The sequence below is a fragment of the Candidatus Marinarcus aquaticus genome (genome assembly GCF_004116335.1).
In the GTDB taxonomy this organism is placed as follows: Bacteria; Campylobacterota; Campylobacteria; order Campylobacterales; family Arcobacteraceae; genus Marinarcus; species Marinarcus aquaticus.
Window position 1 is genome coordinate 57,672 of sequence record NZ_PDKN01000008.1, and the last position, 57,671, is coordinate 115,342.

Genomic DNA, 57,671 nt, shown 5'->3' on the forward strand with positions numbered 1-57,671 from the left:
TAAAAAATAGTGCTTTATATTGGTGTTATGTACTAATAATTCAACTGAGAGATAAATAATCAATGAAAGTATAATCGTCAGCAGTCTATCAATACGGGTGTAATATCCTGTTACTAAATGGTAAGTGATGGTTAAATTCAAAAGCAGGGGTAAAAGTGCACTGATGAGTTCAATACAGTTGGTTGAAGCCTCTAAAGTGAGTATTGAGTTATAAAAATGAAACTGTTTTTGAAGCTCCACACTTAAAATAACCAAAGAGTATAAGACATAGTAAGGTACTAACGAGATAAAAGATGCACGAATGACATCAATAAACGATAAAAAATTATTTCTTAATTGCTGCATCAAGATTAACCCCAAGGTAGAGATGTTCTATTGTATCTAAAAATTATTTAAATGTAACACTTGGAAATAGAGACTCTTTTATCGAACTCTTTTTTGTTGAATGACTTCTTCTGTTTGAATACAGTAAGCACTGAGTTCTCCTAAGTCATTTTCTAAACCATAAGTGCATCCTGTATCAATATTTAAATAGTGTTGGTTCAACTTAATTTTTTCTACAGGTGTATGTCCATAGATATTAAAAACATCAACATCTTCTCGTGGATTTTTGCGGTTCCAAAGAGCATACTCTTCAAAGGTTTCTTGGTTGCTCTCATCATCATGAAAGTGCCACACATTTGCACATGATGCATGCGTGATTACAACACGTTTGTTTTGTTTGTGTGCATTGAGTTTGATGTATAAAGGCAGGCTTTTAAACCAGTTGACATCCTCTATAAAATCATATAAGGCAATTTGGTTATTGCTTTTTAGAATCGTATCACCCACGATTTCAATCAAATCATAGGATTGAAGAGTTTCTTTTCCTCCATTTTGAAGCCATCGTGAAGTTGAGTAGGGAAGCGCTTCATTGTTCAAAAAGACTTTAATAATGGCTTCGCTGGCATCGAGCATAAGTTTCTCGTGATTGCCTAAAACACAGGCATAAAAGTTTTTTTTGACAAAGTTAACCACCTCTTTGGATTTGGGACCACGGTCAATTAAATCACCCACAAAAATGAGTTCATGTTCTGTAGGAAGTTTTTCAATGAGTGCCAACAGTGTTTTGTATTCACCATGTACATCGCCAATGACATATTGCTTTTTAGACATTAAAAAACTCCTTGTAGATTTTAAAAATTATATAATGGCCCCACTTAAAATCATCATCTCTCTTCCTTCTTCTGTGAGTTTGCTTTTATCCCAAGGTGGGGTAAACGTCAAATTGACCCTTGCTTCATCCACTTCATCCACAGATTGTGCCACATATTGCACTTGATCCACCAGTGCATCTGCAACAGGACATGAGGGACTTGTCAATGTCATGTCAATTATACAGTGCAGATAATTCTCTTTTGTTTCCAACTCAATAGAGTAAATTAACCCTAAGTCATAGATATTCACAGGAATTTCTGGGTCATAAATATTTTTGAGTTTTTGTATGATTTTCTCTTTTATCTCTTTGGTATTAAACAGTTCACTCATATTAGGCTCCTTGTAAAAGTGCATACGATTTTATTTTTTTTATCATGCCTGTCACCCCGCTTTGACGATTGGGTGTAATGACTTCACTTAAGTTAAGTTCTTGCACAATATCCATATTGACCTCTTGAAGTTCTTGTATGGTTGCACCTGAAAAAATATCTAAGATCATATAGACTAAACCTTTGACAATGACGGCATCCGAGGTTCCTTTAAAATAGAGTCGGTCATCTTTTTGCTCACATATGAGCCAGACTTGTGAGGTACACCCTTGAACCAAGTTTTCATCTTTTTGCTCTTTTTCATCAAATGGGGGCAGTTTTTTACCTAAGTCAATGATGAACTCATATTTTTGCAGTTCATCTTCAAAGAAAGCCAAATTTTCTTTATAGTTTTCCAATTTTGTTTGAATACTCATACTCTATCCTTTTAACATGGCAATGGCTTTTTTAAGTGCAGTGATGAATTGATCAATATCTTCTTTATCATTGTAAAAAGCGATGGAAACACGAATGGTTCCTTTGATACCCAAAGCTTTCATAATGGGTTGTGCACAATGATGACCTACTCGAACGGCAATATGCATTTTATCTAATAGTATGCCAATGTCATCATGAACAATACCTTTGATATTAAAGCTTCGACTGCCAATGGCATGTTGAATGCTGTTGTAAAATTTTATTTCTTCAATGGTATGCAACTGTTCATCCAAATAAGCATACAGCTCCTCTTCATAAGCTTGTATCTGTTTATATCCCACAGATTCAATATAACTCAGTGCTTGAGAAAAACCAATCACACCTGCAATGTTTTGTGTACCTGCTTCAAATTTATAAGGGGAATCAAGCAGAGTTGACGATTCAAAGTCAACCTTGTCAATGGTTGCACCCCCTGTTTGATACGGTAAGAGTTTGTTGAGGTGCTCCTCTTTCACATACACTGCACCCACTCCTGTAGGAGCGAAACTTTTATGTGCAGACAGGGCTAGAAAATCCACATCTAATGCTTGCACATCTATAGCCATGTGTGCCAAACTTTGCGCCCCATCGACAAGGACTACCGCCTCATATTTGTGGGCAAGCTTTATGATGGCTTTTAAATCATTGATTTTTCCAAACGCATTTGAGATGTGTGTGACTGAGACAAAAGCCTTAGGATATTTTTGTAAAAGTGCTTCAAAGTTTTCAAAGTCAAAGTCCAAATCAGAGGTATATTTTACGACTTCCAATCCTTTATGCAATGTTCTTCCTTGCATGTGCCAAGGTACAATATTGGAGTGATGCTCCAGTGATGAGATAATCACCGTATCAAATGAATTTGCAAAGGAGTGGGCAATAAAGTTAATGGACTCAGTCACCCCTTTTGTAAAAATAATCTCTTCATTTTTACTGGCATTAATAAAACTTCTTAAGTGTTTTCGTGCATTCTCATACTTTTGTGTGGCTTTGTTGGCATCGCCAAAGTTACTTCTGTGGGTATTGGCACAATAGTGTTCGTAATACTCTACTTGTGAATCAATAACTGCTTGTGGTTTTTGAGTCGTTGCTGCATTGTCTAAATAGACAACGTTGGAGTTCTTAAAGTAAGGAAAATCCTTTTTATACATGATAAACTCCTTGATGTTGCAGTACATACTCTTTGACTTTCTGATTATTAATATTTTCATAAATGGTTTTTTCAAAAGCATCGAGTAATATTCTGCTTGCATGCTCTTGTTTAATACCTCGACTTTGTAAGTAAAGCAGCTGCTCTTTGTTTAATGCACCTGTAGTTGCACCATGACTTGCTTCAAGTTCATCCGTTGCAATTTCCAGATGAGGTTGCGCAAAAATAGTGGCATCATCACTTTGTAAAAGTGTATTGGAACTTTGAAATGCTTTGGTATACAAAGCTTTTTCTTTTACAATCGATTTTGCTTTAAAAATAGCCGTTGAAGCATCATTTAATGAGTGTTTAACATTGATATTGCTTAAACAACTTTCGTTGTTATGAATGGTTCTTATAAGATTTGCTACCGTTGAACTGTTGTGAAGTTTGACCAAAGCATTTAAATTGTAATTGGCTTCAGGCTCATTGAGTTCATTAATATAGTTATTGAGGGTATATCCATCTCCATACTCAAAGGCGTTGATTTGACAATATGAACTGTTATCTTGTTCTAAGGTTATATTATAAACCATATTGTTACTTGTTTGAATCTCTTGAATTTTGGCATAGACGAGTTGACTGTTTTTTTCAAGATTAAACTCACGATTGATTAAAAAAGCGCTGTTTTGTGCTTGTGTTTTAAAAAGTTCAATCACAGAGGCTTTAATATTGTCTGCTACTTCAATTTTCAAAGAGTGAGAGAGTAGGGTTTCATCCTCTTTTAATTCATACATTAAAACCAGTGGTTCACTGCTTTGTTGTGTGATGCGTAATACCTCTTGCTTATCATTCACTCCTCTCACCCACTCAAAGAGTCGATTAGTATAGGCATCTTTAGTGGTAATTATAGAGGTGTTTTCATTGAGTTTAAACTGCACATGCTTTTTAAACTCATGCTCATAAAGAGATGAGAGCTCAATTTTTCTGAACTCTTCATCGTTTTTATCAGGTAAGATAATTGTTTTTATATCACTGAGTTTCATCTTTTATTCCTATTCCTTCAAACCCTTTTTCATCCAGTTCAAGTGCCAGTTTATAATCACCCGTTTTAACAATTTTTCCATTATGTATGATGTGTACAAAATCGGGTTTAATCAACTCCAAAAGTCGATCATAGTGTGTAATCATCAGCACTGATTTTTTACCATCTAACATGCCATTTATAACATTGGCTACGGTTTTAATGGCATCCACATCCAGCCCTGAGTCAATCTCATCAAGCATGATTAAATCAGGATTGAGAAGCAAAAGTTGAATGAGTTCATTTCGTTTTTTTTCACCACCTGAGAAGCCTTCATTTAAATCTCTTTGTAAAAGTTTATTATCAATTTCATACTTCGAGGTTTGCTCTTTAACATGTTTTAAAAACTGCATGGCATCCATAGGTTCTTCACCCAAATATGAACGTTTTTCATTGATGGCAGTTTTTAAAAAGTAGCTGTTATTAACCCCAGGTACTTCCACAGGATTTTGAAAACTCATAAAAATACCTTCATTGGCTCTTTGGCTGACATCCATTTCAAACAAGTTTTTGTCTTTAAACTGCATAGTGCCTTCAACGATTTCACAATCATAATGTCCACTGATGGCTTTAACCAGTGTGGATTTCCCTGCACCGTTCATTCCCATGATGGCATGCACTTCACCCTCTTTAATCTCTAAGTCAAGGGCATTTAATATGGTTTTATCATTGATATTTACTTTTAAATTTTCTATTTTTAACATCATATCCTCTTTCATTATTTTATCCTACACTTCCCTCTAAAGAGATACTGAGTAACTCTTTTGCTTCAGCTGCAAACTCCATTGGCAACTCTTTTAATACCTCTTTACAAAAACCATTCACAATCATCGCAATGGCATCCTCTTCTTGGATTCCTCTTTGATTGAGATAAAAGAGTTGTTCATCTGAGATTTTAGAGGTGGTTGCTTCATGTTCTACTTGTGCACTCATGTTCTTAATCTCATGATAAGGGTAGGTGTGTGCTTTACATTGGTTTCCAATAAGCAAGGAGTCACACTGTGAAACGTTTCGTGCATTGTGTGCTTTTTTACTCATACGAACCAATCCTCTGTACGCATTCACACCGTTCATGGCCGAAATACCTTTTGAGATGATCGTTGATTTGGTATTGGCTCCTAAATGAATCATTTTAGTACCTGTGTCGGCTTGTTGTGCACGTGATGAAATTGCCACAGAGTAAAATTCACCCACGGAGTGGTCTCCTTTTAAAACACACGATGGGTATTTCCACGTTAAACTAGAGCCCGTTTCTACTTGTGTCCATGAAATTTTTGAATTTTCACCTGCACACAAGCCTCGTTTGGTTACGAAGTTTAAAATTCCCCCTTTACCGGTGTCATCCCCAGGATACCAGTTTTGAATTGTGGAGTATTTGATTTGACTGTTCTTTAATGCAACAAGCTCAACGACAGCGGCATGAAGTTGTCTGTTATCTCGTGAAGGGGCAGAACACCCTTCATTGTATGAAACATAGGAACCCTCATCACAAATGATCAGTGTACGTTCAAACTGTCCTGTGTTTAATGCATTGATTCTAAAATAGGTTGATAATTCCATTGGGCAACGCGTGTTGGGTGGAATATATACAAAACTTCCATCGGTGAATACTGCAGAGTTCAAACATGCAAAAAAGTTATCTCCCACAGGTACAACAGAAGCCAGATATTTTTTTAAAATCTCTGGATGTGCATTGGCAGCTTCTGAAATAGAACAAAATATGATGCCCAACTCTTCAAGCTCTTTTTGAAAAGTGGTTTTCACTGATACTGAATCAAACACTGCATCCACTGCTACACCTGCAAGCTGTTTTTGTTCATCTAAAGGGATACCTAAACGTTCATATGTTTTTAAAATCTCTGGGTCAACTTCATCTAAAGAGTCTAAAGGTTTTTTAGGCGCTGAAAAGTATGAGATATCTTGATAATCAATTTTGGCATATTTCAGGTTTGCCCAAGTAGGCTCTTTCATGCTCAACCATTTCTTATAAGCTTTGAGCCTGAACTCTAAAAGCCATTGTGGTTCATTTTTTTTTGCAGAGATAGCTTTAATGACCTCTTCATTTAAACCTTTTGCAAAAGTTTCACTTTGAACTAAAGTTTCAAACCCCAATTCATAGTCGTGATGCAGTATTTGTTGTAGCTCTTCTTTATTCGCCATTTTTTCGCCTTTTTAAATTAGGACTAAAATTGTCTTATTTAAGAAAATTAACATAATTTTATTAAAGAGTATACTAATTTTGCAGTTAAATTGCAAGATTAATATTCCTTTAAATATTTGAGCAAGAAAAATTATTTTTTTTGATTAGAATCAAATAAATATTATTTTAAAGTCTTTATAATATTATTAAAATTATGAATGAGGAAAGATTATGGAGATTATAGATTTTTTATATATGGTTGGTACGTTTGCATTTTTAGGCTTAGGATTTATCTATTATAAAGAAAAAAACAGACTTAAAAAGAGTCGATAAAAGAGTAAAGCCTAGCTTTACTCTTTGGCTTTAAGCTCTTGATACAAAGCTTCATGTTCTTCAATCTCTTCTTTGCTTGCTTTTCTTCGGCATGAAAGATAGCCTTTGCTTCCTTCTGAAGTGGTTGTAGGGAAAACAGTAGCAAATACCCAATAATATCCACCCGATTTGGTACCATTTTTTACATATCCAGTCCAAACTTTTCCTGCTTTTACAGTATCCCAGAGGTCTTTAAAAGCAACTTTTGGCATATCAGAGTGTCGTACAATGCTATGGGGTTTTCCAATAAGTTCATCTACTGTGTATTCTGCAATTTCACAAAAATCATCGTTAGCAAATATGATATTTCCTTTTTCATCCGTTTCACTGACTAAAAAAGCATAATCTTCTAATACTGTCTCTTTACCTTGCATTGTTGACCCTTTTATATTTTTTTGCTTTTTGCATCTGCTACAAGTAAGTTTGCCATTTCAAGCGTCTCTTGTGCAATACTTGAAACATTGTTAGCTTCGTGTGCATTGTCTTGTGTTACTCTATCAAGCATGGTAACGGCATCGTTAATTTGTTCAATTCCTGTGAGTTGCTCTTTGGATGAGTTACTGACATCTTTGATTAAATCAATGGTTTGCGTAATGAGTTTATTGAGATTTTCATACCCTTGACTCATTTCATCAGAGATATCTTTTCCATCATTGGTTTTAAGGGTTGCATTCTCCACAATCTCTTTAATCTCTTTGGCTGCTTCAGCACTTCTTGAAGCAAGATTTCGAACCTCTTGTGCAACCACGGCGAACCCTTTACCTGCTTCCCCCGCAGTTGCTGCTTCAACAGCCGCATTCAGGGATAGAATATTGGTTTGAAATGCGATTTGATCAATGACTGAAATGGCTTCATTAATCGCAGTAACTTGTTCATTGATTTCATCCATCGAATTTGCTGTTTTGGTTGCGAGTTTTTCACCTTCTAAAACAGACTCTCTCACTACTTCACTTAAGTTGGCCATTTTGGATGCATTTTGTGCATTGTTTTTGGTAATAGAAGTAATCTCTTCAACCGCAGCAGCAGTTTGCTCTAATGATGCTGCTTGTTCATTGGCTTTGCTTGCTAAGTTCTCAACCGATTGATTCATGGTGGTTGAGTTGTATTCTAAGAGTTCACCATTTTTAAGGTTCTTTCGTGCATTTTCATTAAGCTCTCGACCCAATTGATTGATCCGTTCAAGTGTTAATTTCATTTTCCCTTTTAAAATCGGGTTGATATCCATTTGATTTCGGTAGTCACTGTTGGTGTATTCTTCGACAATTTGAACCAATTTTTCCATGTTGTGATCGGTGGTATCAAGCATTTGGTTGACCACTTTTTTAAGTGCGTGAATCATAAAGTTATTTGAATCAGAGTGAATACGTGTGTTGTAGATACCTTGCGAAACTTTATCTAAAGCAATGACTACTTCACCCAATACGTGCATGTCATTGTTTCGCATCTCATTGAATTTATCTGCATATTCGTTGAGTTCTCGTAAAATCAGTCCGATGTCATCATTTTTAATGTAGATTGCTTTTCGAACTTTATTTTTTCGATAAAAAACAAATTCCATGAGATCTTCCATGTATTCTTTGACTCTTTCAATTCCTCCAACGATTCGGTTCATTGCAGCATAATTGGTGTAAGCAATCACAAGGGCAAATGCAACATTGACTGCAATAATTGCTCCCACTGCGTGTTCACTCAGTATGGCAACAATACTGATAGCAGCAAACCCCAGTTGACTCAACGCCATATTTACAAGTATACGGGTTTTAGTTGGTGTATTTAAAAACATTTTGGCCTTCTTCTTAAAGAAATATATAATGGCTAATATTATATTAATTAAGCTTAAAAAGTGTGACATTATGCCTATGTAGAGCTTGAATTTCTAAAATATTCTGAAATTGTGATGAAGTGTTTTATGGAGCAAACTTTACTTATTTTAAGATATAATCTTAGCTATTGAATAAAAGGAAAGTGGTATAAAAAAGTTTAAAAAAGTTCATGTTGAAATCACCAATATTTGTAATTTAAAATGTACATTTTGTCCCCCTAAAACATTGCCCAATACAACCATGTCTTTAGAGCTTTTTGATAGCATCAATGCACAAGTAAAAAAGCTCACGCATGAATTGTCCTATCATATTGTGGGTGACCCACTGGTATTGAGTAATTTAAAAGAGTATTTGGACATCAGTTTAAAGCATGAATTAAAGGTGAATATTGTCACAACAGCCAATAACTTAACCACTTCCATGTTTGAATTTCTAACTCACAAAGCCATACGACAAGTCAATTTTTCGTTAAACTCTTATAATGCCAATTCGCATAAAAAGTCTTTGCAAGAGTATTTACAACCCATTTTCGAATTTGCACACTATGTACAAGAGCAGCAAAAAGAGCTTTTTATTAATTTTCGTTTGTGGAATTTTGATGAGGATTTAAGCGCTCAATTTTTCAATGAGAATGTCTTTGCATATGCGAATGCATTTTTTAATCAAGAGCTCTCTTTTAGTGATGTTCAAAAAGAGCGACCCAAAAGTTTGAGAATTGCTAAAAAGCTCTTTTTTCACTTTGATGACTATTTTAATTGGCCAACACTTCAAGGACAAAGCAAATTGAAACATGGATTTTGTTATGGTTTGAAATCTCATTTTGGTATTTTAAGTTCAGGAAGAGTGGTTCCATGCTGTTTGGATAAAGATGGCATTATTGATTTAGGTAATATCCATGAACAAACTTTAGAGGATATACTTAACAGCTCAAGAGTCAAACAAATCCAAAAGGGGTTTTTAAACCAACAAGCTGTAGAAGAGCTGTGCCAAAAATGCGAATATAAAGAACGATTTTTAAAGGATAATGATGAGTGAGATGAAACTGTTTTCAATGGCATTAAAAGATTTTTTTACGAGACCGATTTTAAAAATAGCGTTGTATCCCTTTTTTATTACATTGATTTTAATGTATGTGCTCTTTTTTACTGCTGCAGATTTTGGTTTAGACAGCATGCAAAACCATGTACTGCAAGTGCAACAACAACACATTGCAATGGAAAATGGAGAGATGGTGACAACCACAACCAATGAGACCTATTTTGGTAAAGGGGTCATAGAGTATCTCTTACAGTTTTCTATTACGTCATGGTTAGTAGGGTTTTTAGTTTATACCTTAGGAACTATTTTCGTGATGCTTTTCTCTTTGTTTATCGCTTTAGTGGTGGTTGGGTTTTTAACGCCCTCTATTTTAAAAGTTTTGCAACAACGACACTATCAAAACTTAGAGTTTAAAGGGTATGGAAATGTTGTTAATACACTTTGGATATTTGCAAAGAGTTTTTTAGTGATGATTTTGCTTTTTATTATTCTTGCACCATTGTACTTTATCCCTGTATTAAATATTGTGGCATTGAATGTACCGTTTTACTACTTTTTTTATAAGTTATTGAATTTTGATGTAACGTCAACGATTATGAATAAAAATGAAGAGGCATTTATTAAAACAAAAGAGGGGAATGCATTTCATGTACGAACAATTGTGTTGTATCTTATTTCCATGATTCCATTTATAGCGCTGTTTTCTACGGTATTTTACATTGTCTATTTGGGGCATGCGTATATGAATCGTTTAACGCAAGTAAGAGAACAAGAGATACCTCTAGATAACTAGTTGGTATCCAATTCCTTGAACATTTTTTAAAATATTGGGTGGCAGTTTCTTTCTGAAGTTTTTAATAAACAGACGCAACGCATTTTGTGTCATGATATGTTCATGCGTCCAGATAAGGTTTTCCATCTCTTCATAAGTAATGATTCGGTGTTTTTTAAGAAGCAATTTTAAGAACTTGGTCTCTTTTTTGGTTAAAATAAACTCCTCTTCAGGTCCCTTAATGGTGCTTCTTCCTTCATCAAAAAGCCATTGAGGAATAAGGGTATAGATTTTTGTACCTTCATAACTGTTTAAAAAACTCTCTAAAGCATCCACAAGTTTCTCTTCATTAACAGGTTTAATGATGTATTTTACTAAGTGCAGTTCAGCCGCTTTGAGCATATAGTCTAAGTCGGTATACGCTGAGAAGATAATCACTCGTACTTTCGAGTTGGTTTGTCTGATTTTTTCAATGAGTTCAATGCCATCCATTTTAGGCATACGAATATCTGTGATGATTAAGTCTGGTTTTTGTTCAGTGTAGATTTTGTAAGCTTCTTCACCATTTTTTGCTAAATGAATCTCTTTGAAGACATCTTGAAAAATCTCAAAGATATTGTTTCGAATACCCTCTTCATCTTCAACATACAAAAGAGTAAAATTTGATAACTGGTCAATAAGCTCTTTACTTAACAATTTAAAAATCCTTTTGATAAAACTTATGGTATCATACCAAAAAATAAGTTAACGAGCAAGAATAAATGCGCATTATTACTGAACAAAATGTCTCAAAATTTATCATTTATGTATTTATTATCATCATGTCCCTTATGATCGCGTCGATTTCCTACTATTATGTGAAAAATACTTATGGAGATTTTGACCGAGATATGAAGCAGTTGGTCAATGATTATTATACCACCCAAAAGCAAATCATTAAAAAAGAGGTGGATGTTGTTATTGACATCATCAACTATAAAGCGCTCTCCTCAACGGAAGAAGAAAAATATGTCAAAGAGGAGATGGTTCGACTTTTACATAATATCTCATTTCAAGAGGGGAAGAGTAACTATGTTTTTGTGTATGAAGTTGAAAACCTTGAAGGGGGAGATAAGTTTGCAAAAATGTTGGTCAATCCCAACCGACCCGATTTGTTGGGTAAATATCTCTCTTCAAATTATGAAGATGAAAACGGTAAAAAGTTTCGTGAAGAGTTTTTACGATTGATTCGAAAAAAAGGGGATGCATTTACACAATATGCCTATAAAAAACCTTTTGAAAATGAGATCAAACAAAAACTCTCTTACTTTAAATATTATCCCAATTGGAACTGGATTGTTGCAGCGGGTATTTATTTAGATGACATTGAAAAAGATATTGAAAAACGAAAAAGTGTTTTAGAAAACAAAGTAAAAAAGCAAGTGCTTCAAACACTTTTTTTATTTGTTGTGTTTCTCTCTGTGGCGATTGTTTTTTCAATTTTAGTGAGCCAAAAAATTGAAGAGTTTTTCAATGAATACAAAGAGAAAGTACAGAAAAAATCAGATGATTTAATTGAATTGAATAAAAACTTAGGGCTTCGAGTACAAGAGGAGCTTTCTAAAAACAGAGAAAAAGAGCAGATTTTGGTTCAAAAATCCAAGTTCATTGCATTAGGAGAGATGATTTCAAATATCGCACACCAATGGCGTCAACCTCTTTCAGAACTCTCTTCTGTGCTTATGGCCATCAAGTTTAAACACACCATGGGAAAACTGGATAATGAGTTTTTACAAACAAAAACAAGTGAAGCGGACCGACTCCTTGAGTATATGTCGCATACCATTGAAGATTTTAGAAACTTTTTCATGCCTAAAAAGGAGAAAGAGGAGTTTCTTATCTTTGATTCCATACAAAGTGTTATGACCATTATTGGATCAGCTCTCAAAGAGAATAATATCAGTGTGAATATTGATGTGGACAAAAAAGCAAAACTCAATACTTTTTTAAACGAGTATGAACAAGTGGTGTTGAATATTGTATCAAATGCTAAAGATGTGTTGATACAAAACAGGGTGATAAATCCCACAATTGATCTCTTTTTAAAGCAAGAGAATGATGCAATGATTTTGATGATTCAAGATAATGGAGGAGGCATTCAAGTCTCTCCTAAATCAAAAATATTTGAACCTTATTTTACAACCAAAGATGATTCTCATGGTACAGGAATTGGATTGTATATGTCAAAAATCATTGTAGAAAAAAATATGAGAGGAAAACTCAAAGTAAAAAATACCCAAACAGGAGCCTGTTTTGAAATAATTGTACCTATTGTCTAATTTGTGATACAATATAAAAAAAGCACTGGAAGTGTTATGAAAAGTATCATTGCATTAGAAAATCTTATAAAAGAGGCTCAAGAGAGAGTTGACGTACAACGACGACAACTTAATGATCATGAGTCTGGGGAACGAAGACTCACACGACTTGCCAAAACAGCAACTGAAACGAACTTGGAAGAGACATCGGAGAGGTTGGTAAAATACAAAGCTCTGCTTGAAGAGTTTTTGGCTCAAGATCAAGAGGAACTGGCTGAAAAAGAGCGCATCGAAGCAGCCATTGAACGAAAAAAATATTTTGACCATCAAAACATACGTTTGCAAAATAATATTGAAATCAATTCGGATCAAAAGATTGAAGCATCACTTATTTTGGATGAATTACCTGAAGAGATCTGTATCGAAGATGATATACTCATAGATATTGCCATTCAATCTTTGGATTTAAATATCTCAAGTCATATTGATTTGTATAAGAAACATCAAGATATCAAACAAGAGTTTACATCATTAACACAAAAAAACAAACAAGCCAACCTTAAAGACATTGGGCTTTTAAATGTAAAAATTCCTATTTTGATTTTGCAGTTTTCTACACTAATAGAGTCAATCTTAGAGACAATAAAAACAGAAAACAAACCTGAGTTTGCAGGCTTACCTAAATATGAAGATTGGTGGATTCAAGAGCTTTGGAGTAGTCATCAAGCCTATTTTGCTTTGTATAAATGGAAATATATTATCAGCAATTTGTGCATTACAAATCGCCAAAAAAGAGCGTGGAGTAAAGTGTTTGATACGTGGGTATTTATAAAAAAAATGCTCAATGATAAAGGTGCCGTGGCATTTGAAATACATCAAGCTTTTGATACATTGATTTCTAAATATGTTTCTTTAGAAGAGGAGTTGGAGACTGTCAATTTAATCAGTATGGAAAAAATCATTAAAAAAATCACTCAAAATGAAGATTTTACTACAGTGCGTCGAAGTCATGATGTCATCACTCCTTATTTAGAGTTTAAACGCAACAGACTCAATCCTAAAAAAGAAGATGAAGAAGCGTTAACATAAAAAAAGGAGGCGTTTTAGCACCTCCTTTTAAGTTAATGTAAATGTCGTCTTTTTATCATCCACCATACATTAGGTTTGGTAACCATAATGCAATTTCTGGAATATATGTTACAAGTAATAAACCTGCTAAAATTGTCATTGTCCACGGTAACGCTGCAACGATAACGTCTTTAATTGACATACCTGTTAAACCACTCGTAACGAATAGGTTAAGTCCAACAGGTGGGGAAACCATACCAAGCTCCATATTGATTGTAATTACGATACCGAAGTGAATAGGGTCAATCCCTAATGCCACGGCAACTGGAAGTAATAGAGGTACCATAATCATAATAATTGCACTTGGTTCCATAAATGAACCTGCTAAAATCAGTAAGATATTGACCAATAACAAGAACATATATTTATCGACATTGGCTTCAACCAATGCTTCAGTAATCCCTTGAGGAATATTTTCAATGGTTAAGAAGTGTGCAAATAACATTGCGTTAGCAATAATAAACATAATCATTGCCGTTGTTTTTGCAGACTCTAGCGCTGTATGGAAAAACTCAGATATTTTGATATCTTTGTAAACAAATACAGAGATGAAAAATGCCCATGCTGCTGCAACAGCTGCTGCTTCAGTTGGTGTAAAGATACCACCATAAATACCACCAATAACAATCACAATTGTCATCAGACCCCAAGATGCGTCTTTCATCTTTTTTAGTCGGTATTTAAATGGTTGAGGCTCTTCTCTTTCAAACCCTAATCGTCGTGCACCAATATAAGTAACAACCATCATCATGATACCCAACATGATACCAGGCACAACCCCAGCCATGAAGAGTTTACCAATAGAGACTTCTGCTGTTACCCCATACACAATCAGTACAATAGAAGGTGGAATTAAAATTCCTAACGAACCAGCGGTTGCAATTGTACCAACGGCATACTTTTTAGGGTATCCTGCTTGCATAATTGCACCAAACATAATCGAACCAATCGCAACAACTGTTGCAGGAGAACTTCCTGATACAGCAGCAAAAATAATTGATGCGAAAATCGCTGAAATTGGAAGACCACCAGGAAGGTGACCTACAACTGAACGCGCAAAATCAATAATCCTTTGCGCGGCACTCCCCTTACTTAACAGGTTACCTGCTAAGATGAACATAGGAATGGCCATTAATGAATAGTGTTCAACTTTTTCGAAAATCATTGCCGAAACTTCAATTGGAGAAATATCAGTAAATAACATCATGGTTGCAAAAGTTGAAACCCCTAGACAGATTGAAATTGGTGTTCCAAGAATAACAAGGAAGAAAAACAGTGAGAACAGTACTGCAACACTACTCATAGCATACCTCCTGTTTTCTTCTCAACATCTTTTACCATATCATTTAACTCTTTTACGTTTTTATTTTCTGTATTTTCACCTTTTTCACCCAATCGAGCAAGAATCATTTCTGCTTCACTCTCTTGTGTGATCAGTTCGTGAGGTGTTCTAAGAATAATTACCAATCTTTCTCCTACACGATATGCTGCAAGTGCAAAAGAGATTGGAATTACAAGATAGATAATCCACATAGGCATATCCAAGTCAACTGAACGCTCTTCTAAGTCAATAACCAATTGTAAATACTTATATCCATAGAATGAAACTGCGGCTAAGTATGTTAATGTAATCACATGTGAAATAACCAGCATCACTTTCGCAATGGGTGTAGGTACAATATCTAATATGATAGTTACAGCGATGTGTGCATCTTTTTTAAAGCAGTATGCTGCACCAAAAAAGACACTCCATAAGAAGAGAAAAATACTCAGTTCACTTGCCCAAGTTAAAGAGGCATCAAACAGGTATCTGGCAATTACGTTTGTAAAAGAGACAGCTACCCCGGCAGTAATACCGAAGGCAGCTATGGATTGGTTGATAAAACCTACTGTTTTATTTAAAATATTAAACATACGACTCTTTTATTTTCCTGCAGCAATTGTTTTTTCAATTAAGTCTTTCCCGATTGCGTCTTCATCATAGAATTCAGGATAGATTTTGCTTACTGCTTTTCTCCACGCCTCTTTTTGTTCAGGAGTTAAAGTAAAGATCTCTAATTTTCCAGTTTTCTTAGCATACTCTTTGATTTCATCAAATTGAGAATCATTAAGTTCTTGTGCATAAATTCTTTCTTGAGCAGTTGCTTCTTTCATTGCTTGTTTTACATTTGCTTGTAAATCAGCTGGTAATGAGTTCCAGAATTTTTTAGACATAACAACTAAGTAACCTAAGTAACCGTGGTCAGAAACAGTTAAGTATTTTTGAACTTCGTGGAATTTTTTAGTGTAGATGTTTGAAATTGGATTTTCAGCTGCATCAATAACACCTTGTTGTAAACCAGAGTAAACTTCAGAGAATGGCATCATTTGTGGGTTACCACCGATTGCATGCATTTGCGCTTCTAGTACTTTAGAAGACATAATTCTGAATTTTTGACCTTCAGCATCTTTAGGCTCAATTAAAGCTTTCGTTGAAGAAGTGAATTGTTTAAATCCATTATCCCAGTAATCAAGTGCCACAATACCTTTTTCTGTAACCATATCTTTAAGTGCTTGACCCACTTCACCATCTTGAACTTTGTGTAAGTGATCTGCATCGTTGAAAATAAACGGTAAATCAAACAGTGCTAATTGAGGTACAATTTTACCAAATTTAGAGAAACTAGGTGCAGCCATTTGCACTGAATTTAATCTTAATGCTTTAACCACCGCATTATCTGTATATAACTGAGATGATGGATAAACTTGAACATCAATTTTTCCACCCGATAGCTCTTCAAGTCTTTTTTCAAAGAATCTTGCTGCTTTTCCTTTTGGTGTATTATCACTAACAACGTGAGAGAACTTTAATGTGTACTCTGCTGCCATTGAAGAGGTTGCTACAACTGCTGCTGCAACTGCTCCCATTACTAACTTTTTCATAACTGCTCCTTGTTGATTTTTTAGTTATGAAAAAATTATAATGGAAAGTTATGTAACTATTATGTATAAAAAATTGAATTTGAAAATTTGTAAAATAATGAGAGATATGTTATATATATTAATGTATATTTTTAATTTTTTATTCAATATTGATTAAAAGAGACAACTCTTATAAAATAATAAACGAGCAGCTTTTAACCAATATTTAATCAAATTTTAGATACTATCTGCTACTTTTTGACATACCAAACAAATGAAAAGGAAAATGATGGGTTGTAATTTAGATTTATTAACTTCTTTCAAAGATAACTGCGGTTTTGGATTAGTCGCACATCTTAAAAACAAACCTTGTCATTCAAACTTAGAAGACGCTATTACGTCATTAGAGAGAATGATGCACAGAGGTGCAGTTGCAGCGGATGGAAAGACAGGAGATGGGAGTGGACTATTGCTTTCAATGCCTGATTCTTTCATGCGAAAAGTTGCAAATGAAAGAGGTATTGACTTACCAAAAACATACGCGGTAGCGATGATTTTTGCAAAAGATATTGAAGACATTGATACTTTTAAATCGTACTGTGAAAAGAATGATTTAAAAGTTGTATTGACAAGAGTAGTACCTGTTGATACAGATGCATTAGGAAAACAAGCATTAGAGTCTCTTCCTAACATTGTACAAGTTTTCGTTACACCAAATACATTGATGTCTTCTAAACGATTTGATGCCTTGTTGTATTTAACAAGAAAAGAGTGTGAACATAAACTTATTGACAAAAAAGATTTCTATATCCCAACTTTTTCTTCAAAGGTTATTGCATATAAAGGGCTTGTTATGCCAACGCATATCAAACACTTTTATATGGACTTAAGAGATGAAGATTTTAAAATCTCTTTTGCACTGTTTCATCAACGATTCTCAACAAACACATTACCACAATGGCGATTGGCTCAACCATTCAGAGCGATTGCACACAATGGTGAGATCAACTCAATTAATGCCAACAGATTTAATACAGTTGTAAAGAGCGAACAAATTAAATCCGACGTTTTCACCGATGGAGAGATTCAACGATTGTTACCTATTTTACAAACAGGAAGCTCTGATTCAGCATCATTAGATAATTTGTTTGAGTTTATGATTGTTAATGGTGTGGATTTCTTTAAAGCTGCACGTGCATTAATTCCTGCACCATGGCAAAATGCCCCTCATATGGACTCAGATTTACGAGCATTTTATGAGTATACCTCTACAGCAATGGAAGCATGGGATGGACCAGCAGCCGTATCATTAACTGATGGTCGGCACATTGGTTGTTTGATTGACCGAAACGGTTTGCGACCATCAAAATATGTCATAACTAAACAAGATAAATTGTACATTACTTCTGAGTATGGAACGCTTGATTTAAATGAAGAAGATATCATTGAACGAGGTCGATTACAATCGGGTCAAATGATGGGACTTGATTTAAAACATGGTCAAGTATTAAAAGAAGAAGACATCAATGATTACTTAAAATCATCTCAAAAATATACTGAGTGGTTGAATAAAGACATGCAATATCTGCAAGAGTTTATTGATGAATCATTTATGAACACTGAAGAGTATAAATTTGAAAGTTTAGAAAAAAAACAAAAGCTGTTTAATATCACATATGAAGTGATTGACCAAGTGATTGAACCAATGGCAAAAGATGGAAAAGAACCAGTTGGATCAATGGGAGATGACACACCTTTAGCAGCATTTTCACAAGCCAACAGAAACTTTACAGATTTTTTCAGACAAAAATTTGCTCAAGTAACTAACCCTCCAATTGACCCATACAGAGAAAAATTGGTGATGTCTTTAGAGACAGGTTTTGGTAAAGTGCACAATATCTTAAATGAAAAACCAGAGTATGCACGACGACTTAAATCTTCAAGTCCAATCTTGATGAAAGAAAAGTTTGATGTTTTAAAATCGTTTGGTGATGAAAAAAATCCACGATACGATGAATTCTTTCGAAATAAAACATTCTCTACGGTGTTTACGAAAGATTTAAGAGCATCATTAAAAGCATTAGCTGATTCAGTAATTGATGCAGTTAAAAATGAAGACATCTCTATTGTTATTTTAGATGACCGAGAAGTGAATGAGACCTGTAAACTGATTCCAATGGCAATGGCTGTGGGGTATGTGAATCAATCATTGTTAAAAGCAGGTATCCGACACAATGTTTCAATTGTATGTGTAACAGGGGAAGTGTATGACCCACACATGGCTGCAGTATTGATTGGATTTGGATGTACTGCAATGTACCCATACATGATGTTTGCTACTACGGTTGCTTTATATGAGAGAAAAGAGATCTCTAAATTTAAAATGCAACGAGTCTTAAAAAATACACAAAAAGCAGTGAATGCGGGTATTCTAAAAATCATGTCAAAAATGGGTATTGCTACGATTGCGTCGTACAGAAACTCAGCGCTGTTTGATGTTATTGGATTAAGTGATGAAATCGTTGAAGAGTGTTTCAATGGAGCGTACAGTGATTTATGTGGTTTAACGTATGAAGACATTGAAAAACGAATTGAAAAAACACACTTCAATGCGTATTATGAACAAAAACATATGTTCCCGCTTGACTTGGGTGGATTTTATAAATATATTGATGGTGGAGAATACCATGATTATGGTCCAGCAACAACACGAGCAATGCATAACAAACAAGCCATTGAAAAAGAGGACATCACAGATTTTGATGGTTTAAGAGAGCTTGTTCAAACAAGAGATAAAAAATTTATTCGAGATTTCTTTGAGTTTAACTCTGACAGAGATCCAATCAATGTAGATGATGTTGAATCAAAAGAGGATATTTTCAAACGATTCGCAACTGCAGCGATGTCTTGTGGTTCTATTTCACCAGAAGCGCACGAAGCAATGGCGATTGCTATGAATACCATTGGTGGTATGAGTAACTCAGGTGAGGGTGGAGAAGACCCAGCACGATTTGGAACATTGAAAAACTCTAAGATCAAACAAGTCGCTTCAGGGCGATTTGGGGTAACTCCAGGATATTTAAGAAGTGCAGAAGAGATCCAAATTAAAGTTGCTCAAGGGGCTAAACCAGGTGAGGGTGGACAGTTACCAGGTCATAAAGTAACACCACTGATTGCAACTTTAAGACATACAGTTGAAGGGGTTACACTGATTTCACCTCCGCCGCACCATGACATTTACTCGATTGAAGATTTGGCGCAGTTGATTTTTGACTTAAAACAGATTAACCCTGAAGCTAAAATTACTGTAAAATTGGTATCAACCATTGGTGTTGGTACGATTGCAGCGGGTGTGGCCAAGGCCTATGCAGATAGAATTGTCATTTCTGGAAGTGATGGTGGTACAGGTGCTGCACCATTAACATCCATCAAACACACAGGTAACCCTTGGGAGCTTGGTCTTTCTGAAGCACATAATGCACTCAAAGCAAACCACTTAAGAGAGTTTGTCCATGTACAAACAGATGGTGGTTTAAAAACAGGTCTGGATGTGGTTAAAGCAGCGCTTCTTGGAGCAGAGTCGTATGCTTTTGGTACAGCGGCATTGACATTATTGGGATGTAAAATTTTAAGAATTTGTCATACAAACAAATGTTCTGTTGGTGTTGCTACGCAAGATGAGTTTTTACGAGAGCACTTTAACGGTACCGTTGAACGATTGATTTCATACTTTGATTTTATTGCAAACGATGTACGACATATCTTGGCGCAACTGGGATACAAAACAATCGAAGAGATTGTAGGTCGAAGTGATTTATTAAAAGTTATTAATGATGAGTTTGCACAAAAATTTGATTTCTCAAATGTATTACGACGTGTGGATGGTATTGATACCTGTCAAAAAGAGTCAAATCTGCCTTTTGATGACAACAAGTTTGAAAAAGAGTTGCTTAAAAAAGTACACCGAACAATTGAAAAACCAAACAGTACGATTAAATTAACTGAAACCATCAGTAACATCAACAGAAGTTTTGGTACGCTAATCTCAGGTGAAATTGCGAAGTATTATGGAGATTGTGGTCTTCCTGATAACTCTATTACCATCAACCTTACAGGTATTGCAGGTCAATCGTTCGGAGCATTGTTATCTAAAGGGATGAACCTTTACTTAAATGGATCTGGGAATGATTACGTGGGTAAAGGGATGAATGGTGGTAAAATCATTATTAACCCAATGCACCAAGGTGAAAAATTTGGTGGTGCAGGTAATACGTGTCTGTATGGAGCTACGGGTGGTAAACTTTATGTTCGAGCAGCTGTGGGTGAACGATTTGCCGTACGTAACTCTGGAGCAACGGCCGTTGTTGAAGGTACAGGAGATAACGCGTGTGAGTATATGACAGGTGGTATCGTTGCTATTTTAGGTCGAACGGGTGTAAACTTTGGTGCAGGTATGACAGGTGGTTTATCTTTTGTTTATGACGAAGATAAAATGTTTGTTGATAAAATGAACCAAGAGTTAATCGAAGCCGTACGAATTGATACCGATGATACAGAGAGAGAAAGATTGTTCTTAAAACGATTATTAATAGATTATGTCAATGAAACTCAAAGTGAAAGAGCAATTGAAATTTTAGAGAATTTCCGATCGGAAATCAGAAACTTCTGGCTGGTAAAACCTAAAAATATGACGGTGTTACCATTGAATCCGGAAGAAGGAGATTAATATGTTAAACTTTACAAATATTGATAGAGCCACTCCAAATAAACGAAACGTTTTAGAGAGAATTAAAGATTATGACGAAGTATATGAAGTATTTGGTCGAAACAAGAGTAAAGAGCAAGCAGACCGATGTATGCAGTGTGGAGACCCATACTGCCACTCAAAGTGTCCATTGCATAACTTTATCCCTGCTTGGTTAAAACAACGAGCAGAAGACAATTTAGAGTTGGCATTTGCTTTGTCAAATGAACCATCTCCATTCCCAGAAATTTTAGGAAAAATTTGTCCTCATGACGTATTGTGTGAAGGTGCATGTTCACTTAACACAGGTCATGGTGCGGTTGCCATTGGTGCAGTAGAAGCACACATCAATGAAAAAGCATTTGCAGCAGGTATGACACCGAAGTTTCCAGGAGTTACAAGCGATAAAAAAGTGGCGGTGATAGGTTCAGGACCTTCTGGGATTTCAGCGGCGACTTTTCTTTTAAGAAAAGGAATCAAAGTTGAACTGTTTGAACGAGCTGACAGAGCGGGTGGACTGTTAACATATGGTATTCCTGGATTTAAACTGGACAAAAATGCGGTTGACAGAAGAATCAAGTGGTTACAAGAGGCAGGAATGACACTTCACTTAAATTGTGAAATTGGAAAAGATAAAACATTTAAAGAGTTAGAATCAGAGTTCGATGCGATTTATTTAGGAATAGGTGCTACAAAAAGTAACTATGCAAAAATCGAGGGTGAAGATGCCAAAGACGTTCACTTAGCAATTGACTTTTTAACGGGAATTCAAAAACGAAACTTTGGCGCTAAACCTAAAAATTTTGTGGATGTAAAAGATAAAAACGTTTTAGTTATTGGTGGTGGAGATACTGCTATGGACTGTGTACGAAGCTCTGTAAGAGAGGGCGCAGCAAGCGTTAAATGTCTTTATCGACGAGATGAGTCAAACATGCCAGGAAGTAAAAAAGAGGTAGTGAACTCAAAAGAAGAGGGTGTTGAATTTATGTTTAATGTCAGCCCTAAAGCCATTAAAGTTGAAAAAGGCCAAGTCGTTGGTGTAGAACTTTTACGAACAGCCATGAGTGAACCCGATGAATCTGGACGACAAAGAGTTGAAGTCATTAAAGACAGCGATTTTATTGAAGATGCTGATGTGGTTATCTTAGCTTTAGGATTCTCTCCTGAAGTACCTGCATTTTTAGCTGAAGCAAAGGTTGAAACCAATGCTTGGGGTGGAATTGTAACTAATAACTTTAAGACATCAAACCCAAAAATTTATGCGGGTGGTGATTGTCAACGAGGTGCACACTTAGCTGTAACTGCTGCAGCTGATGGACGAGATGCTGCTGCAGAGATTGTAAAGCAACTCTCTTAGTCATGAATGCTTTTATTCAAGCATGTATAAAAGCAAATCAAGAGTTATATGAGTATATCACCACTCATATAACTCAAGCAGACTACACTTACTCCAATACTATTGGAGAGGGTGGTGATAACTCCTTAAACATGGATTTAAAAGCAGAATCCATTTTTGTAAAACATCTTCAATCTTTTGGTACGATTTATTCTGAAGAGTCTGGAACAATTCCTTCCTCAACAGACAATGAATACACAATTATTATAGACCCACTTGATGGCAGTGATAATTTTACTTCAGGTCTGCCTTATTATGGGACCTCAGTCGCACTTAAACAGCACAATGAAGTTGTCGCAGGAGTCGTGTGTAATTTAGTCAGTGGTGAACTTGTTTACAGAACCGATGGTAAAGCCAACTTCATACATTTGTTTAATTCTTCTTATGTGTTTCATGATTACACACAACCAAAACTGGCACTTTTTGAACGTTGTTACAAGTTTCCAAAGCTGTGTCAAACGTTGTATGACCACAGTATAAAATACAGAAGTCCAGGTGCCGTTGCACTCTCACTTGCTTATGCACACAAATATGACTTTGTTTTGTTTGCAGGGCCTATGAGAAGCTTTGATTTGGATGCCGCTTTACATATTTGTAAACCCCTATATATCTACCAAAATAACGAAATTTTGCTCGTTTGCAAAAATTACAAAAAATTTGAAACAATTAAAGAATTATTAAACTAGATTTGGTTATAAATCGAGTTAATAATTTTTAATATTAGGAAATAACATGTCGTTAATGATTACTGATGAATGTATTGCATGTGATGCTTGTAGAGATGAGTGTCCGAATTTAGCAATTGAAGAGGGTGACCCAATATATGTAATCGATTCTGACAGATGTACAGAGTGTGTAGGGCATTATGAAGAGCCTGCATGTGTGGAAGTTTGTCCAGTTGATTGTATTATTATTGATCCTGATAACCAAGAAACAATGGAAGAGTTAAAATTTAAATTTGAGCAACTTCAAGAAGAAGAGAACTAATGGCAAAAATTACAACTGTTATAGACATTGGGTCCAACTCAATGCGTATGGTTGTATTTGAAAAAAGCAGTCGTTTCGCTTTTCATCTTTTAAATGAAACCAAAAGTCGAGTCAAAATCTCAGAAGGGTGTTATGAAAACAATGGAAACTTACAACCCGTACCGATGCAAAGAGCTTTTGACTCTCTAAAATCCTTTTTACAAATCTCCAAATCTTTAAAATCAAGAAAAATCTTGTGTGTGGCAACGTCTGCACTTCGTGATGCACCCAACTCAAAAGAGTTTTTAAACCGTGTTAAAAATGAGTTAAAGCTCAATATAAAAATCATCAATGGTGAAAAAGAGGCCTATTATGGTGGAACAGCAGCAGTGAATTTGTTGCATCAAAATGAGTTCGTAACGATTGATATTGGTGGGGGTTCTACAGAGTTTTGCTTTATTAAAGAGGGAAAAATCCAAGACAGCGTATCACTGAATATTGGTACAGTTCGAATGAAAGAGCTTTTTTTCACTAAAAATGACCGAAAAGGGGCGAAAGAGTACATCTTAAAAGAGATGGATAAACTCTTTATTCGTAACAACGAAGTGCCTTCAACGGCTGTTGGCATTGGTGGAACCATCAGAGCTTTAAGTAAAACCATCATGAACCTCACAGAGTATCCTTTGGATGTGTTGCATGGATTTACGTATAAGTATGAGAAGCACCAATCGCTGTTTAAAAAAATCATTGAAGCTGAAGATACCGATACATTAAAAGAGCTCAGTATCAAAAAAGATCGTTTTGACACCATTTGTGAAGGGACGTTTATCTTTGATACGATTTTAAAAGAGTTGGAAATCAAACGTGTAATTACTTCTGGAGTTGGTGTAAGAGAAGGTGTTTACTTAACCGACCTTTTACGAACTTCAAATTACCGATTTCCTGCAAACTTTAACCCAAGTGTTAAAAGCTTGCTTGACCGATATGAACTTAACTCAAAGCAGACTGCTTATTTTGGGAATAATGCTGCAAAAATCTTTGATGTATTAAAGCCCATGCATAATCTGGATGAGAAGTATAAAGTTTTTTTAATCATTGCTTCAAAGCTTCACTCTATAGGAAATACGATTAACTTCTATAAATCAAATGATAATACATTTGATTTTATCCTCAATGGTTTAAGTTATGATTTTTTACACACTTCAAGAGTGATTGTGGCACATATTATTAAGTTCTCTAAAAAGACCTTGCCCAAGCAAAAAGATATCGCTGCATATGAAGAGTTATTGCCTTCATTAGAAGATTTGCAGTGGCTCAGTTTTATGATCAGTTTGAACCTCAGTTTGAACCAAGACTACTCTCGAACAAAATATGAGTATATTTTAAACTCAAATGCTTTGATTATTAAAGCAGATGAAATCTCTTATTTAGTACAATCTACCTTAGATAAAATAGAATTACCAAGCAATTTAGAACTAAAGTTATTATGATACAAATAAATCGATTAGCGATTGTAAAGCTATCGGCCATGGGTGACATCATCCATGCGATGGTGGCATTGCAATTTATAAAACAACACTATCCTCATATTGTTATTGATTGGATTGTAGAAGAGTCCTTTAAAGGGGTGCTTCAAAACCATCCGCATATCAATGCTGTCTATACGCTCAACCTAAAAAGTATTAAAAAAAACAGACGAAAAATCTTTGAAGAGATAAAAAAAGTACGCAGTTACGCCAAACAAGAGTATGATTTGGTCATTGATGCCCAAGGCTTGATTAAATCGGCCATTGTTTCAAAGCTTTTAGGTAAAAAAGTGGCAGGTTTTTCAAAACACTCAACACGAGAAGGGTTTGCAAGTTTCTTTTACAACACAAAAATAGAGATAGCATACGATAAAAATGTCATTGAGCGAAATGCAAAAGTTTTAAGTGAACCTCTTGGCTTTGAAATCACAACTGAGCAACTTCATAATAAAGAGCCGTTTTTATATTTTGAACCTTCACAAAAAGTGGATGATTTGATTGAAAAAGAGAGTAAAACAGTGCTGTTTGTCATAGGTGCAAGCTGGCCAAGTAAAATGTACTCTAAAGAAAAATTTGTTAAAATCATTAACACTATTAAAGAGAATTGTTATGTGATTTGGGGAAGTGAAGAGGAGAAAAAGATTGCACTGTATATTGCCAGTCAATCGTGTGCAAAAGTGGCACCTAAACTCAGCCTTGATGAACTTAAAGCATTGATTTCAAAAGCAGATTTACTCATAGGAAATGATACGGGGCCAACTCATATGGCTTGGGCATTGAACCGGCCTTCCATTACGCTTTTTGGAAATACCCCAGGATACAGAAATACATACACAACAACGATTAACAGAGTGATTGAATCACACAGTGTTGTGAATCCATTTAAACTTAAAAAAGATGATTTCTCTATCAATGAAATTGATGAAGAAGCGGTTATTACCATGGCAAAAGGACTGTTAAGTGAAGACGTACTTTAGATACTATTTATACCAAGTGCTTAAAGTGCTTTTTTTAATTACTCCCAATTTTATACTCAAATATATGCTCATAGGTATTGCAAAGCTTGCAAGCAAGTTCAACAAAGAGCACATTCATATTGCTCAAGTGAATTTGGATTTGGTTTATGGTGACACCATGCCACAAGAGCAAAAAGAGAAGATTATTTATGCTTCATATAAATCATTGCTGTTTAATATGTATGAATTTATTGAAAATCAATCAATCTCTAAAGAGAAACTTTTAGCCAAAGCAAGCATTGAAAATGAACAAGTAATTTTAGATGCTTTAAAAAACAATCGTAAAATCATCTTTGTAACAGCACACTATGGTGGATGGGAACTTGCAATTCCTTATGTGGCTTTAAAGTATGGAACGCTTGCCGTTGTAAATCGTAAGATGGATAACCCTTTGATTAATGATATGTATGTTAAAGCCAGAGACAGAAACAATATCATCATGCTTGAGAAAAAAGTGGCTGCCAAAGGGATGTTAAAAGCATTTAAGCAAGGACAGTTTGTCGCAGTTGCTATTGACCAACACATGAAAAATGGGGTTGAGATAGAGTTCTTTGGTAAAAAAGTAATGGCCACAGATGCCACTGCACGTTTGGCCTTGAAGTTTGATGCGGTTATTATACCTCTGTTTGCTCAATGTAATGATTTACGAGATTATACAATAAAAGTTCATGATGCTTTAGATGCAACAAAGATTGAGTTTAAAACCGACGATCCCATCAAAGAGCTGACACAAATGCAAGCAGATGTAATCGAAAAACAGATTAAGCAGCGACCAGAATTCTGGTTTTGGCAACATAAACGTTGGAAAAAATATTATAAAGATTTATACAAAAGAGACTAAGTATGAACAACAAACCTAAATATCACCTTTTTAAAAACACACAGTATGCGTTAAGTGGTTTAGTGCATGCACTTAAAACAGAGAGTTCATTTAAACTTGAGCTTTTATGTGCGGTGTTTATTATTGCAGGGATTATTCTTATCGATGCCTCACTAACTCAAAAGATGATACTGCTTGTGACAGGTATCTTGGTTTTAATTGTGGAATTAATTAATTCAGCCATTGAAAATGTAGTGGATTTGGTTACGCTTGAAAAACACCCATTGGCAAAAGCTGCAAAAGATATTGGTTCAACAGCGGTGATGTTCTCAATTGGTTTACATGCTGCATGTTGGATTTTGGTACTTTTATGGGCATGACGTTTGAAAAACTCATAAAAAAAGAGCTGGAACAAAACAGTTCAGATATCTTTCCTTTGATTTTTGAAGACCAAAAATATTGGGTTAAACAAGCACGTGCTACTCAATCGTCGAGTCTTCATAAGTTTTATTACTTTCTGTTTCCTTTTGAAGTATTGCTTCCCGTTAAAGCTAAAACTGCACAAGAGGCACTGCAATTTGAAACCAACAAATTAAAACAGTTTAATGAACTGGGAATCACCACTCCTCATATTGCCTACCAAGATGAGCATGTTTTTGCTTTAGAAGATTGTGGAAAAAACATCAACTCTTTTATTCGAAAAAGAGATATCTCAAAAGAGCGTATGTACTTTTTTATTGATGCATTGCTTGAGACATTGGCAAAAATTCATAACAATGGACTTTTTCATGGTGGAGCTCAAGCACGTAACTTTACGTTTAAAGATGACAAGGTGTATGTCATTGATTTGGAAGACAGTTTTGAAGAGAGTATTGATTTAGAGCTTCTGCAGTTTCGAGACCTCTTGTTACTGTTGCTTTCTTTGACAAAAACGCGTGCGAGTTTTGATATGGATTATGAGTATGTGATTGAGAAGTATATTGCGCTTACAAACAACAGTTCATTTAAAATGCGATTGAAACAGTTGGCTTCAAAGATTTCTTGGCTCTATTGTATCAGCCAAATTAAATGGGTTAAAAAACTCTTAGGACGTGATGTCAAAGGTTTTTTTAAATTAATCAAAGCATTAAAAGAGTTATAAAATGAAACAGCACAATACAATGATGAGTTTGATTCTGAACAGCTTTAAAAAGTTGATGTATGCGCATCTTTTCTTTTTAGTTATTATGTCGCTGTTTCGAGCCGTTTTTGTTTGGTATTATAACCCTTTAGAAAATATTTCAGAGTATACAAGTGATGTTATCCAGGCTTTTATCTTAGGATTTCGTCTGGATTTAACCGTGGTTGGGTATATTCAAGTCATACCTACACTGCTTTTAATTGCACTTTATTACATTAAAAAAGAGCGTTTACTGCAATTTTTTAATCAACTTTTTGTGCTGTATCTGTTTGTTTGTTATGTGGCAGTGAGTCTCTTTTTAACGGCTGATTTTGGCTTTTATTCCTACTTTAAAGACCATATTAATATTATTTTCTTTGGTCTGTTTGATGATGACACCCATGCCTTGATGATTACTTTCTGGCAAAATTATCCGGTGGTATTGATACTCTCACTCTTTGTTTTATATGTAGTATTGATATTTGCCGTGGTTCGAAAAATATTTAAAAGTAACAATCGTATCATTCAAAGTTTTTTTGGACTCAAAATCTCTTTTTTAGTTTTTGCTTCGATTTTTGTACTGAACTTTTTAGCAGTACGAGGTACTGTAGGAATGTACCCTTTAGGAAAAATGATTCCAAACGTATCGACCAATGAGTTTATCAATAAAATCTCACACAATGGTTTCAGAGCATTTACCACAGCGTATGGAATACGAAAAGAGTATTTAAAAAGAAAGTATGATTTGATTGAGGCCACAGGCTTTCATCACAATATTGAAAAAGCATTTGAGTTTTACAGTGCACCACAACCAATCAATAAAGAGAATCTGTTAAGTAACATTACACATACCACTCAAAAAGTCGATGATAAAGAGTATAACGTTATTGTCATCATGGTAGAGAGTTTTGGTATGCCTATTTTAAAATATCAAAGTGATGAGTTTAACATCTTGGGTCGATTAAAAAAGCATTTTGATGAGGACACACTGTTAACTAACTTTATCTCAGCAGGTGATGGTACCATTTCAAGTTTGCAATCGCTTCTTTTAAACATACCGCAACGTCCAAAGTCATTTGCTTTCTCACAATCTATTTATAAACAGACTTCATTTACCTATTCACCTGCCTTTTTATTTAATGATGCTGGGTATGAGAGTACATTTGTGTATGGTGGAGATTTGACATGGAGAAACTTAGGCTCTTTTGTGAAGTATCAAGGGTATCAAAATATTGAAGGTAAAATCAATATTTACGAACACCTAACGAATAAAACAAAATCCAAAGAGGAGTACTTTCACCCGTGGGGAATTTTTGATGAGTATTTATATGAACACATCTTTAATAAGTTAAAAAGCGATAAGAAACAGTTTATTGTGGCTTTAAGTACCAATAATCATCCTCCGTATAATGTACCCAATGATTATGAAAGAAAATCATTGGTCTTTAATGAAAATATCAAACACCATTTAGTAGGTGACTTTGAGTTGGCACAACAACGTTTTGCTTCATATGCGTATGCCGTGGATCAAGTGGGGGCATTTTTAGACAGGTTTAAAGCATCCCCTTATAAAGAGAACACCATCATTGCTATTACTGCAGATAACAATACCATTGATGGGATTATGAAATATGATGACAATGAGTTGTTAAACTCCAAAAATATTCCATTGTATTTTTATATTCCAGAGTCTTTGAAAAAGAAATTACAGATTAATACAGAAGTGGCGGGTTCTCACAAAGATATTTTTCCAACATTGTATAACATGGCTTTAGATAATCAAGAATATATTTCTGTAGGGAGCAATTTGTTTGATGCCTCAAAAAAACATTATGGGTTTAATGGCTCTATGATTGTGAATCATGAGAACCAAATTGAGCAATTGCAAAGTTTAGAAACACAAACAAAGAGTGAGCTTTTGAATTTCTATAAAGCCAATTTAGCGATTACTCAATATCTGATCGATACGTATCACAAAGAACAAAAAGGAAGTAAATGAAAATAGTTTATATATCACGCTCTATTATTCCATCACGAACAGCAAATAGTATCCATGTGATGAAGATGTGCAATGCATTTGCTTCGTTGGGTCATGAAGTTACCTTATTGGCTCCTTGGACAAAAAAGCTTGAAGAAAAAGACATCACTGATATTTTTGAATATTATGGTGTAGAAAAAAATTTTGAGTTAAAAAAACTCTTTTCACCCAATATCAAGTATCTTAAAAAACGTATCTACTCTTTACGATGTCTGAGTGAAGTTAAAAAGATAAACCCTGATATTGTCTATGGACGAGATGATATGTTTGCATTTTATTTAACTCAAAAAAGTGGTTACTTTACTTTGTTTGAAAAGCATGAACCGTATGATGGGGAAGGTTTCAATGATTTCTTCTTTACTAAGTTTATGAATGCAAATAGAAAAAGTGCCAAGTTGGTTGTGAACTCCAATGAGCTAAGAAAGATGTACCACACTCGATGTGAACTCTCAATGGATTCAATTTTAGCAGCGAATAATGGTACGAATCCCATTGCCGATGAAAAAATACCTGAAGGCATGACATTAGATACAAACAGAGTTCATATAGGATATGTAGGAAGCCTATTTAAAGGTAGAGGTATTGATATCATCATTGAATTAGCAAAACGTATCCCAAGTGCTGATTTTCATATCATTGGTGGGAAAGATAAAGATTTAGAGTTTTGGAAGAGTCAAGTAAGCTTAGACAATCTGATTTTCTATGGTTTTGTTGAACCTAAAGAGACTTATAAATACAGAAATATGTGCGATATTTTATTGGCACCGTATCAAAGTGATGAAGAGGGAAATCGTTCAAGTAGATATATGTCTCCTATTAAACTGTTTGAGTATATGTCTTCAAAAAAAGCGATTGTCTGTTCAAACTTTAAAGTGGTCTATGAAGCGTTGAATGATGAGTGCGCTATGCTTGTAGAGAGTTCAAACTTACAGCAGTGGGAAGAGGCTGTTCATACTTTGATGAATGATAAAGATAAAAGAGAACAACTGGCAATCAATGCGTATGAAAAGTTCTTGAAGTATCATACATGGCAAGCAAGAGCTCAAAAAATTCTTGAGTATATTGAATCAAACAGATGATTGATTTAGATAACTTAACGGCTATTGGTAAAGGAACAAATCGTACCTGTTATGCCTATCCTCAAAAGAGTGATTTATGTATAAAGGTCACTCACTCAAATGATTTTTCAGAGATGATAAAAGAGATAAAGTATTACAGATACTTGATGCAAAGAAATATCTCTTGGGAACACATCTCTTCATATCATGGCAGTATTGAAACAACAAAAGGTCGAGGGGAAGTCTTTGATTTAATCAAAGATTTTGACGGTGAAGTCTCTAAAACACTCTCATACTATTTGCAAAGTGATGAGTTGACTAAGAGTATTATTAATCCCATTCCGTTACTCAAAGAGTTAAAAGAGTACACATTAAAAGAGTTGGTGGTCGTAAAAGATTTAAATACAAAGAACATGCTCTATCAAAAAGTCAGTGAACATGAAGCAAGATTGGTTTTGATTGATGGTGTATTGAACAATGACTATTTGCCATTTACAAAATATATTGACTATTTTACACGTAAAAAGATTCTACGGCTTTGGAATCGATTTGAAAACTCATTGCCTAAAAAGTATGAGTTTAACCTCTACTTTTTAGAGTTATTAAACGAGTAGTTCCAAATACTCATTTTTTTCACGTTCTGGCGCAAATATTTTTAGCGCTTTTTCGTGATTTTCTTGTGCCATTTTTTTCTCACTCTCAAGGTTTTGAGCGACACTTAAAAGCTCTTTTTGCAACTCTTGAACCGTATTTTCATGGGTTAAATGAATATGAAACCCCAAGGTTTTAAACTCAGGTGATGAGGTGTCATTGTAAATAATTGGAATGAGTCCAAATCCCAACGCTTCAATGATGGCATTACTCATCCCTTCTCCTAAGCTAGGGAATATAAAAACATCACTTTGTTGTAAATACTCTTTGACTTTGGTGGTGTACCCCACAAACTCAACATTTTGTTTTATATCTGAATCATCCAGATAGTTTTGCATTGTTTCTAAGTAGTTTTTATCTTGGATGTCTCCTAAGAACTTCAGCGTAAAAGGAATACTGTTTTGTGTTAAAATCTCACACGCTTTTATAGCTTCAAACTGTCCTTTCCCAGGGTGAACTCGTCCCACATGAATTAAGTCAAGATGTTTTGTATAGGCTTTAAAGTCAACCTCTTCTTGCAGTTTTAAAGAGGAGTAAATCCGAGTAACTTTTGCACTGTTTGCAATGGGTAAAATATCGATGATATTTTGTTTCATGTAGTCGCAATTGCCAACGTATGTTTTCACATTGCTGTAAAAAAGTTTGTGTAAAAAATCTTTTTTAGAAGTGGTCTTTTTTGACCCTTGTCTGATAATAAAGTTAATGTCCAATCCCAGTGTAGCAAAATAGAGAGATTTCATCTCTGATGCACCTAAGAAGATGATGTTTTTTATCTTGTTTTGTATGAGAATAGTACGAACTTGTTTGATAAGAGAGAAACTAAAGTTACTTGAAAAGTCAGCATAAAATGGAGTGATAGGATGGTTTTCAAAATGCTCTTTTCGTGATGCAATAAAGCCATCTTTTTTTCCAATAAAAAAGGTGTTTACATCACTGCTTAAAATTCTTGCCAGTTTCACTGAAGCCAATTCCATACCACCATTAACGGGTGATAAGCAAATTATAGCTGTGTTTTGTTTCATTCAATCCCTTTAAAAAAGCTGATTATATCGTATTTAAATTAAACTTATTATATAATATTGGCTTATTATATTTAAAGGTATTTTTATTTTGAACATAACGGCTAATATTATAACACTCAATGAAGAGAACAATATTGAAGAGGTCATCAAATCAGTACAGACTGTGTGTGATGAAGTTTTAGTAGTGGATTCATTGAGTTCTGATAAAACATGTGAGATTGCTGAGCGTTTGGGTGCGAAAGTGATACATCAAGCCTATTTGGGAGATGGTCCACAAAAAGCATTTGGAGCTCCATTTGCAAAGAACGATTGGGTTTTAAGCATTGATGCAGATGAACGACTTGATACCAATGCAATAAAAGCAATCAAACAACTAGATTTAGATAATACTCCTTATGACGCTTTCTCTTTTGCACGAAAAACATATGTTGGAAAAAACTTTATAAAGCTGTGGTATCCAGACCGTGTAACACGTCTGTATAACCGACAAAAGTGCGCTTACTCTACCGCGAAAGGGCATGCAAAAGTAGAGACAGAGAATGTATTTGATTTAGAAGCTGATATGTTGCATTTCTCATATGAAAACTATGTGCATATGATTCGTACCACTGAAAAGTTTATCAAACGTGGAGCAGTGTTGGCATATGAAGATGGTAAACGAGCCAACAAATTTGACCCTATTATTCATGGTATTGGCGCTTTATTTAAAACCTTGATTTTAAAAGGGGGTGCATTTCATGGTATTAATGGATGGAATGTGGCAGTCATTTCGGCATTCAGTTCATACATGAAATACGCAGTGATGTTGGAGATGCAACAAAATGAGCAACAATAAACACATTTTAGAAGTGTGTCTTTCCCCTGACTTAGGTGGATTGGAGCTCTATATGAGCCGTTGTGCCAAAGAACTCTTGGCTACTTTTAACGTGACCAGTGTCATTGCATCTCGCTCTAAACTTTTGGACTATTTTCACAATACCGATTTAGAGTATGAACAACTGAAAAGAAAGAGCAGTTTTTCTATTGTTGCTTCTATGAAATTGGCCAAAATTATTGATAAAAAGGGTATTGACATCATCCATTTACATTGGACAAAAGATATTCCTATTGTGGTCTTTGCCAAACTCTTTTCAAAACGAAAACCTAAAATTGTGCAAACACGACACATGACCATGACGCGGTTTAAAAATGATTTTTACCATAAGTTTTTATATCGACATATCGATACCATTTTGTGCGTGACGAAACAAGTAGAACAACAAATACAAGCGTTTGTTCCTCAAGAGATTTGCCCTAAAACACAGACTTTGTATCTGGGTGCAAACAGCATGAAAATGCTCAGCAATCAAGAGATAACGGCTTTTAAAGAGGAGTTAAATGTAGGTGATGCGTTTATGATTGGTTTGATTGGTCGAATAAATGAGTTTAAAGGTCAACACCTCTTGATTGAAGCACTGAAAATACTTAAAGCCAAACAGCTTAATGTTAAAGCCTATATCGTTGGTCATGCGATGAGTGAAACCTATCTTGAAAAACTCAAACAACACGTACATGAAAATGAGTTGGAAGAGCAAATCACGTTTGTAGGGTTTACAAAAGAGCCTCAAAAGTTTATGCAAGCGTGTGATGTGGTGTTGATGACTTCTCGTAATGAAACCTTTGGTTTGGTTACGATTGAAGCGATGAAGTGTGGTACAGCAGTTATTGGAGCAAATTCAGGTGGTGTACTAGAAATCATTGATGATGAAAAGTCGGGATTACTTTTTGAAAGTGGCAATGCAGCAGATTTAGCAACTAAAATTGAGCAACTTTATAACAATGAAGATTTGAAAGAGAAGTTGGCATTTGCAGGGAAACAAAAAGCGGACACCATGTTTGATAACAGTGTTCAGTTTGAGAAACTCAAAGATATATTTAAACAATTATAGGATGCAGTGTGTTGATATTAAAAGATGAAGATTTTGTAGGCAAAGGGAATGAACGAGCCTGTTATGTTCACCCTGAAGATAGAAATAAAGCGATTAAAATAACCTATGAAGGGAATAATCGTAAAATCAGTAAACAGACCCAACTGGAGACCAAATACTATCAAGAATTGATTAAACGTGGTATGAATGATTGGAAACATCTGCCTGAGTATTTTGGAGAAGTAGAGACCAATAAAGGCAAAGGATTTGTGGTTGAGTTGGTACGAGATTACGATGGAGAGGTTTCTAAAACATTTGCATACTATTTAGAAAAAGATGGTGTTAAAGCGTATCAAAAAGAGCTTGAAGAGTATCGAGAGTATTTTGTCAAAAACAGCATTATTTTTAACTATGGGATGATGCCAAAAAATATTCTCCTTCGTAAGAACAGCGAAAGTGATTGTGATTTGGTTTTAATTGATGGGTTGGGTGATGTATCACATTTTACACTGCCCAATAAAATTCCCTATTTTGCCCGTCGTCGAATCAATCGAAGATGGATGAAGTTTGTAAGGAAATATTTACTAAAATATTAATAACAATGAGAGAAGGAAATATATGAAAGTTTTATTATTAGCTGGGGGATTGGGTACTCGTTTAAGTGAAGAGACAGATATCAGACCGAAACCGATGGTTGAAATTGGTGGAAAACCAATTTTATGGCATATTATGAAAATCTACTCAACGTATGGTTTTAATGAGTTTGTAGTACTTCTTGGCTATAAAGGTTACTATATCAAAGAGTATTTTGCAAACTATTTTTTACATCAAAGTGATGTGACTTTAGATATGAGTACAGGTAAAATGGAAATCTTAAACAATTCAAGTGAACCTTGGAAAATAACGTTGTTAGATACTGGTATTGACAGTATGACAGGTGGAAGAGTTAAGCGAGCACAAGATTTTGTAGGGGATGAACCTTTCATGTTGACATACGGTGATGGTGTCAGTGATATTAATATCAGTGATTTAGTAAAGTTTCATAAATCTCATGGAAAAGCGATGACAATGACGTCTGCTCAACCTGATGGACGATTTGGTGCACTTGAAATTGACGATAATAATCAAGTATTAGAGTTTAAAGAGAAACCAAAAGGTGATGGTGGATGGATCAATGCTGGTTTCTTTGTCTGTGAGCCAAAAGTATTTGATTATATCACAGAAGGTGATGGCACCATCTTTGAACAAGCACCACTGATGAACCTTGCACGTGAAGGTGAAATTTTTACCTTCAAGCATGAAGGTTTCTGGAAACCAATGGACACATTACGAGACAAACAGCAACTGCAAAAGATGTGGGAAACCAAAAAAGCACCTTGGAAAGTATGGCCTTAATGAAAAACTTATTCTCTGGAATCTATAACAATAAGACAATTTTAGTTACAGGGCATACTGGTTTTAAAGGAAGTTGGCTTTGTTATTGGTTGAATAAAATGGGTGCAAAAGTGATTGGTTACTCTTTGGAAGCACCCACAACCCCTAATCACATCTCTCTTTTAGACTTAGATATCGTATCTGTTATTGCTGATATTCGTGATACACAAAAACTGGATGAAGTTTTTGCAACATATAAACCTGAAGCGGTATTTCACTTAGCAGCACAACCTTTGGTACGTCTGTCGTATGAGAATCCTGTTGAGACTTATGAAACGAATGTCATGGGTACACTGAAGGTTCTTGAAGCTTGTAGAAAACACCAGGTCAAAGCGATTGTAAATATTACCAGTGATAAAGCGTATGAGAACAAAGAGTGGATTTGGGGATACAGAGAGAATGATCCTTTAGGGGGGTATGATCCTTACAGTTCATCAAAAGGGTGTGCTGATATTCTTGTCAATTCATATCGAAGTTCTTACTTTAATTTAGAAACTTATAAAAAGAGCCATCACACTTTATTGGCCAGTTGTCGAGCAGGAAATGTGATTGGTGGTGGAGATTGGGCACAAGATAGATTAATGACAGATATCATGTTGTCTGTTTCTCAAGGAAAAAAAGTCTCTATTCGTAATCCCTTAGCAACACGACCTTGGCAACATGTTTTAGAACCACTCAGTGGCTATTTACATGTGGGACAAAAACTTTTAGAAGAGAAAAAAGAGTTTGCAGAAGCTTGGAATTTTGGGCCAAGCGATGAAGGAAGCATCACAGTAGAAGAGGTTGTTAAGAATGTTAAAAAACATTGGAGCAGTATTGATTATGAAATAGAACAAAAAAGTAATCAACCTCATGAAGCTAATTTACTTAAATTGGATTGCTCAAAAGCGCACATTCTCTTAAAGTGGAAAGATGTGTGGGAGAGTCAAACTACGTTTGAAAAAACAGTCACATGGTATAAAGCTTATTATGAAAGCCAGACTCTTAACACATCATCTGATTTAGAAAAATATGTAGAAGATGCAAAAAATAAAAACCTTGAATGGGCAATATAATGAAGATTGTAGATACTCCAATAGAGGGATTAAAAATATTAGAACCCAGAGTATTTGAAGATACTCGAGGCAAGTTTGTTAAAACTTTTAATCAAGACTTTTTTAAACAAAATGGATTGGATTTAGAGTTCAAAGAGACGTATTTCTCTATTTCCCATAAAGATGTCATAAGAGGAATGCATTTTCAAACTCCTCCGTATGACCATGTAAAAGTGGTTTATGTCCCTTATGGAAAAATTTTGGATGTGGTTTTAGATATTCGAAAAGAGTCAAAAACCTATGGTGAGTATTTCAGTACAGAGCTCTCCTGTGAAAATGCAAAAGTGTTGATTATCCCAAAAGGATTAGCACACGGATTTAAATCTTTAGAAGATAACACCAATGTAACCTATATGCAAACAACAGGGTATGCTCCAAATAACGATGAAGGTATACTTTATGACTCTTTTGGTTTTGATTGGGAGTGTGAGAATCCACAATGTTCGCAACGTGATTTGGCTTTTAAATCATTTGGCGAGTTTGAAACCCCTTTTAGTAAAGGTCAAATGTGAAAATTCTAGTTACAGGAGCTACTGGTTTCATTGGTCAAAACTTGATTGATGCATTGGTTGATTTAGACCATGAAGTTCACTGTATTGTAAGAGCAAACAGTGATGTGTCGGTATTGAACAGTTCTGTTAAAATTTATCGACACAGTGGAGAAATAGAGTGTTTACAAAACTATTTTAAACAAGAGCATTTTACAGGAGTGATACATTTAGCATCACTCTTTTTAGCCGTCCATCAAGATAAAGATATTGAGAATTTGGTTGATTCAAATATTACATTTGGTGTAAAGCTTTTAGAAGCATCTGTGAAGTCCAATGTTCAATGGTTTATTAATACCGGTACATTTTGGCAACATTTTGAAAACCAAACATATAATCCCGTAAATTTATATGCTGCTTCAAAAGAGGCTTTTGAGGTGATGGCAAAATATTATAGCCAAACCAGCAACATGATTTTTACAACCATTAAGCTCAATGATACTTTTGGACCCAATGACACTCGTAACAAAGTCTTTAACTTGTGGGCAAAAATTGCAAAAACGGGTGAACTCTTAGAGATGTCTGAAGGTGAACAAATTATTGATATTTCGTATATAGAGGATGTTGTAAGAGCTTATTTACTTTTAATTGAACATCTTATGTCAGATAATCAAAAGAGTTTTAATGAACGTTCATTTGTAGTCACGAACAGTGAGAAGATGACATTAAAAGAGTTGTCTTTAATTTTTGAAGAAGCGACAAACAGTAAACTTCAGATTAAATGGGGTGGAAGACCTTACCGAGACAGAGAGGTGATGCAACCTTTTAATAAGGGTGAAGTGGTTCCAACATGGAAACCACAATTTGATTTAAAAACAGCAATACAAAAAACAGTAGGAGAAAATATTTTATGACAAAAGCTGAAGAACTCAAACAAGATATACTGAATAAAACAAAAGAGTATTATGAATTAGTTCACAAAACAAAACAGAATGAAACTTTTGTTGAAGGAACTTCAAGAGTTAATTATGCAGGAAGAGTGTTTGATGAGAAAGAGATGTGTAATCTTGTTGACAGTTCACTTGATTTTTGGCTTACATATGGAGACTATTCTAAAAAGTTTGAAAAAAAGCTGAGTGAATACTTGAATGTTCGTTGGTCTTTTTTAGTCAATTCAGGAAGCAGTGCAAATCTATTGGCTTTTTATACATTGACTTCACCTTTATTGGAAGACAGACAGATTAAAAGAGGTGATGAGGTGATTACTGTTGCAGCTGGATTCCCTACAACAGTAGCCCCAATAGTTCAATATGGGGCTGTTCCTGTTTTTGTTGATATGGAATTGGATTATTTTAATATTGATACCAATGAATTGGAAAAAGCACTCTCATCAAAAACAAAAGCTGTAATGATTGCACATACCTTAGGAAACCCTTTTAATATTGAAGCAGTAAAATCTTTTTGTGATAAACACAACTTATGGTTAATAGAAGATAACTGTGATGCGTTGGGCTCAATGTACAAAGGCAGACCTACTGGGACATGGGGTGATATTGGTACAAGCTCTTTTTACCCACCGCACCATATGACTATGGGTGAGGGTGGAGCAACCTATACAGATAATCCATTGCTTAAAAAAATTATGCTCAGTTTACGTGATTGGGGAAGAGATTGTTGGTGTGAAAGTGGTGTTGATAATACGTGTGGAAAACGGTTTACACAACAATTTGGAAGTTTACCAAAAGGGTATGACCACAAATATGTCTATTCACATTTTGGATTTAATTTAAAAGTTTCTGATATGCAAGCCGCAGTTGGTGTTGCACAACTTGAGAAATTCCCTTCCTTTGTAGAAAAAAGAAAAGTAAACTATAAAAAGCTGTATGATGGGCTAAAAGAAATTGAATCTATTAAATTGGTTGAAGCGCAACCTGAATCAGATCCAAGCTGGTTTGGATTTATGATTACATTAAATGACAATGCAAGCTGTACACGCAATGAAGTTGTTGAGTTCTTAGAGAGCAATAACATACAAACACGAAACTTATTTGCAGGTAATATGTTGCGTCATCCAATGTTTGATACCATGAAAGAAAATGTTGATTACAAAGTGGTGGGTGATTTAACTAATACAGATAAAATCATGAATGACAGTTTTTGGATTGGTGTTTATCCAGGAATGAGTGAAGAAGCTATTAATTACATGATTAAAAAAATTAAAGAGGCTATAAACTGATGAAAAAAGAAAAAAGAGTCTATATCGTTGGAAGCTTAAGAGGTTCGAGTCGAGCTCGAATTTTGCTTGATTATATTGCTTCATCACCACAATACTCTTTTTTCTATGAAGATTCTCACTACTTTAAAGTAATGGGAAAAAATCTTCTTAAAAAGGCACTTTTTTTGCCATTACGTTTAATGCATACATTAAATCGTTTTTGGCATCTTGTGATGTCCGATATCGTATATATTTTACCAATGGGAAAAATCTCTTTATTCGAAATTCAATTTGCACATAAATGTAATAAAAAAATTGTTTATGAGTTCTATATTTCACAATATGACACCTATGTCAATGACAAACAAAGAGTGAATGAAAAGAGTCCAAAAGCAAAACAACTTTTAAAAATGGATCAATATCTTGTAGATTACAGCACGGATATTATTTTTTTAAATAAATCAGAACAAGCTTATTATTCAGAAGTGATAAACAGAAAAGAAATAACTGCACAAACCTATACAATTCCCTTAGTAACAGAGACAAAAGAGAAAGCAAGTTTACCTTTTGTTCATGAACAAACAAAGAAAGTAACATTATGTTGGTGGGGAAGTTATATTCCTTTACATGGATTAAGTAAAATAATTGAAGCAGCACACTTTCTTAAGAAAGAAAATGTTAACTTCGAACTCTTTTTATTTGGAACAAGTGATAAAAAAGCAGAATCTTACCAAAAAATGATTGATGAGCTTGAATTAAATCAGCATGTATTTATAGATAACAACAAGAGTTTCTCTGATAAGTCGCTTGAACGATTTTTATTGCAACGATGCGATATTGCTTTTGGTAATTTTGGTGACAGTAAGAAAGCAAAAGTAGTCATGGTAAATAAAGCAGTTGAAGCTGTTTCTATGAATATTCCGGTTGTTTCTCAACCCACGCAAGCACTTGTTGAGTTCTTCACAGATAAAAAAGATATCTATTTTTGTGGCTCAAACCCTAAAGAGATTGCAGATGTAATCATAGAAGCTATTGCAGATAAACAAAAGTTATTAGAGTGTTCAAGCAGTGCCTATGAACTCTTTAAACAAAACTTTTCAAAAGAAGCCTATATTAAGATTGTAGCTACTATATTAAAATAGTTTTATTTAATCAGTGTTGGAATTTGTTTGTTTTCTTCATCAAAAGAGAGTTTAAGTATCCCTGAAAGTCCAGATATATCTGAATCACATACAAAATAATCCTCTTTTTTGTTAAAGTGATTATAAGCTTCTTTATAACCTAAAAGATGACTGACCACATTTCCCATTTGATAGTGTGAAATATAAGGAAACTCTGAAAACTTCTTTTTAATACTTTTTGCATTGTTAATACCATAGACAAAAAATGGTACTTGATAAATGGCATCATAATCCAATCGTCCATGACCATTTCTATTTGGGTCTCCCACATTGGATGCATGGTCAGAAGTGAATATAAAATAGGTAGGACGATCTGTTTTATCTTCTATTTTTTTAATCAATTGTGAAAGAATATAATCGGTGTAATGAATGGAGTTTTGATAATCGATTGTATTTTGAAGAACACTTTCTTCATTGTTCTGTTTTGTAAAGAGTTCAAACTCTTTTGGAAAGGTATCTATAAATGGTGTATGAGAAGCACGCTGTTGTAAAGCTAGGAAAGTGGGTTTACTAAAATCAATGGTATCAATTTGATCAATTAAAAATTGATCCAATGCAGGAGTATCTATACTGTGAGTGACCGTTGTACCATCTTTATAATTATCAATCCATTTTGTGCACATATAACTTTTCAGTTGAGCTAATTGATCTTGTGCTTGTGAACTGTAAAAATAGGTTTGAAAACCATTGTTTTTTGCCATTTTGAAAAGGCAAGTGTTGGTTGAAATGATTTGAGGAACACCATCAGGTCTTTTAATAATGTTAAAAAAACTTGGTACCGCAACATCAGTTACAACTCCAGATGCAATTCCTTGTTTATAAATAAAATGTTCATTATCTTTTAAAGAGTCAAGAAAGGGTGTAGTTTTTACGTTGTATCCATATAATGACATAAAGTTCCGATTTAACGATTCTCCCATAATCATTACAACATTAATATTAGGCGTTTTAACTAAAAGTTCAGGAGTAGGCGTAATAGGTTGTTCTAAACCACTGTGTCCAGAAATTTTTTTAGGTAAGATATTTCCAAAGAGGTATCCTAAATTTACGATACTGTTTTTAATAGGATAATACTCTACATTTGGACGGTGACCCTTTTTGGAGTCTTTTACATAGACTCTTAATGGTACAAATATAATAAATGCAATCAGAAAAAGAGATAAAAACTTGACTTTTAAACGATTGTCATCATGTCTTTTTTTCAATAAAAAATGAATAGATAGAATTAATAAAATAAACAGTACTGTTGGAACAATTGCTATAGTAAGAACGGTTCTAAAAGTGTCATATGTTTCTTGAAATTTTGTAAAGAACAGATAGTATTCTAATGGAAAAATCCATGTTCCAAAATAGGCAAAGTGGGCTAATTGAAACCAGACTAAAAGAGCAAGTATAAAATATACAATCAAAACAGCACGTCGACTGACAATGGATATAATAAAAAGGTGAATCATAAATTGTTCGAAAAAACTTCGTAGGGTTAGGTTAAACATTAAAATATCATTATACATACGATAGCTTTGTTCAATCATAACAAATAAAATTGTAATACAAAATGCTAAAAATAGATTGTATAGAAGTTTTGAGAATATTTGATTCATTTGATACCTTAAATGTATGAGAAATTAAAGGGAATATCATAGTTAAAAACTATTTAAATATTAATAAACAAATGACTTTAATCATAACATATATAATGTTTTGGTAAAATAAATGTTTTTATAGTTATAAAAAGGATAATATTGAATATTAAATACCAACTCAATCATTCACACGAAAAGTTTAAATCATTTTTATTAAATATTAAAGAGTATTTCAAAGAGAACTCACACACCATTCATAAAGCACGAAATGAACTTAAAGTCATTGAGTTTGAAGGTGTACAAACAGTCGTAAAAGCGTTTAAGATTCCTAATAAAATCAATCAAGTTGTATACGCCTATTTTCGAGACTCAAAAGCCAAGAAATCATATCAAAATGCAGTAAAGCTAAGAGAGTTAAATATCCAAACACCTACGCCTATTGGATATATAGAGTTTTATAAAATGGGACTGTTTAAAGAGAGTTTTTTTATCAGTGAAAAGCTAGACTATGAGTTTACTATTCGTGAGCCTTTACGAGATTTAAACTTTCCAGACCGAGAGCTTATCCTTAAAGAATTTGTTGCTTTTACGTATGATTTACATCAAAAAGAGGTTTTTCACAAAGATTACTCTGCAGGTAATATTTTGGTGGTTAAAAACGGCAGCGATTACAGTTTCAGTGTGGTAGATATCAATCGTATGCAGTTTAAACCAATGAGCGTCGAAGAGGGCTTAGATAACTTTGCAAAATTGTGGTTAGATGAAGAGAGTCTGTTATTGATTGCAAAAGAGTATGCACGACTTTCAAACACCCCTGAAGACAAAGCCATTTCTATACTTAAAGAGTGCGATGAGAAGCTCAAAGGTTTTGTGGAGTTTAAACGAAAAATCAGAGGTAAGAAGTAATGAATTTGCTTATCACTCGACATGACAAAATAGGGGACTTTGTTGTTACTCTGCCTCTGTTTAAAGCCATCAAAGAGCAATACCCCCAAACGAAACTCACAGCACTTGTAAGCAAAGTGAATTTTGAGTTTGCACAAAACATTGATTTTATCGATGATGTTATTTTGTTTGATAAAAACAACTTAGCACAAACCAAAGAGCTTATTAAAAGCAAAGAGTTTGATGCCAGCATCAGTGCTTATATTGATACTGCAGTTGGAAAACTTCTTTTTGGAAGTCGGATTAAAAAGCGAGTGGCACCTGCAACTAAAATTGCACAACTCTTTTTTAATAAACGTGTAAAGCAACGACGAAGTCAAGTAAAAAAAAGAGAGTGGGAGTATAATTTAGATTTAGGGCTAAAGCTTTTCCCCAATTTACAATTAACATTTACGAAGCCTTTATTAAATTTTGTTGAAGAGAAAACAAATCGAGTGGTATTTCATCCTGGTTTTGGTGGAAGCAGTGATGGAAATTTACGCTTAGATGATTATATTGCATTGGCTCGAAGTGTGGATAAGACAACTTATGAAGTTGTCTTTACTTTTGGTCCAGATGATGGGGCATCAAAAGAGTATATTCAAAACCGTATTGATTTTGAAGCCAAGCTTTTAGATTCAAAGATGTCTTTAGTAGAGTTTACCAAATATCTAAGTGCATCTGCTTTGTTTGTCAGTACTTCAACAGGTCCTATGCATCTTGCAGGGGCAGTCAATACTAAAACGCTCTCATTTTTTGGAGACTCGTTATTTGCCAGTGCAAAACGATGGGGTACTGTAAGTGAGGAAAGCAATCAAAATAACTTTATGATTCCTCAAAACTATAGCAAAGAACTTTACGGTGAAATAGAGTCATGCTTAAAAAAGGTTTTAGATGCAAAGTAAAGAGCTCTTTGAACTGATTTTAGACAAAGCCAATACAAAAGGTTTACTTGCACGACATCTTGATGATCACACCTATTTTATTGACAATGAAAATATGAATCAATTTTTGAAAATTCTTTTTAAGACTTGCACCAAAAACAGTCACTGCATGACACTCATAAAAGATGAAGCCTATCTTACAAAAATCAATCTTTTTGAGCAAGGGTTTGAGGTGCCTCTAACGTATAATGTCTACACAAAAATGCCTGAAGATATTACTGCTGAAGAGAAGATGCTCTATTCAAAACAGGTTGAAAAGTTAAAGAAGAATCGAATTTCTCCTGTTATTGGCCCAGATGGTGTGGGAAAGACGACGTTACTGCAAAGCTCATTCACTCATATGGATGAACCTATTATGTACAAACGCTTTAAAAAGATTGTTCGACGTTCGTTTATTTATAATGTGATGTATCCCATTAATAAGTATAAACTCAAACGAAAAATGGGACATCGACCACAAAAAGATCAACACGATGACATTCACTTTTTTCTTGTTTTTCTAGCGGGATTGTTCTATTATCCGTTTTTAATGTTCAATGCAAAATATAGGAAAAAAATAGTCTTCGTGGACCGTTTTTTTAATGATTACTTGCTTGAAAACATCTCTTTTATGCAGAAGAAAACAGTTTTGCGAAATAACTGGAGAAATCTTTTACGATACATCCCACAAGTTTATTGGAATATTCACTTAGATGCCAAACCCAAAGTGATATTAAGCAGAAAAGATGAGTTGAGTAAACGAGATATTAAACGGTATCGACGATTTAATTTTAAAATCTATTTAGAAAAACCTTCTGTGGTGTATACGTATATTAACACAGGGCTTGATTTAGAGCATTGTAAACGTGTACTTTTATACTCTGGACGTATAGCAGATGTGATGAAAACTCAGGAGTTGTCATGTCAAAAATAGAGTTGGATGAGCAACTTTTGATTGCAAAAGGAGGTGAGCGTGCCTGCTATTTACACCCTGAAGATGCAACAAAAGTCATCAAAGTTCTATACAGTTCAACGCCCACTCATAACAACCAAAACCAGTTAGAGTATATCTATATGAACTACTTAAAAAAACGCAATGCCAATTTGACTTATGTGACTGATTGTTATGGTTATGTACAAACGAGTTTGGGACAAGGCTTAGTGTTTGACAGAGCCTTGGATTATAACGGGGAGCCTTCAAAATCATTTCGTTATATGGTGGCATATAAAAAGTTAGATTTGACCCAACAAAAAGCATTGATTATGCAATTAAAAGCCTATTTGGAACAAGAGTTGATTTTGTTTGTGGACACGAGTTTAACGAATCTCTATTGTCAAGAGATACAAAAAGGGGAATACCGACTTCTTATTGTAGATGGGTTGGGTTCTAAACGTATGGGATTTAAGTTTTGGATGTATCGAAACTTTAAAAGTTATACCAAATACAAAATCAAACGGCAGTGGACAAAGTTCATGCGTATGTATGAAAAAGATGTGAAACGAGCTCAATTGGGTGAACGACCCTTTACAAGGTTATAGATGAACAGTGCTCCATTTTTTTGGGATAAATTCTCTGACCAACCGCATGTGATTAAAGATAAAAATTATAAAAAAAGCATGCGTAAAAAACAGTGGTTGGATTATGTAAAACTGCTTCTTACTTCTTTGTTCATCCTTCCAGTAGCGACACTTTTCATGAAGTTTTTTTCTAAGCAATCAACGATTGACAACTCATTTTTTGGTTTGGGTGTCAATTTAGACAAAGGCAATGAACAGCAAGCACTCATTGAAGAGTTGGGTGTGAAACATCTTATTATCAGGCTTCCTTTGTGGGAGATGGAAAGAGCTGATGAGTATAAAACGTTTGTAGAGAGTTTTTTTGAAAAAAGTTCTAAAAGTGTTCTGATAAATATCATGCAAGACAGAGAGCATATTGAAGACTTTTCGTTATTGAAAAAAGATTTAGAAACAGTTTTTAAAACCTTTGATGGACTTGTTTGTGAGTATCAAATTGGTACCACCATCAATCGAGCCAAATGGGGATTTTTCAGTGTGAAAGAGTATCTGAACTTCTATTTGGTTGCCCAAGAGTTAAAGAAAACATTCCCACATATCAAACTCATAGGTCCAAGTATGATTGACTTTGAGTACTACTACACAGCACGAGCCCTTTTTAATGGCTTTAATGTAGTTTTTGATAAAGTAAGTACACTGTTATACGTTGATAGAAGAGGTGGTCCAAAAAATACACAGTACGGTTTTTTTGATACACAAAAGAAAATAGAGTTGATGTATTCGATGGTAAGACTTTCTTCCAAGTGTGCAAGTGACGAACTCTATATCACTGAAGTAAACTGGCCTTTGTCAAACACAGCACCGTATGCACCCACAAGTGAGCATGAGTGTGTGAGTTGTGAAGCCTATACGCAATACATGAAAGAGTATCATGAAATCGCTGCACAAACAGGCAGAGTCTCACGTGTTTACTGGCACCAACTCATAGCTCCTGGTTATGGTTTGGTGGATAATCGAGAGGGAAAACTCATCAAACTCCCACAATTTTACGCATATAAAGAGATGGTACAAAAGCATGGTTAAAACAATTTTTATAGAGATACCTACTTGGTTGGGTGATGCAATTATGACAACACCTGCCATTGAGAATATTATTCAAACATATCCTAATGCCCAGATTACCATGTTGGGTTCTTATGTCTCTACACAAGCTTTAGGAAACTTTCCAAATGTCAAAAGAGTGATCATTGATAACAGCAAACAACAGAAGAATCGTTATGTTGGCTTAATGAACATTGCACAAGAAGTAGGGGAAGTCGATTTGGCTATTTCCTTTAGAAGAAGTTTCTCTTCACGATTTATGATGTTTTTTATCAAAGCGAAAAAAAAGGCAAACTATCGACGTTTAACCAAAGAGGAGATTCACCAAGTACAACGTTATAATGAGTTCGTGAATCATGCTTTGCATTTAAACAACAAAGAGGGCGATTTAAAACTTTGCTTTACTCCTTTTAAGTATGAAAAACCCACATTGGGAATTAATCCAGGAGCCACTTATGGAAGTGCGAAACGATGGTATCCCAAAGAATTTGCTAAAGTAGCTATTGCACTTTCAGACAGATACAACATCGCTATTTTTGGAGGTCCAGGGGAAGTGAATATTGCACAAGATATTGAAAAAGAGTTGGTGGCACATCACATTACGAATTATCAAAACTTTGCAGGACAAACCACCATCCCTGAACTCATTGAAAAAATTGCAGGCTTATCGCTGTTTATTACCAATGATTCCGGGCCTATGCACGTAGCAGCTGCGTATAAAGTGAAAACAGCAGCGATCTTTGGTCCCACACGATTTAAAGAGACCAATGCGTGGAATAATCCCAATGAACATATCGTAACAAAAAACTTAGAGTGTGCTCCTTGTATGAAGCGAGTCTGTCCTTTGAAACATCATGAGTGTATGAAACTCATCACTGCACAAGATGTCTTAGAAGCCTTAGGAGAAGTATGATGTCCATAACCATTGATTTTAAAACCCCAAGTACGATCACGGATGCCTTACTTGAAATGCCAGAGTATGAAAAAGTTGCACAAACTTCATTGATGAACAAAATTGGCTTAGGTTCCAAAGAGCAAGCACAACTTTATTTTCATCAAGGTGCACTGGATAAAAAAAGTACGCATGCCATTTTACATGCGCATGCTACCATCGTTAATTCACAAAGAAGCAAAGCCAAACTGCTTCAAATACTTAACGAGTTAGATGAACAGAGCGTTGAAGTCATTTATCCTACCTTTGAACCACAAGAGATTGATATAAAAGAGGCTAAAAAAGCCTTTTTACAAGAGTTACAACTTCCTAAAAAGACACGGCTTATTCTCTTTACAGCCAGCAACCTAAAAACAGCCGGAGTCAAAGAGTTTATTCAAACGATTATGAGCCTGCAAGCTCGAAATTTCAGAGTGATCATTGCTTCAGACAAACAACAAATCACGGCATTGAAGTTTCAAATCTCTAAATACAATTTTGACGATACGCTTATTTTATATGAGGATTTTCATAACATGGATTTGCTGTTTGCTGTATCTGATATATTTGTATTGCCGACACACAATACCGCTTTTTCAACTGATATTTTAAAAGCAATGTATTATAAGTCGGCCGTATTTACCACAGCTAATAGTTCTTCTTGTGAAGTGGTGGATGTTTTTGCAACCATGAGTGACCCAAGTGATGCAAGCTTACCTTTTAAGATAGATGCACTGTTGAGTCGAAAAGAGGATTTAAAACTGATTAAAAAACAGAACCGTAAAATTGCGAAAAAGTTTATCCTTTCCAAAGCTTTGCAAACCCTTGTGCGTATTAGCGAACCATTAAAACTATGAACCTATTCATTTTTAGAGGTGTCTTAAACTTAAACATGCTTTAAGAAAATTAAGATATAATACGCGAATATTTTTAAAAAAATAAGGAATGATGATGTCAAGAAGATGCGCAATATCTGGCAAAGGTCCATTGGTTGGAAACAACGTAAGTCACGCAAAAAACAGAACTAAAAGAAGATTTTTACCAAACTTAAGAACTGTTCGAGTTACATTAGAAGATGGAACAACTAGAAAACTTAAAATTTCTGCTAAAGAGTTAAGAACTCTTAAGAAAAACTCATAAGAGAGCACTTAGAAAAGTGCTTTCATGAGCTTTATAACAAAGCTGAAAAAAGCTCTCGGCTGGGAAATTCGAAATACCAAGCCAGAATATAACTTAAACCCATTAATATATAGTCAATTAAAACCTTTCAGAGTCCCTTTAGTACTTGTTCAAGTATTGATGATGGTCGGAACCATTGGTTATATTGTAATTGACGACTTCACAATTTTAGATGCCATTTATCAAACAGGAATCACATTTACCACAGTAGGATTTGGAGAGATCGCTCCTATTTCAGATGCGGGACGATTTTTTACTGTTACTTTGATTATCTTTGGATTCGCTACTTTTACTCTTTCAACTGCTATTTTGATTGATGCAGTGATTAAAGGAAAGTTGTTTGAATTGTATAAGGAAAGAAACATGCTTTATAAGATAGCACGGTTACGAAACCATTTTGTTATATTTCACCACAATGAATATACTTCACAGTTGGCTCGGCAATTCAAGCTTAACCATATCCCTTTTGTTGTTGTTGACTCACGAGAGGACATGGAACAAGTAGCAAAAGAGCATAATTATCCTTATTATATTAAAGAAGAGGCATTTACAGAGAAGGCATTCTTAAAATCGCACTTAAGTTCAGCAAAAGGGGCGATTTCTTTATCAAAAAACATCTCAGATAACATTACACTGATTGCGTCAGTGAGACTCTATGAAAAAGAGTTGGGAAGACGACCATTTTTGATTATCTCAAATGCAGAGACGCAATACGATAAAGAGCGATTAAAAAAACTGGGTGCAGATAAAGTGGTTGCCCCACCATCACTCATGGCAAAACGTGTGAGTGCGATGGCTGTACGACCCGATATGGAAAACGTACTGGAAGAGTTTTTATACAAACCTGATACCCCTATTGATATGGAAGAGGTGTTTGTCGAAAGTGATTCATGGGTAGTAAATAGAGAGCTTAAAGACGTTCACTTACGAGACAGAATGAAAGTTTCTGTTATTGGTATTACTGAAGCGAAGGGTCGATTTATTCAGATGCCACGAGCAGATACCATCATCAAAGAAAATTGTAAATTGCTTATCGTTGGAAACCAAAAAGGGATTTCAATGGCGAAGCGTATCATTAACCAAACCATTAAACCAGGAGATTTATAGTGTTTTCAATTTTTCCAATTAAAGGGTACATTGACCAAATAGATGGTTTTTATTGTGCTGGAATTCATGCTGGATTAAAACCAAATGGAAACAATGACTTAGGCTTTATATATGCCGATACTTTATGTGATGTGGAAGCAGTTTTTACACGAAACAAATTTCAAGCTGCACCATTGAAACATTACCAAGCATACGAGAAAGGGTTTAAAACCAACTTTGTTTTAATCAACTCTAAAAATGCGAACGCCATGACAGGACAAAAAGGGATTGACAATATCAACCGACTTTTTGCTGCTTTAAAACATGACGTTACCAATCCTATTATGAGCAGCACCGGTGTGATTGGAAACCCACTTCCTGTGGAGAAAATCCTTGCAGGTGCAAACAGCTTTGATTTAACAAGCAAAGATGGAGAAGGGTTATCTAAAGCCATTATGACCACCGATGCATATTCAAAACACTGCATGTATGAAGTGGAAGTTGAAAAAGGCAAAAGCTTTAAAATTGGAGCAGTGGCAAAAGGGGCAGGGATGATTAACCCCAACCTTGCAACCATGCTTTGTTTTATAACAACGGATGCCAATGTTCCTAAAGAGGATATGAAACCAGCACTTGAAGCAGCTATGCACACGACATTTAATGCTATCTCAGTTGATGGTGATACATCAACCAATGACACGGTTTTATTACTTGCCAATAAAAAGTCTGGGGTGTATGCTAAAGAGGCTTTCTTTGAAGCTCTAAGAATGGTGATGCATGATATGGCAATGCTCATGGTTGCAGATGGAGAAGGAGCTAAAAAAGCGGTTGCTTTTGAAGTGATTAACGCTAAAACTGAACAAGAAGCCCAAACGGCTGCTAAAGCACTCTCTAACTCATTGTTGGTAAAAACAGCATTGTTTGGAGAAGACCCAAACTTTGGACGAATTGCTTCAACCATAGGGGCAAGTGAAATCACATGCTCTGAAGATACTTTAGTTATTTCATACAATGATGTGGTGGTATTTGAAAAGGGTGAAATTTTGTTTAATAAAGAGGTGGAAGCCCAAGCAGGTGAAGTACTTAAAAAAGAGCAATACAAAATCATTTGTGATATTGGACAAGGCGAGGCTTCTTATACCGCATATGGATGCGATTTAGGGTATAAGTACGTAGAGATAAACGCAGACTACAGAACATAATGTATGGATTATTCTGAAGTGACTGGATGTCACTTCAGTACGTACTCAAACGTAGAGATTAATGCTGATTATCGCACGTAATATATTGAATCTTCTGAAGTGAACCACTGAGGTAATAACCATTAAAAGGAGGCACACGTTGTCTCCTTTTTTTCATTTAAGAAAACTATTTAAAACTTTAAAGAAAGTGCTTTAAAACTCTTTATATTTCGCATCAAAATACTCTTAAGAATTTTTTTGAAAACTTCAACGTATCGTGCTATAATTTTTATATAACACTACAAAAGGAGAATATATGTTACACGAATACCGAGATGTCATTGCAAAATTGAAAGTTGAAGATAAATACTTCGAAAAAATGTTCGAAAAACATAATGCCTTGGATGAAGAGATTGCCCAATTAGAGAAAAATATGGCCGATCAATTTGAAATTGAAAAAATGAAAAAAGAGAAATTAAAACTCAAAGACCAAGTCTATTCTCACATCATGACTTATAAAAAAGAAAATAACTTATAATATTATAAACAGGGGCTTTAAGGCTCTTGTTTTACTTACAATTACTTTTTTGAAATAATTATCAATTATTACAATAAACCCTAAGGCTTTTTTGGGTAAAATCTAACTAATTTATATGTATAAGGTAAAATTTAATGGAAAATCTTTTTCAAGACCAAGATATCGTAGATGTAAAAATTGAGGATTCGGTAAAAGCCTCATATTTAGACTACTCAATGAGTGTTATCATTGGGCGAGCACTGCCGGATGCAAAAGATGGTTTGAAACCTGTTCATAGAAGAATTTTGTATGCAATGCACGATTTGAACTTGAGTTCAAAAGCTTCGTATAAGAAGTCAGCACGTATTGTTGGGGACGTTATTGGTAAGTATCACCCACACGGGGACAGTTCAGTGTACGATGCCTTAGTCCGTATGGCGCAAGACTTCTCTATGAGAGCACCATTGGTTGACGGACAAGGAAACTTTGGTTCAGTCGATGGAGACAACGCTGCGGCAATGAGATATACCGAAGCTCGTATGGCTAAAATTGCTGAAGATATTTTAAAAGATATCGATAAAGATACAGTGAACTTCGTACCAAACTATGATGATACGGTAAAAGAACCAGCGGTTCTTCCTACAAGAGTACCCACTCTACTTTTAAATGGGAGTGAAGGTATTGCCGTTGGTATGGCAACAAAAATTCCACCACACAACTTAGGGGAGTTATTAGACGCTATTTTACACACGATAGATAACCCAGAAGTAACTGCAGATGAGTTAATGGAGTTTGTCCAAGGTCCAGACTTCCCAACTGGGGGTACGATTTTTGGACGACGAGGAATCATCGATGCGTACAACACAGGACGAGGTCGAGTTAAGATTCGAGCGAAACACCACATTGAAACAAAAGGTAAAAAAGAGATCATCGTTTTAGATGAACTCCCTTACCAAGTGAACAAAGCACGACTGATTGAGCAAATTGCAACTTTAGCAAAAGAGAAACAAATCGAAGGAATTTCTGAAGTCAGAGATGAGTCGGACAGAGACGGAATTCGAGTTGTTATTGAGCTTAAAAAAGATGCCATGGGAGAGATTGTTTTAAACAACTTATACAAATCTACGCCTCTTGAAACAACCTTTGGTATTATTCTTTTAGCTGTACACAACAAAGAACCAAAAGTGTTTAATTTACCTGAGTTATTAAACATCTTCTTATCACACCGAAAAACAGTGATTATTCGAAGAACCATTTTTGACTTAGAGAAAGCAAAAGCAAGAGCACACATCTTAGAGGGTCTTAAAATTGCAGTTGATAACATTGATGAAGTGGTTAAAATTATCCGAGCTTCAGCAAACGATTCAGAAGCACGAGAGAAATTAAGAGAACGATTTGAATTAAGTGAAATTCAATCACAAGCGATTTTAGATATGAGACTGGGAAGACTTACTGGTCTTCAAATTGAAAAACTTGAAGCAGAGTATGCAGAGCTCATGGCACTGATTGCTGAGCTTGAAGCGATTTTAAAATCTGAAGAGAGACTCAATGAAATCATCAGAGAAGAGTTGGTTGAAGTTAAAGAGAAGTATGCAACTGACAGATTAACTGAGATTGAAGACTCATATGATGAGATTGACATTGAAGACCTTATTCCAAATGAGCCAATGGTTGTCACCATTACGCATAACGGATACGTAAAACGTGTGCCGATTAAATCATACGAAAAACAACGACGAGGTGGAAAAGGTAAAGTTGCCGTAACGACACACGATGATGACTTTATTGAACGATTCTTTGTTACTAATACGCACGATACTTTGATGTTTGTAACGAACATGGGGCAGTTATACTGGTTGAAAGTATACAGAATTCCAGAAGGAAGCCGAACGGCAAAAGGTAAAGCAGTTGTTAACTTAATCAACTTACGACCAGATGAGAAAATTATGGAGATTATTCCAACGACAGACTTTGATGAGTCTAAATCATTGGCATTCTTTACTCGAAACGGGGTTGTTAAAAGAACCAGTTTAAGTGAATTCTCAAACATTCGAAGCAACGGAGTAAGAGCAATTGTATTGGATGATGCAGATGAAATTGTAACCGCAAAAATTACAAATCCTGAGTCTCAATACCTGATGATTTTCACAAGCTTAGGTCAATGTATCCGATTTGATATTGAGAAAACAAGAGAGCAAGGACGAAGCACACGAGGGGTAAGAGGTATCAAGTTTAAACATGACTCTGACTTTGTAGTGGATGCAAACGTTGTGGATAATATTGAGCAAGAGTTGTTAACGGTATCTGAAAAAGGTATCGGTAAACGAACAACGGTTGAAGAGTATAGAGAGACAAACAGAGCAGGTTCTGGAGTTATCTCTATGAAACTCTCTAATAAAACAGGAAATGTAGTTGGTGCAGTTCTAGTAGATGAGACACAAGACCTTATGGCATTGACCTCTATTGGAAAAATGATTCGAGTGGATATGAACACGATTCGAAAAGCGGGTCGAAACACTTCTGGAGTTATTATTGTTAATGTGGATGCAAAAGATAAAGTTGTCAGCATTGCAAAATGTCCAAAAGAGGATGATGACGAATTAGATATTGAAAGTGCAGATACAATGGATGGTATCGATTTAAATGAATTTAATTTAGATTTAACAAACACAGATGAAAAAGGAAATGAAGAATGAGAAAATTTAACGTAGCAGTAGTGGGAGCTACTGGTGCTGTTGGTGAAGAGCTATTTCGAGTATTAGCAGAGTATGACTTCCCTATTAACAAACTCGTACCGCTTGCAAGTGCAAGAAGTGCAGGAAGTACAATTGAGTATAAAAATAAAGAGCACACTGTTTTAGAACTGACTGAAACTTGTTTTGAAGAGAACGAAGTAGAGATTGCATTTTTCAGTGCAGGTGGAAGTGTATCGGCTCAATTTGCAAAATTCGCTGTAGAAGCAGGCGCAGTTGTTATTGACAACACCAGCCACTTTAGAATGGATCCAAATGTACCTTTAGTCGTACCAGAAGTAAACCCAGAAGATATTGAAAACTGGAGAGAGACAGGGATTATTGCAAATCCTAACTGTTCAACCATTCAAATGGTGCAATCACTTAAACCTTTAGATGAACTCTATGGGATTAAAAGAGTAGATGTATCAACGTATCAAGCGGTTTCTGGTGCAGGTAAAACGGGTATGGAAGAGCTTGTCAAACAGATGCAAGCCTTCTTTGCATTTAAACTTGACGAAGCAGAGAAAAAAGCATTTGCTCACCAAATTGCTTTAAACGTGATTCCTCAAATCGATGTGGCTCAACCAAATGGATTCACTAAAGAAGAGATGAAAATGGTCAAAGAGACACAAAAAATCCTACACAAAGAGTTACAAGTAGCTGCAACGTGTGTTCGTGTGCCTGTACTTAGAAGTCACTCTGAGTCTATTACTGTTACATTTGAAGATGGTGTAGATGTAAGTGTAGATGCCGTACGAGATGCATTAGCACGTTTTGAAAACGTAGAAGTGATTGATGATTTAGAGAACAATGCATACCCAATGCCAATTATCTCTACAGATACAGACATCACATACGTGGGACGAATAAGAAAAGACGTCTATGCTCCAAACGTTGTTCACTATTTTAACGTAGCAGATCAAGTAAGAGTAGGGGCTGCAACCAATGCAGTGCGAATCGGACTTAAATGGATTGAGTTGGAGAGTAACGTTTAATGATTGAACGGTTCTTTGAAACTGCCATGTGGCAGACAAGATTTTTAGTGATCTTGGCTGTCATTTTTGGTCTGATTGGAGCTTTAATTCTTTTTGTCATTGGAAGCATGGACATCTTTGGTGTTGCTAAGTATGCCTATGTTACGATTTCAACAGGGGCTCACCCTGAAAATTTTCATGAAGATATTGTCAGCAGTATCATTGGTGCGGTTGATTTGTATTTGATTGCAGTTGTGATGTTGATATTCTCTTTTGGTATTTATGAGTTGTTCATTTCTCCTATTGACCATAATGAAAAAGCGATAGAAGACGATAAAGTGCTCTCAATTAAATCACTGGATCAACTTAAAGATAAGATTGCAAAAGTCATTGTGATGGTGTTGGTGGTGAACTTTTTCCAAAGAGTACTTCATACGCAATACAATGGTGCATTGGAGATGTTATACTTTGCACTGGCAGTGACAGCCTTGGCTGTAGGACTTTACTTTTTAGGTAAAGTTGGAAAACATTAATAATTAAATACTGTTTATAGGTTTCCTTAAATGGGAACCATTTTTAAGGATATATTATGTCAAAAATTTTTGTAGACGCTTGTTTAAGAAAACCGACTCCATACACTCCTGTATGGATGATGCGACAAGCAGGACGATATTTACCAGAGTATATGGAAGTAAGAGCAAAAGCAGGAAACTTCCTTAACTTATGCCACAACCCTGAGTTGGCGTGTGAAGTAACGATTCAACCTTTAGATATCGTGGGTGTGGATGCGGCTATTTTATTCTCTGATATTTTGGTCATACCAAATGAGATGGGAATGCACCTAGAGTTTATCAAAGGAGAAGGTCCTGTATTTAAAGACCCCATTAAAACCCAAGCAGAAGTGGATGCCCTTTTAGGTGGCGAAGATGCAGCGGATAAACTCACGTATGTGTATGAAACAATCAAACTGTTAAAACAACGTCTTCCTGAAGATAAAGCGTTGATTGGATTTACAGGAGCACCTTGGACATTGGCAACCTATATGATTGAAGGTCAAGGTACTAAAACCTATAATGTATGTAAAAAGATGATGTACTCCAATCCAGAACTTCTTCATAATATCCTTAGAAAAGTAACTGAAGTGGTTAAATACTACATGATTAAACAAATTGAAGCGGGTGCAGATGTGGTTCAAATCTTTGATTCATGGGCAGCAGCGATTGAGCCATCAATGTACGATGAGTTCTCATGGTCATACATGGTTGAAATTGCTGAATTTATTAAGTCAAAATATCCTGACATCCCAATTATCATGTTCCCTAAAGGGGTAGCTGCGTTTATAGAACGTGGATTGGTTTATGGAAACTTCGATGTATTTGGTGTGGATTGGGGAACACCAATGGCCATGGCAAAAGAGAAACTTGGGGATAAATATGTGCTTCAAGGAAACATGGAACCATGCCGATTGTACTCAAAAGAGAGAACGACACAGTGTGTTGAAGGTATTCAAAAAATCATGCAAGGTGAGGGGCATATCTTTAACTTAGGGCATGGTATCTTACCGGATGTTCCCGTTGAAAATGCAAAGCACTTTGTATCTGAGTGTCAAAGAGTTTCTAAGAAATAACTCTTAATTTAAGCGGT

General features: G+C 35.1%; 55 protein-coding genes and 1 pseudogene (1 of these 56 only partly in view). 40 read left to right on the forward strand and 16 right to left on the reverse strand.

The window, feature by feature from the left end:
• The 10 genes and pseudogenes from CRV04_RS10580 to CRV04_RS13065 all read right to left on the reverse strand — a co-directional run.
• On the reverse strand, nt 1-345 hold the 5' end (the start) of the coding sequence (locus CRV04_RS10580) for an EAL domain-containing protein (RefSeq protein WP_128996818.1). 1,668 nt of this gene lie to the left of the window's left edge; the window shows 345 of its 2,013 coding nt (coding positions 1-345); its start codon is at nt 343-345; its stop codon lies beyond the left edge, outside the window.
• 78 nt (nt 346-423) lie between these two features.
• Entirely contained in the window at nt 424-1,155 is a 732-nt protein-coding gene (locus CRV04_RS10585) for a metallophosphoesterase (RefSeq protein ID WP_128996819.1), read from the reverse strand.
• A 27-nt stretch (nt 1,156-1,182) separates the two neighbouring features.
• Nucleotides 1,183-1,527: a metal-sulfur cluster assembly factor gene (locus CRV04_RS10590; protein WP_128996820.1), complete on the reverse strand. Its 345-nt coding sequence runs from the start codon at nt 1,525-1,527 to the stop codon at nt 1,183-1,185.
• Nucleotide 1,528: 1 nt separating this feature from the next.
• Nucleotides 1,529-1,942: a SufE family protein gene (locus tag CRV04_RS10595; protein WP_128996821.1), complete on the reverse strand. Its 414-nt coding sequence runs from the start codon at nt 1,940-1,942 to the stop codon at nt 1,529-1,531.
• Between the two features lie 3 nt (nt 1,943-1,945).
• Complete coding sequence (locus tag CRV04_RS10600; RefSeq protein ID WP_128996822.1) at nt 1,946-3,130, reverse strand: aminotransferase class V-fold PLP-dependent enzyme; 1,185 nt, start codon at nt 3,128-3,130, stop codon at nt 1,946-1,948.
• Nucleotides 3,123-4,154: a SufD family Fe-S cluster assembly protein gene (locus CRV04_RS10605; protein WP_128996823.1), complete on the reverse strand. Its 1,032-nt coding sequence runs from the start codon at nt 4,152-4,154 to the stop codon at nt 3,123-3,125. Before CRV04_RS10605 ends, CRV04_RS10600 begins: the two co-directional genes overlap by 8 nt.
• On the reverse strand, nt 4,141-4,896 hold the full coding sequence (gene sufC / locus CRV04_RS10610) for a Fe-S cluster assembly ATPase SufC (RefSeq protein WP_336470505.1): 756 nt from the start codon (nt 4,894-4,896) through the stop codon (nt 4,141-4,143). Before sufC ends, CRV04_RS10605 begins: the two co-directional genes overlap by 14 nt.
• 19 nt (nt 4,897-4,915) lie before the next feature.
• Entirely contained in the window at nt 4,916-6,352 is a 1,437-nt protein-coding gene (gene sufB / locus CRV04_RS10615; RefSeq protein WP_128996825.1) for a Fe-S cluster assembly protein SufB, read from the reverse strand.
• 330 nt (nt 6,353-6,682) lie between these two features.
• Entirely contained in the window at nt 6,683-7,078 is a 396-nt protein-coding gene (locus tag CRV04_RS10620) for a PAS domain-containing protein (protein WP_128996826.1), read from the reverse strand.
• 11 nt (nt 7,079-7,089) lie between these two features.
• Nucleotides 7,090-7,836 (reverse strand): annotated as a pseudogene (locus CRV04_RS13065) (methyl-accepting chemotaxis protein); the annotation flags it as partial.
• Nucleotides 7,837-8,704: 868 nt separating this feature from the next.
• On the opposite strand from CRV04_RS13065, the gene CRV04_RS10630 reads away from it, so the two are divergent.
• Together CRV04_RS10630 and CRV04_RS10635 are read left to right on the forward strand one after the other, a co-directional pair.
• Nucleotides 8,705-9,562: a radical SAM/SPASM domain-containing protein gene (locus tag CRV04_RS10630; RefSeq protein ID WP_336470506.1), complete on the forward strand. Its 858-nt coding sequence runs from the start codon at nt 8,705-8,707 to the stop codon at nt 9,560-9,562.
• Nucleotides 9,555-10,358, forward strand: a complete 804-nt coding sequence (locus CRV04_RS10635; protein WP_164969150.1) for an EI24 domain-containing protein — start codon at nt 9,555-9,557, stop codon at nt 10,356-10,358. Before CRV04_RS10630 ends, CRV04_RS10635 begins: the two co-directional genes overlap by 8 nt.
• Here CRV04_RS10635 and CRV04_RS10640 read toward each other — a convergent pair.
• Nucleotides 10,347-11,033 (reverse strand): response regulator, encoded by a 687-nt coding sequence (locus CRV04_RS10640; RefSeq protein ID WP_128996830.1) that lies wholly within the window; start codon nt 11,031-11,033, stop codon nt 10,347-10,349. The genes CRV04_RS10635 and CRV04_RS10640 overlap by 12 nt on opposite strands.
• A gap of 134 nt (nt 11,034-11,167) precedes the next feature.
• On the opposite strand from CRV04_RS10640, the gene CRV04_RS10645 reads away from it, so the two are divergent.
• Complete coding sequence (locus CRV04_RS10645; RefSeq protein ID WP_228126540.1) at nt 11,168-12,655, forward strand: cache domain-containing protein; 1,488 nt, start codon at nt 11,168-11,170, stop codon at nt 12,653-12,655.
• 36 nt (nt 12,656-12,691) lie between these two features.
• Nucleotides 12,692-13,723: a hypothetical protein gene (locus tag CRV04_RS10650; protein WP_128996832.1), complete on the forward strand. Its 1,032-nt coding sequence runs from the start codon at nt 12,692-12,694 to the stop codon at nt 13,721-13,723.
• Nucleotides 13,724-13,778: 55 nt separating this feature from the next.
• Here CRV04_RS10650 and CRV04_RS10655 read toward each other — a convergent pair whose 3' ends face one another.
• From CRV04_RS10655 to CRV04_RS10665, 3 genes are read right to left on the reverse strand one after another with little or no spacing between them, the layout of a single operon-like run.
• On the reverse strand, nt 13,779-15,065 hold the full coding sequence (locus tag CRV04_RS10655) for a TRAP transporter large permease (protein WP_128996833.1): 1,287 nt from the start codon (nt 15,063-15,065) through the stop codon (nt 13,779-13,781).
• Nucleotides 15,062-15,676: a TRAP transporter small permease gene (locus tag CRV04_RS10660; RefSeq protein WP_128996834.1), complete on the reverse strand. Its 615-nt coding sequence runs from the start codon at nt 15,674-15,676 to the stop codon at nt 15,062-15,064. The genes CRV04_RS10655 and CRV04_RS10660 overlap by 4 nt, the downstream gene beginning before the upstream one ends.
• Before the next feature lie 9 nt (nt 15,677-15,685).
• Complete coding sequence (locus CRV04_RS10665; RefSeq protein ID WP_128996835.1) at nt 15,686-16,684, reverse strand: TRAP transporter substrate-binding protein; 999 nt, start codon at nt 16,682-16,684, stop codon at nt 15,686-15,688.
• A gap of 268 nt (nt 16,685-16,952) precedes the next feature.
• On the opposite strand from CRV04_RS10665, the gene gltB reads away from it, so the two are divergent.
• Genes gltB through CRV04_RS10725 form a run of 12 tightly spaced genes read left to right on the forward strand, consistent with a single transcriptional unit; the run spans nt 16,953 to nt 32,000 of the window.
• The gene (gltB, locus tag CRV04_RS10670; RefSeq protein ID WP_128996836.1) at nt 16,953-21,389 is read left to right on the forward strand and encodes a glutamate synthase large subunit; all 4,437 of its coding nucleotides are present in this window, start codon (nt 16,953-16,955) and stop codon (nt 21,387-21,389) included.
• Between the two features lies 1 nt (nt 21,390).
• Nucleotides 21,391-22,764: a glutamate synthase subunit beta gene (locus CRV04_RS10675; RefSeq protein WP_128996837.1), complete on the forward strand. Its 1,374-nt coding sequence runs from the start codon at nt 21,391-21,393 to the stop codon at nt 22,762-22,764.
• A gap of 2 nt (nt 22,765-22,766) precedes the next feature.
• On the forward strand, nt 22,767-23,489 hold the full coding sequence (locus tag CRV04_RS10680; RefSeq protein ID WP_128996838.1) for an inositol monophosphatase family protein: 723 nt from the start codon (nt 22,767-22,769) through the stop codon (nt 23,487-23,489).
• Nucleotides 23,490-23,535: 46 nt separating this feature from the next.
• A complete protein-coding gene (locus CRV04_RS10685; protein WP_128996839.1) occupies nt 23,536-23,790 on the forward strand; it encodes a YfhL family 4Fe-4S dicluster ferredoxin in 255 nt (84 codons plus the stop codon).
• The gene (locus tag CRV04_RS10690) at nt 23,790-25,259 is read left to right on the forward strand and encodes a Ppx/GppA phosphatase family protein (RefSeq protein ID WP_128996840.1); all 1,470 of its coding nucleotides are present in this window, start codon (nt 23,790-23,792) and stop codon (nt 25,257-25,259) included. Before CRV04_RS10685 ends, CRV04_RS10690 begins: the two co-directional genes overlap by 1 nt.
• The gene (gene waaC / locus CRV04_RS10695) at nt 25,256-26,272 is read left to right on the forward strand and encodes a lipopolysaccharide heptosyltransferase I (protein ID WP_128996841.1); all 1,017 of its coding nucleotides are present in this window, start codon (nt 25,256-25,258) and stop codon (nt 26,270-26,272) included. Before CRV04_RS10690 ends, waaC begins: the two co-directional genes overlap by 4 nt.
• Complete coding sequence (locus CRV04_RS10700; protein WP_128996842.1) at nt 26,256-27,152, forward strand: lipid A biosynthesis lauroyl acyltransferase; 897 nt, start codon at nt 26,256-26,258, stop codon at nt 27,150-27,152. The genes waaC and CRV04_RS10700 overlap by 17 nt, the downstream gene beginning before the upstream one ends.
• A gap of 2 nt (nt 27,153-27,154) precedes the next feature.
• Complete coding sequence (locus CRV04_RS10705; RefSeq protein WP_128996843.1) at nt 27,155-27,511, forward strand: diacylglycerol kinase; 357 nt, start codon at nt 27,155-27,157, stop codon at nt 27,509-27,511.
• Nucleotides 27,481-28,272, forward strand: coding sequence for an RIO1 family regulatory kinase/ATPase domain-containing protein (locus tag CRV04_RS10710; protein WP_128996844.1), 792 nt, complete (start codon nt 27,481-27,483; stop codon nt 28,270-28,272). The genes CRV04_RS10705 and CRV04_RS10710 overlap by 31 nt, the downstream gene beginning before the upstream one ends.
• Nucleotide 28,273: 1 nt before the next feature.
• The gene (locus tag CRV04_RS10715; protein ID WP_228126541.1) at nt 28,274-30,289 is read left to right on the forward strand and encodes an LTA synthase family protein; all 2,016 of its coding nucleotides are present in this window, start codon (nt 28,274-28,276) and stop codon (nt 30,287-30,289) included.
• Nucleotides 30,286-31,407: a glycosyltransferase family 4 protein gene (locus CRV04_RS10720; protein ID WP_128996845.1), complete on the forward strand. Its 1,122-nt coding sequence runs from the start codon at nt 30,286-30,288 to the stop codon at nt 31,405-31,407. Before CRV04_RS10715 ends, CRV04_RS10720 begins: the two co-directional genes overlap by 4 nt.
• Nucleotides 31,404-32,000 carry a YrbL family protein gene (locus CRV04_RS10725; protein ID WP_128996846.1) on the forward strand — a complete coding sequence of 199 codons (597 nt, stop codon included), beginning with the start codon at nt 31,404-31,406 and terminating at the stop codon, nt 31,998-32,000. Before CRV04_RS10720 ends, CRV04_RS10725 begins: the two co-directional genes overlap by 4 nt.
• On the opposite strand, the gene CRV04_RS10730 is transcribed toward CRV04_RS10725, so the two are convergent.
• Complete coding sequence (locus CRV04_RS10730) at nt 31,989-33,059, reverse strand: glycosyltransferase (RefSeq protein ID WP_128996847.1); 1,071 nt, start codon at nt 33,057-33,059, stop codon at nt 31,989-31,991. The genes CRV04_RS10725 and CRV04_RS10730 overlap by 12 nt on opposite strands.
• A gap of 88 nt (nt 33,060-33,147) precedes the next feature.
• Between CRV04_RS10730 and CRV04_RS10735 the strand changes: the two genes are divergently transcribed.
• The 9 genes from CRV04_RS10735 to CRV04_RS10775 are packed head-to-tail and all read left to right on the forward strand — an operon-like array spanning nt 33,148 to nt 41,339.
• Entirely contained in the window at nt 33,148-33,894 is a 747-nt protein-coding gene (locus CRV04_RS10735; protein ID WP_128996848.1) for a glycosyltransferase family 2 protein, read from the forward strand.
• Nucleotides 33,881-34,987 carry a glycosyltransferase family 4 protein gene (locus tag CRV04_RS10740; protein ID WP_128996849.1) on the forward strand — a complete coding sequence of 369 codons (1,107 nt, stop codon included), beginning with the start codon at nt 33,881-33,883 and terminating at the stop codon, nt 34,985-34,987. The genes CRV04_RS10735 and CRV04_RS10740 overlap by 14 nt, the downstream gene beginning before the upstream one ends.
• Nucleotides 34,988-34,995: 8 nt before the next feature.
• Nucleotides 34,996-35,562: a YrbL family protein gene (locus CRV04_RS10745; protein WP_128996850.1), complete on the forward strand. Its 567-nt coding sequence runs from the start codon at nt 34,996-34,998 to the stop codon at nt 35,560-35,562.
• A gap of 22 nt (nt 35,563-35,584) precedes the next feature.
• Nucleotides 35,585-36,361: a glucose-1-phosphate cytidylyltransferase gene (gene rfbF, locus CRV04_RS10750; protein ID WP_128996851.1), complete on the forward strand. Its 777-nt coding sequence runs from the start codon at nt 35,585-35,587 to the stop codon at nt 36,359-36,361.
• The gene (gene rfbG / locus CRV04_RS10755; RefSeq protein ID WP_128996852.1) at nt 36,361-37,455 is read left to right on the forward strand and encodes a CDP-glucose 4,6-dehydratase; all 1,095 of its coding nucleotides are present in this window, start codon (nt 36,361-36,363) and stop codon (nt 37,453-37,455) included. Before rfbF ends, rfbG begins: the two co-directional genes overlap by 1 nt.
• Nucleotides 37,455-38,006 carry a dTDP-4-dehydrorhamnose 3,5-epimerase gene (rfbC, locus tag CRV04_RS10760; protein ID WP_128996853.1) on the forward strand — a complete coding sequence of 184 codons (552 nt, stop codon included), beginning with the start codon at nt 37,455-37,457 and terminating at the stop codon, nt 38,004-38,006. Before rfbG ends, rfbC begins: the two co-directional genes overlap by 1 nt.
• The gene (locus CRV04_RS10765; protein ID WP_128996854.1) at nt 38,003-38,896 is read left to right on the forward strand and encodes an NAD-dependent epimerase/dehydratase family protein; all 894 of its coding nucleotides are present in this window, start codon (nt 38,003-38,005) and stop codon (nt 38,894-38,896) included. The genes rfbC and CRV04_RS10765 overlap by 4 nt, the downstream gene beginning before the upstream one ends.
• Nucleotides 38,893-40,218 carry a lipopolysaccharide biosynthesis protein RfbH gene (rfbH, locus tag CRV04_RS10770; RefSeq protein WP_128996855.1) on the forward strand — a complete coding sequence of 442 codons (1,326 nt, stop codon included), beginning with the start codon at nt 38,893-38,895 and terminating at the stop codon, nt 40,216-40,218. Before CRV04_RS10765 ends, rfbH begins: the two co-directional genes overlap by 4 nt.
• Nucleotides 40,218-41,339 carry a glycosyltransferase gene (locus CRV04_RS10775; RefSeq protein ID WP_128996856.1) on the forward strand — a complete coding sequence of 374 codons (1,122 nt, stop codon included), beginning with the start codon at nt 40,218-40,220 and terminating at the stop codon, nt 41,337-41,339. The genes rfbH and CRV04_RS10775 overlap by 1 nt, the downstream gene beginning before the upstream one ends.
• A 2-nt stretch (nt 41,340-41,341) precedes the next feature.
• Here CRV04_RS10775 and CRV04_RS10780 read toward each other — a convergent pair whose 3' ends face one another.
• On the reverse strand, nt 41,342-42,979 hold the full coding sequence (locus CRV04_RS10780) for a phosphoethanolamine transferase (RefSeq protein ID WP_128996857.1): 1,638 nt from the start codon (nt 42,977-42,979) through the stop codon (nt 41,342-41,344).
• 141 nt (nt 42,980-43,120) lie between these two features.
• Between CRV04_RS10780 and CRV04_RS10785 the strand changes: the two genes are divergently transcribed.
• The 15 genes from CRV04_RS10785 to hemE all read left to right on the forward strand — a co-directional run bounded on the left by CRV04_RS10785 (nt 43,121) and on the right by hemE (nt 57,654).
• Entirely contained in the window at nt 43,121-43,867 is a 747-nt protein-coding gene (locus tag CRV04_RS10785; RefSeq protein ID WP_128996858.1) for a lipopolysaccharide kinase InaA family protein, read from the forward strand.
• A complete protein-coding gene (locus CRV04_RS10790; protein WP_128996859.1) occupies nt 43,867-44,790 on the forward strand; it encodes a glycosyltransferase family 9 protein in 924 nt (307 codons plus the stop codon). The genes CRV04_RS10785 and CRV04_RS10790 overlap by 1 nt, the downstream gene beginning before the upstream one ends.
• Nucleotides 44,780-45,742: a P-loop NTPase family protein gene (locus CRV04_RS10795; RefSeq protein ID WP_128996860.1), complete on the forward strand. Its 963-nt coding sequence runs from the start codon at nt 44,780-44,782 to the stop codon at nt 45,740-45,742. The genes CRV04_RS10790 and CRV04_RS10795 overlap by 11 nt, the downstream gene beginning before the upstream one ends.
• Nucleotides 45,730-46,347, forward strand: a complete 618-nt coding sequence (locus CRV04_RS10800) for a YrbL family protein (protein ID WP_128996861.1) — start codon at nt 45,730-45,732, stop codon at nt 46,345-46,347. The genes CRV04_RS10795 and CRV04_RS10800 overlap by 13 nt, the downstream gene beginning before the upstream one ends.
• Nucleotides 46,348-47,406, forward strand: a complete 1,059-nt coding sequence (locus CRV04_RS10805) for a hypothetical protein (protein ID WP_128996862.1) — start codon at nt 46,348-46,350, stop codon at nt 47,404-47,406.
• Complete coding sequence (locus CRV04_RS10810; protein WP_128996863.1) at nt 47,399-48,337, forward strand: glycosyltransferase family 9 protein; 939 nt, start codon at nt 47,399-47,401, stop codon at nt 48,335-48,337. The genes CRV04_RS10805 and CRV04_RS10810 overlap by 8 nt, the downstream gene beginning before the upstream one ends.
• Complete coding sequence (locus CRV04_RS10815) at nt 48,334-49,212, forward strand: glycosyltransferase (protein ID WP_128996864.1); 879 nt, start codon at nt 48,334-48,336, stop codon at nt 49,210-49,212. The genes CRV04_RS10810 and CRV04_RS10815 overlap by 4 nt, the downstream gene beginning before the upstream one ends.
• A gap of 94 nt (nt 49,213-49,306) precedes the next feature.
• Nucleotides 49,307-49,495, forward strand: a complete 189-nt coding sequence (gene rpmB, locus CRV04_RS10820; RefSeq protein WP_128996865.1) for a 50S ribosomal protein L28 — start codon at nt 49,307-49,309, stop codon at nt 49,493-49,495.
• Nucleotides 49,496-49,519: 24 nt separating this feature from the next.
• Nucleotides 49,520-50,641: a potassium channel family protein gene (locus CRV04_RS10825; RefSeq protein ID WP_128996866.1), complete on the forward strand. Its 1,122-nt coding sequence runs from the start codon at nt 49,520-49,522 to the stop codon at nt 50,639-50,641.
• On the forward strand, nt 50,641-51,822 hold the full coding sequence (argJ, locus tag CRV04_RS10830; protein ID WP_128996867.1) for a bifunctional glutamate N-acetyltransferase/amino-acid acetyltransferase ArgJ: 1,182 nt from the start codon (nt 50,641-50,643) through the stop codon (nt 51,820-51,822). The genes CRV04_RS10825 and argJ overlap by 1 nt, the downstream gene beginning before the upstream one ends.
• A gap of 295 nt (nt 51,823-52,117) precedes the next feature.
• Nucleotides 52,118-52,339 (forward strand): HP1242/YdcH family protein, encoded by a 222-nt coding sequence (locus CRV04_RS10835; protein WP_128996868.1) that lies wholly within the window; start codon nt 52,118-52,120, stop codon nt 52,337-52,339.
• A gap of 134 nt (nt 52,340-52,473) precedes the next feature.
• The gene (gene gyrA / locus CRV04_RS10840; RefSeq protein WP_128996869.1) at nt 52,474-55,014 is read left to right on the forward strand and encodes a DNA gyrase subunit A; all 2,541 of its coding nucleotides are present in this window, start codon (nt 52,474-52,476) and stop codon (nt 55,012-55,014) included.
• Nucleotides 55,011-56,048, forward strand: a complete 1,038-nt coding sequence (locus CRV04_RS10845) for an aspartate-semialdehyde dehydrogenase (RefSeq protein WP_128996870.1) — start codon at nt 55,011-55,013, stop codon at nt 56,046-56,048. Before gyrA ends, CRV04_RS10845 begins: the two co-directional genes overlap by 4 nt.
• A complete protein-coding gene (locus CRV04_RS10850) occupies nt 56,048-56,560 on the forward strand; it encodes a YqhA family protein (RefSeq protein ID WP_228126542.1) in 513 nt (170 codons plus the stop codon). Before CRV04_RS10845 ends, CRV04_RS10850 begins: the two co-directional genes overlap by 1 nt.
• Nucleotides 56,561-56,616: 56 nt before the next feature.
• Nucleotides 56,617-57,654 (forward strand): uroporphyrinogen decarboxylase, encoded by a 1,038-nt coding sequence (gene hemE / locus CRV04_RS10855; RefSeq protein WP_128996871.1) that lies wholly within the window; start codon nt 56,617-56,619, stop codon nt 57,652-57,654.
• Nucleotides 57,655-57,671 lie beyond the last annotated feature (17 nt).

What these genes read in the sequence shown, in the direction of transcription:
- CRV04_RS10585 (WP_128996819.1), bottom strand. Translation starts at nt 1,155, where the DNA reads ATGTCTAAAAAGCAATATGTCATTGGCGATGTACATGGTGAATACAAA.
- CRV04_RS10590 (WP_128996820.1), bottom strand. Translation starts at nt 1,527, where the DNA reads ATGAGTGAACTGTTTAATACCAAAGAGATAAAAGAGAAAATCATACAA.
- CRV04_RS10595 (WP_128996821.1), bottom strand. Translation starts at nt 1,942, where the DNA reads ATGAGTATTCAAACAAAATTGGAAAACTATAAAGAAAATTTGGCTTTC.
- CRV04_RS10600 (WP_128996822.1), bottom strand. Translation starts at nt 3,130, where the DNA reads ATGTATAAAAAGGATTTTCCTTACTTTAAGAACTCCAACGTTGTCTAT.
- CRV04_RS10605 (WP_128996823.1), bottom strand. Translation starts at nt 4,154, where the DNA reads ATGAAACTCAGTGATATAAAAACAATTATCTTACCTGATAAAAACGAT.
- sufC (WP_336470505.1), bottom strand. Translation starts at nt 4,896, where the DNA reads ATGTTAAAAATAGAAAATTTAAAAGTAAATATCAATGATAAAACCATA.
- sufB (WP_128996825.1), bottom strand. Translation starts at nt 6,352, where the DNA reads ATGGCGAATAAAGAAGAGCTACAACAAATACTGCATCACGACTATGAA.
- CRV04_RS10620 (WP_128996826.1), bottom strand. Translation starts at nt 7,078, where the DNA reads ATGCAAGGTAAAGAGACAGTATTAGAAGATTATGCTTTTTTAGTCAGT.
- CRV04_RS10635 (WP_164969150.1), top strand. Translation starts at nt 9,555, where the DNA reads ATGAGTGAGATGAAACTGTTTTCAATGGCATTAAAAGATTTTTTTACG.
- CRV04_RS10645 (WP_228126540.1), top strand. Translation starts at nt 11,168, where the DNA reads ATGATCGCGTCGATTTCCTACTATTATGTGAAAAATACTTATGGAGAT.
- CRV04_RS10650 (WP_128996832.1), top strand. Translation starts at nt 12,692, where the DNA reads ATGAAAAGTATCATTGCATTAGAAAATCTTATAAAAGAGGCTCAAGAG.
- CRV04_RS10655 (WP_128996833.1), bottom strand. Translation starts at nt 15,065, where the DNA reads ATGAGTAGTGTTGCAGTACTGTTCTCACTGTTTTTCTTCCTTGTTATT.
- CRV04_RS10660 (WP_128996834.1), bottom strand. Translation starts at nt 15,676, where the DNA reads ATGTTTAATATTTTAAATAAAACAGTAGGTTTTATCAACCAATCCATA.
- CRV04_RS10665 (WP_128996835.1), bottom strand. Translation starts at nt 16,684, where the DNA reads ATGAAAAAGTTAGTAATGGGAGCAGTTGCAGCAGCAGTTGTAGCAACC.
- gltB (WP_128996836.1), top strand. Translation starts at nt 16,953, where the DNA reads ATGGGTTGTAATTTAGATTTATTAACTTCTTTCAAAGATAACTGCGGT.
- CRV04_RS10675 (WP_128996837.1), top strand. Translation starts at nt 21,391, where the DNA reads ATGTTAAACTTTACAAATATTGATAGAGCCACTCCAAATAAACGAAAC.
- CRV04_RS10680 (WP_128996838.1), top strand. Translation starts at nt 22,767, where the DNA reads ATGAATGCTTTTATTCAAGCATGTATAAAAGCAAATCAAGAGTTATAT.
- CRV04_RS10685 (WP_128996839.1), top strand. Translation starts at nt 23,536, where the DNA reads ATGTCGTTAATGATTACTGATGAATGTATTGCATGTGATGCTTGTAGA.
- CRV04_RS10690 (WP_128996840.1), top strand. Translation starts at nt 23,790, where the DNA reads ATGGCAAAAATTACAACTGTTATAGACATTGGGTCCAACTCAATGCGT.
- waaC (WP_128996841.1), top strand. Translation starts at nt 25,256, where the DNA reads ATGATACAAATAAATCGATTAGCGATTGTAAAGCTATCGGCCATGGGT.
- CRV04_RS10705 (WP_128996843.1), top strand. Translation starts at nt 27,155, where the DNA reads ATGAACAACAAACCTAAATATCACCTTTTTAAAAACACACAGTATGCG.
- CRV04_RS10710 (WP_128996844.1), top strand. Translation starts at nt 27,481, where the DNA reads ATGTTGGATTTTGGTACTTTTATGGGCATGACGTTTGAAAAACTCATA.
- CRV04_RS10715 (WP_228126541.1), top strand. Translation starts at nt 28,274, where the DNA reads ATGAAACAGCACAATACAATGATGAGTTTGATTCTGAACAGCTTTAAA.
- CRV04_RS10720 (WP_128996845.1), top strand. Translation starts at nt 30,286, where the DNA reads ATGAAAATAGTTTATATATCACGCTCTATTATTCCATCACGAACAGCA.
- CRV04_RS10725 (WP_128996846.1), top strand. Translation starts at nt 31,404, where the DNA reads ATGATTGATTTAGATAACTTAACGGCTATTGGTAAAGGAACAAATCGT.
- CRV04_RS10730 (WP_128996847.1), bottom strand. Translation starts at nt 33,059, where the DNA reads ATGAAACAAAACACAGCTATAATTTGCTTATCACCCGTTAATGGTGGT.
- CRV04_RS10740 (WP_128996849.1), top strand. Translation starts at nt 33,881, where the DNA reads ATGAGCAACAATAAACACATTTTAGAAGTGTGTCTTTCCCCTGACTTA.
- rfbF (WP_128996851.1), top strand. Translation starts at nt 35,585, where the DNA reads ATGAAAGTTTTATTATTAGCTGGGGGATTGGGTACTCGTTTAAGTGAA.
- rfbG (WP_128996852.1), top strand. Translation starts at nt 36,361, where the DNA reads ATGAAAAACTTATTCTCTGGAATCTATAACAATAAGACAATTTTAGTT.
- rfbC (WP_128996853.1), top strand. Translation starts at nt 37,455, where the DNA reads ATGAAGATTGTAGATACTCCAATAGAGGGATTAAAAATATTAGAACCC.
- rfbH (WP_128996855.1), top strand. Translation starts at nt 38,893, where the DNA reads ATGACAAAAGCTGAAGAACTCAAACAAGATATACTGAATAAAACAAAA.
- CRV04_RS10775 (WP_128996856.1), top strand. Translation starts at nt 40,218, where the DNA reads ATGAAAAAAGAAAAAAGAGTCTATATCGTTGGAAGCTTAAGAGGTTCG.
- CRV04_RS10780 (WP_128996857.1), bottom strand. Translation starts at nt 42,979, where the DNA reads ATGAATCAAATATTCTCAAAACTTCTATACAATCTATTTTTAGCATTT.
- CRV04_RS10790 (WP_128996859.1), top strand. Translation starts at nt 43,867, where the DNA reads ATGAATTTGCTTATCACTCGACATGACAAAATAGGGGACTTTGTTGTT.
- CRV04_RS10795 (WP_128996860.1), top strand. Translation starts at nt 44,780, where the DNA reads ATGCAAAGTAAAGAGCTCTTTGAACTGATTTTAGACAAAGCCAATACA.
- CRV04_RS10800 (WP_128996861.1), top strand. Translation starts at nt 45,730, where the DNA reads ATGTCAAAAATAGAGTTGGATGAGCAACTTTTGATTGCAAAAGGAGGT.
- CRV04_RS10805 (WP_128996862.1), top strand. Translation starts at nt 46,348, where the DNA reads ATGAACAGTGCTCCATTTTTTTGGGATAAATTCTCTGACCAACCGCAT.
- CRV04_RS10810 (WP_128996863.1), top strand. Translation starts at nt 47,399, where the DNA reads ATGGTTAAAACAATTTTTATAGAGATACCTACTTGGTTGGGTGATGCA.
- CRV04_RS10815 (WP_128996864.1), top strand. Translation starts at nt 48,334, where the DNA reads ATGATGTCCATAACCATTGATTTTAAAACCCCAAGTACGATCACGGAT.
- rpmB (WP_128996865.1), top strand. Translation starts at nt 49,307, where the DNA reads ATGTCAAGAAGATGCGCAATATCTGGCAAAGGTCCATTGGTTGGAAAC.
- CRV04_RS10825 (WP_128996866.1), top strand. Translation starts at nt 49,520, where the DNA reads ATGAGCTTTATAACAAAGCTGAAAAAAGCTCTCGGCTGGGAAATTCGA.
- CRV04_RS10835 (WP_128996868.1), top strand. Translation starts at nt 52,118, where the DNA reads ATGTTACACGAATACCGAGATGTCATTGCAAAATTGAAAGTTGAAGAT.
- gyrA (WP_128996869.1), top strand. Translation starts at nt 52,474, where the DNA reads ATGGAAAATCTTTTTCAAGACCAAGATATCGTAGATGTAAAAATTGAG.
- CRV04_RS10845 (WP_128996870.1), top strand. Translation starts at nt 55,011, where the DNA reads ATGAGAAAATTTAACGTAGCAGTAGTGGGAGCTACTGGTGCTGTTGGT.
- CRV04_RS10850 (WP_228126542.1), top strand. Translation starts at nt 56,048, where the DNA reads ATGATTGAACGGTTCTTTGAAACTGCCATGTGGCAGACAAGATTTTTA.
- hemE (WP_128996871.1), top strand. Translation starts at nt 56,617, where the DNA reads ATGTCAAAAATTTTTGTAGACGCTTGTTTAAGAAAACCGACTCCATAC.